The sequence below is a fragment of the Anaerolineae bacterium genome, from assembly GCA_013178015.1.
Taxonomy (GTDB): Bacteria; Chloroflexota; Anaerolineae; order DRVO01; family DRVO01; genus Ch71.
In genome coordinates this window covers 1-57,671 of record JABLXR010000023.1, presented here as the reverse complement: position 1 = coordinate 57,671, position 57,671 = coordinate 1, and the positions used below count along the sequence as shown (strand labels likewise).

Below are 57,671 nucleotides of genomic sequence, written 5' to 3'. Positions count from 1 at the left end.
CCAGGTTGAAGGTGAGCAGCATGCCCATGACGCCGGCGGCGCTCAGCCCGGCCTGGTTGGCCCGGAGGATGAGGAAGGCGTCGGAGGAGTTGCCGAGATCGAAAACGGCCACGATGAGCATGAAGATGGCGAAGGGCTTGCCCAGCCCGCGGAAAGTGACTCTGGGAGGCGCGGCTTTCGCAGGCGCGCGCGGCTCCTGAGCCCCCAGCGCCAGGGACATAACCGCGAGGAAGGCTGGGATCAGGCTTATGAGGACCAAAGTGCGGAAGGTGGATTCCCTCAGGGTCGCGCCCGTGGCCAGGATGACCGCCAGAGCGATAAGCAGGCCCAGGGCCGCGCCTCCGGTATCCGCGGCCCGGTGAAAGCCGAAGGCCAACCCCCGCTGGCTGGGGCCGATGGAGTCGGCCACCAGGGCGTCCCGGGGCGCGGTGCGGATCCCCTTGCCCACGCGATCGGCCCAACGAGCGGCTGCGACCGTGCCCCAGGAGTTGGCGACGTAGAAGAAGGGCTTAGTCAGAGCGGAGATACCGTAGCCGGCCACGGCCACCCACTTCCGCCCGCCCAGCCGGTCGGACAACCAGCCGGAGAAGACGCGCAAGATGCTGGAGGTGGCCTCCGCCACGCCCTCGATGAGCCCGATGACATTGGTCTTGACTCCTAGGACGTTGGACAGGAACAGGGGCAGGACGTTCAGCACCATCTCGCTGGAGACGTCCATGAAGAAAGAGGTGAGGCTGACGGCCCACACGTTGCGAGGCAGAGAGCGCACGCCGGAGCGCTCCTGCACCGATGAACTCCCGCTGGCGCTACTCACGTCATCCCCTCCAGAGCCGCCGGGCTAGCGACTGCCCGGTCCTTCGCGTCCGCGCACCGTGCCGAGCGGGCGCCATAGCTAGTGGTCGTGCCCCTGTGGTGCCGGAGGCTGGGTGGCGTCGTCGTCCTCCAGCAGCTCTCGCACCAACTCGAGGGCCTTATCTCTGGCCGCCTCCAGCGCCTCCCGGCCGGCAGGGGTGAGGTGGTAGTACTTGCGCACGCGGCCCTCCACCACCCGTCGCTCCCGAGCCAGCAGACCCTTCCTCTCCAGGCCGGAGAGCATGGGGTAGAGCGTGCCCGGGCTGAGCTGGTAGCCGTGGTGGGATAGCTCCTCTATGAGCCAGAGACCGTACACCGGGTGCCTGCCGGCGTGGTAGAGGATGTGCGTCTTGACGAACCCGAGGAAGAGGTCTCTCTCCATCTGCCTGGCCGATTACGCAACTCGTTATCGTAGCGCGATAACGGTGGCGGAATGGTAGTGCGCTCGGGTCGAAAGCGCAAGCTGGAGAGCGCGCGGGAAACTGCCTAGACCTAGTAGGTGGTTCCTGGGCGACGACGTCCCTGGAGGCGTAGGCTTCTCATGATGAACGCGTCCGGCGGAGGAGCGCGCCCCCGTATGCGGTGGCCTCGCCGCAGAGGGCGCAGGCGGCAGAAGACCCCCGCTGAGGGGCTGGCGGCCAGAGGGGTGTATCGAATCCCCCTTCCCGTAGCTGGCAAGGCGAATCCCTCGTGCGCCGGGCACGTTCGCGCTCGGTAGAGCCCGAGGCCTCCCGCTACTTGCGGCAGGGCGGGTTGGCGCAGGGTGGTCCGCCCTGGCCCCCATTGTCCCCGCCATCGTCTCCGCCCTCTCCTCCACTCTCAACATAAGCCAACACACCGGCGTGGATGGCCTGGGCGATCTGGGCCCGCCGGCACCCCATGCACTCGGGGTTCGGCATCGGATCACCGGTAGCGTCGAGCAGTGCCACTCCCTCAGCATCCACCGCGTGGATGGTGACCGTGAGTTCCTGCGCTTCGTCGGGGCAGGACATGAACAGCGGCTCGGGCATGATGGCGGGCATGTCGCTCTTGAGCAGCACCCCGGAGGCGTACTGGTTGAGGCCGAGGTCGCGGAAGGCGACCTGATCCGGGGCGCCGGTCAGCAGGTACTGGTACAGCACCGGATGGACCGCCTGGGCGAGCGCCAGGTCTTCCTTCTTGAAGTAGAGGGTCTGGGAGCCGTCCCAGGTGGGGTCGCTCACGCTGTTGGTGTGGACCGAGATCAGCAGCGTCGCCTTCTCCGCATTGCAGAAGGTGTAGCGATCGCTGTTGGTCAGATACCGGTCGTCCGTGCGGGTCATGACCACCATTGCTCCGTCGTACTCCAGGAGAGCCTTGAGGCCGAAGGCCACGTCCAGGTTGATGTCGGCTTCCTCCAGGCCGAAGGGCTCGTTCGTGGCGCCGGGGTCGGTGCCTCCGTGGCCGGGGTCGAGGCAGATGTGCTGGCCGGCCAGTGCGCCTTGGGCCTGGACCCGGCCGATGCCCGGCAGGGCGACGGCGAGGAGCGCCACTGCCAGGGCCAGGCCCAGAACCGTTGCCTTTCGCATGTTGCCTCCCTTGCGCGAATGAGTGGAGACGGCCGACCCGCGTTGACGGCCGTTCTCGAGGGCAGTGCGACGCTATCAGAGGGCGGCGGCAGGTCAAGGCGCGCAGACGGCCCGGGGAAGGAACCGGCATGGTCCCCTTCCCGGGCCGCTTCTTCCATCGAGCTTCTACGGCCGGTTGACGGATATGGTGGTTCCGCTGCTGTCGCCGTCCGGGTCGTGGTTAGAGCCGGCGTCGTAGGTGAGGCCGTCTCGCGATACTCCGGTGACGGTCAAAGTCACCGACGGGACGCTCTTGATGGCTCCGGTGCTCACGCTGCACTGGCCGCCGGCCCCCGTGGTGCAGGAGGCGCTCCCGGAGTAGCCGTCGCTCCAGGTTCCGGTCACAGCGGCGGAGGCGACCGGCGCGTGCCCGGCATCGTGGACGGTGACGGTGACGGTGGCCTTCCAGTTCCGGCCCGCGACGGTAGTGGATCCGTCCAGGTCGCCCACGTGCATGGCGTCGGAGGGTGGAGGGGCGGTGCTGTTGTCCACCGTGACGGTGATGCTGTCGCTGGCCGTCTGGCCGGCGGTGTCGGTGGCGGTGGCGGACACGGTGTAGGCGACGTCGGTGTAGGCCGTGGTGTCCCAGCTGGCCGACCACCCACTGGAGCCGTCGCTGTCGGACCCGATGCTGGTGCCGTCCACGAAGAACTCCACCTGGGTCACGCCGTTGTCGTCTGTAGCCTGGGCGGTGACGGCTACCGCGCCCGACACTGTGGCCCCATCGCTCGGATCGGTTATGCTGACCGTGGGAGGCTGATCTACCGGCGTTGAGCCGCCGGACTCGGCCCGGCCCAGACGTTCGGGATTGCCGTCGGGGTCATCGAAGAGGGTGAGGCCGGAGAGGTGGTTCTGGTTCCAGCCGGCGTCTACGAGGGCCTGGCGGATGGCGTACACTCCGGCGGCGTTGGTGGCCCGGCCGTGGGTGGCGATGTAGAGCGCGGCCAGCCCGGCGCCGTGAGGAGAGGCCATGCTAGTGCCGCTCATGGAGGCGTAGCCGCCCCCCTTGTAGGTGGAAAGGATGTCCACTCCCGGCAGCATGAGGTCGATGGCGGCCCCGGGCGAGGTGACCGGGTTGCCGGGTGCGACGCTGCGGCTGTAGTTGCTGAAGCAGGCGAAGGAGTCGTCCCTGTCCTCGGTGCAGGCGGAGAAGCGCAGGGTCTTGCTGGTGATCCCTCCGGGCCGGCCGTCGAAATCGGCGAGGGCGGAGATGGTGGCTACCTCGGGATAGGAGGCCGGCTCCGTGTCGTCGGAGGTGCCGAACTGGCCGTCAGCCCCGTAGACGTCCGACAGGCCGTTGCCGGCGGCCACCACGTACACCACGCCTCGAGCCACGGAGTTCTGGATGGCGGTCCGGGCCGAGGCCACGTTGCCGCCCCAGCTCAGGCTCATGTTAGCCACCTCGATATCCGAGGCTCGCGCCGTGACCCAGTCTATGCCGGCGATGACCCAGGAGAGGTAGCCGGAGCCAGAGTCGCTGAACACCTTCACCGCCCAGATGCGGGCGCCGGGAGCGACCCCCACCACGCCAACGCCGTTGTCGAGGGCGGTGGCGATCCCGGCCACGTGGGTGCCGTGACCGTCAGCGTCGTCTCCGTGGCCGTCCTTGCACGAGCCTCGGAAGGGGTTGGGCCCGGCGCAGTCGGTGACCCCGGCCACATTGAGGTCGGGATGCGACCGATCCACGCCCGTGTCTATGATGGCGATGTCCGCGTCCACCCGCGTATCCACCCCGTCTATGCCGGCCACGGGACTGAGGTCGGCGTCAATACGGTCCACGCCGGTGGGCAGGACCTGCTCCGCCAGGTAGACGGGGACGTTCTCTTCCACGTAGGCCACCCGCGGGTCGCGTTGCAGGCCCTCCAGCCTGCCCTCGGGGACGACGGCGGCCATGCCCCGGAGGGCGTGACGGTAGACGTGAGTCACCGCCAGGCCGTGGGCCCGAGCGAGGGCCTCCGCCGCCAGCCCCGGGTCGGCGCCTTCGGCGAACACGACGATGTGAGTGGCGACCTCCGGGATGCCCGGCGTGGCCGGCGGGCCGGCCGCCAGCAGGAGCGGGGTGGCCAGCAATAGCAGGGCTCCGATGATCTGTCCGATAGGCGACCTTGACCGCATCTGATTCCTCCTGGCTACCGCTGGGCTGCCGGGGACGATTCCCACCGCGGGTATCGGTGTCGGCGGGCCCTGCGCGGGAGCGCGACTCTGAAGACATACGGATGCTGGCCGCAGGCGCGCCTCTACTCCGGGCAGATCCGCTGCCTCAGTATAGTGGAGAGGTATAAAAAGGAAAGCGCCGAAGTATAGGAAAGTGGTTGGATTCGGCCCCCTGTAGGATGGCGATGGGCAGCGTTTACGAGGCCGGGGGCGGGGCCGCCCTCAGCACCGCGCTCGCCACGGCGTTCGAGAACCGAGGGAAGAGGTAGTTGTTCCTCCCCGGCTGATTGGTCAGCAAGACGCAAGCTAGGTGGGTGGCCGGGTCGGCCCAAAAGACGGTGCCGGTGGCGCCGATGTGGCCAAAGGTGTCGGGCGAGGTCAGGTCGCCGAACTGGTTCAGCCCCAGGGCCCAGCCCAGCCCCCAGCGGTGAGTGAGCTTCTCCTCCGGGGGGATATCCGGCATAGGGGTAGTGTGATCGCGGACCATAGCCTGTCGCGCGGCCGGGGTCAGCGGGCCGGGCAGGTCTCCCAGCATGTGGGCCAGGAACCGGCCCAGGTCAGCGGCGGTGGAATGCAGCCCACCCCAGGGAGCGCCGAAGTCGCGCCAGTAAGGCGAGTTCCAGCCCCAGTCGGAGTCCGAGGTGCCGTACTGGGGCTCGTCGGGAGAGCCGACCAGAGCGGTGCGCTCCATGCCCGAATCGGGCAGGCCCAGGGTGGTGTCGTCCATGCCCAGAGGGCCAAAGAGGTGCTGCCGCAGGAAGTCACGCAGCTTCTGGCCCGTCGTCCGCTGTACGATCTCGGCCAGCATGAGGATGCCCATGCTCTGGTAGCTGATCCGGGTGGCGGCGGGGAAGAGGGGCTCGACGGAGAACACCTCCTGGACGAACTCCTCGATGGGGGCGTGGCGCCGGCGAAGCTCGGCGTTGTTAGGCAGCTGGTCGGGGAGGCCGGATGTATGGGTGAAGAGGTGACGCACCGTGATGCGGTCCTTGCCCCTCTTGCCGAATCCTTTGAGGAGTGCCGCCACCTGCTGGTCCAACGCGAGCGACCCGTCCTGCACCAGCAGCATCGCGCCAGCGCAGACCACCGGCTTGGTCAGGGAAGCCACCAGGAAGATGGTGTCCTCCTGCACCGGATGGGCATCCTGGGCGGGGGAGCGACGGCCCGCGGCCCACAGGCGCGCGAACTGGCCGTTCTTCAGCACGGCGGCTGCCGCGGCCGGCACCGTTCCCTGCGCCACCGCCTCCGCCAGCACGCGCCCGGCCAACTCCAGGCGCTCCTCCGACAGGCCGAGTCTCCCTGGAACGGTCGCTGTCTCTGGTGACATCGCCACCACCCTCCATTATCGGATGCAGAGGTAGGCTAGCCTCAATAGGGCGCTCCCGCAAGAGCCTGTCCACTAGAGCGCCTCGGGGAGCCAGTGCGTGGGGTCAGAATCGGGCGGGAACTGATCGCGTTTGTGGATTCACGCGGTAGGGGGCGCGTGCCTTTTGGGGGGAAAGAGCCAGGACCCTCGAGGAGTTCGCGCGCCCACGCGCGAAAGGACCCTGGCTTCACACCCCTCGCCAGGGGGCGCGCACTGGTCAGCAGGGTAACTGGGTCCTGGTCCTCCTGAGTCCTGCGCAGGACCTGAGCTAGGACTCGCTCTCAATACCCGAGCCACTGCCGGCAGTGGCCAAGGGACGAGAGCAGTAGTATAAATGGAGGCGCAAAGCCCCCGAGGTGTGTCTGGCCGGCGTCTCGATGCTGGTTTGGGCGTGCTTGAGGGGGCTCCGTTCTTCGCCGCTCTATCGCGTTCGCGGTTTGGCTATCGGAGGGACTATGGGCACTCCAGCTATCGTGGCGGAGGACCTCACCTACCGCTATGGCGACCTCACCGCCGTTGATCACATCAGCTTCAGTGTGGCCGAGGGGGAGATCTTCGGCTTCCTCGGTCCTAACGGGGCGGGGAAGTCCACTACGGTGAAGATGCTCACTGGCCAGTTGCGGCCCAAAGAGGGCCGGGCGACGGTGCTGGGGCTGGACGTGGCGCGGCGGCCCAAGGAAGTGCAGGCTCAGATCGGTGTCTGTTTCGAGGTGACCAACCTGTACGAGCAGATGTCTGGCATCGCCAACCTGACGCTGTTCGCCAAGCTCTTCGGGGTGAAGGATTTCGATGCCGGGGCGCTGTTGCGTCGGGTGGGGTTGGACGGCCGGGGCCAGGATCGGGTGGAGACTTACTCCAAGGGCATGAAGCAGCGCCTGATGATCGCCCGGGCTCTGGTCAACCGGCCGCGCATCCTGTTCCTGGACGAGCCCACCGAGGGCCTGGACCCCGCCTCGGCCGTCTCTATCCGCAACATCATCCTAGAGGAGAGGGAGCGAGGAGCCACCGTGTTCCTCACCACCCACGACATGATGGAGGCCGACCGGCTGTCCGACCGGGTGGCTTTCATCAACCAAGGCAGGATCGTGGCCCTGGACACTCCGCACGCCCTGAAGCAGAGCTACGGCCAGCGCCGCCTGCGGGCCGAGGTGGCCACCGGCGACGGGGCACTGGCGGTGCGGGAGATCGTGCTAGACCGGCCCGAGACGTCAGCCGAGGTGGAGGCTCTCTTTCGGCAGGAACGAGTCATCACCCTTCACACGGAAGAAGCTACCTTAGAGGACATCTTCATCGCCATCACCGGCCGGAGGCTGACGTGAACCACGGCCGCATCGTCCTCACCGTCGTCGCCAAGGACCTGAACCTGTACTTCCGGAACCGGTTCTTCGCTTTCATCACGGTTCTGGGGCTGGTGTTCTACATCGCTGCCTACTTCCTCATGCCGCGCACCGTGGACGAGGAATTGACCATGGCCATCTACGCCCCGGTCATGCCACCGGCGTTGGCCGAGGCCCTGGCCGAAGAAGGGGTTGTCCTCGACAGCCAGCCTTCGGAGGAAGCTCTTCGAGCTGCGGTGGCCAGCGGCCAGTACCAGGTAGGGGTGGTGCTGCCCCCGGACATGACGGAGCAGATCGCTGCCGGGCGGAGGCCAACGGTTCAGCTCTACTTCACCGCCGACCTTCCGCCCGAGTTTGGGGAGGTCTACATCATGTTCGTGCGGGAGCTGGCCTTCCTCATCGGGGGCGAGCCTCTGAACATCGAGACGCAGGAGGAGGTGTTGGGGCCGGACATGGCCGGTCAGCAGGTGCCTCCGCGCGACCGTATGCTGCCCCTGCTCGCTGTGTTCGTGCTCATGATGGAGACTCTGGGGATGGCCAGCCTGATCAGCAGCGAGGTGGAGGCTGGCACTCTGCAGGCACTGCTGGTCACGCCGCTGACGGTGCCGGGGCTGTTCTTGGGGAAGCTGATCACTGGCACCGGCCTGGCCTTTGTCCAGACGGTGTTGCTGATGGCGGTCACCGGTGGCCTGATGCGGGAGCCGCTGCTGATCCTGGTGACGCTTCTGCTGGGAGCTGTCATGGTGACGGGGCTGGCGTTCCTGGTGGCGTCGGTAGCTCGGGATTTCATGTCGGTGATCGGGTGGGGGATACTAGTGGTCGTGTTGCTGGCCATCCCGGGGATTTCGGTGCTTCTGCCCGGGCTGGTGTCGGGGTGGATACGACTGCTGCCCTCGCACTACCTGGTGGACGCGGTGCGTCGGGTGGTGAATTTCGGCGCCGGCTGGGGAGAGGTCGCTTCGTCGCTGGTCCTGCTGGCCGCGTCTGCTGCCGTGTTCGTTGGGGTGGGGATGGCGAGCCTGCGAAGGAGGTTCGCGTGAGTCTACGGCGAATCGGCGTGCTCCTGAGGAAGGAGATCAGCCAGGGGTGGCGCAACGTTATGTTCATCTTTGCGGTGGTGATGCCGATTGTGCTCACCGTCGTCGTCTCTCTGCTTTTCGGCACGGTGTTCTCGGGCAAGGCCCGCCTGGGCCTGGCCGATGAGGGCACCTCGCAACTGGTGGCCCGGGCCCGAGCGCTGGAGTCGCTGGAGGTGAAGGTCTACACCTCCGCCGCGCAGTTGCGGGCGGCGACGGCCGAGGGGGCGGTCGATCTGGGCGTCGTCCTCCCGGCTGGTTTCGACGAGCGGATCATCCGGGGCGAGCCTGCCAGCCTGGTCGCCTACCTATGGGGAGAGAGCACGCTCAGGAACCGAGCGGTGCTGGGCTCGACCCTGGCGACGCTGATCCGGGACCTGGCCGGCCAGGAGGCGCCGGTGGAGATCGTGACCACCACATTGGGCGGGGAGGCGGCAGTCCCGTGGGAGACCCGGCTGCTGCCCTTCATCCTGATGATGGCCATGTTCCTGAGCGGCGGCATGGTGCCGGCGGCCACGCTGGTAGAAGAGAAGCAGAAGCGCACTCTGCGGGCGCTCACCACCTCGCCGGTGTCGCTGGGCGAGGTGTTTGCGGCCAAGGGGCTCCTCGGCGTGATCTTGAGCGTGGTCATGGTGGCCGTCACTTTGGTCCTCAACCGGGCCTGGGGCGGTGAGCCATTGCTCCTGCTGGCGACGCTGGTGCTGGGGGCGATCATGGCCGCCGCCGTCGGCATTCTGCTGGGGGCCTTCATCAGAGACATCAACACCCTCTTCACCGTGATCAAGGGGGCAGGCATACTGCTGTACGCCCCGGTCATCGTCTACCTGTTCCCCGAGATACCGCAGTGGATCGGGCGAATCTTCCCCACCTACTACATGATCGGGCCGTTGGTGGAGATCACCCTCGAGGGCGGGACCTTCGCCACCGTGGCGCCGGAGTTGGCGGTGCTGGTAGGTCTGAATGTGCTGCTGATCGCCGTCATCGCGGCCGTCGCGGCGCGGGCACCTCAGTCGGAGGGGGCGTTGAACCCGGCGTAGGGAGCTCACGCCAAGACGCCAAGCAGAGTCACCTCGGCGTCTTGGCGTGAGACTGAGTGGCCCCAGTCACCAACAAGAGATGCGCGGTCCTCACCTGCCCGCCGGCACCGACGGCGTCTGGGCGGAGGGCAGGGCGGAGATGGTCGCGGAGACGGGGCGGGGCGGCGCGTTTCGGGGTGCTATGGCGCACGCTCGAGCAGGAAGGGGTGGAAGAGTGCAGCCTGTTCGCCACCAACCTGGGCCAGCTCCGTCCTCTGGCCCCCGATGCGATAGAGTCACCCGGGCGGGAGGGGCACAGGGGCGCGGATGGCAGAGGGGGCGACGTGGGGGCGCCGGGATCGTACGGCAGCGTAACGGGTTCGATCTAGCGTGGGAGGCGTGAGGGCGGCAGCCTGTTTAGGGCTGCCGGGCAGTGAACCGGGAGTGACGACCCGACGGCACCTTCCCGCCAGTTGGTGACGCCCTGACCGGGCGTGCGCCCACACTGGTGTCTCCCCCTTGGAAGGCTGCTGCTAGAGGATACGTGTATAAGCCTCCGCGAACCGTACCGAGGAACCCCTGCCTCCAGGCCCGGCCAGCCCTGCGCGAATGCGACTCCAATCTCTGGCTTGCCCTGCGTAGAGCGACCATGCTGACCCGGCGCTTGACCGAGCAGACAGCAGACCTATACTGACCGGTAGGTTGGGCGTGCTGGTCTCGGCTTCTCTGGCTATGTTGTCGTCGTCCGCAAGCCTTCTAGCTTATCCTGACGTTCGCTAGGGGATGCTCCCGTCCTGGGGCATAGTGGGCAAGGGGAGGAGTTGGCCACATGGAGCGGCACAGTGTCAGTGCGCGTCCTCCAGTACACGGGTTCGGCTCGTCTGCGTTACTGCTCTTGGTGTTGCTCGTGTCTCTGCTGCCGGCGGTGAGCCCCGGTAGTGGCTGGCTCAGCGCTGAGGCCGCGGGCCCCATTCCGGACCCTGCCGATGTGGCTAGCCAGGTAGTCGCCCCGCCGCCCGGCCTGGTGGGTTGGTGGCCGGGTGACGGTGATGCCGATGACATCTCCGGGAATGGATACGGCGGGTTACTGCAGCATGGCGCCGGGTTCGCCCCCGGTCGGGTGGGAGAGGCCTTCCACCTCGACGGGGTGAGTCAGTACGTCCTCATCCCGGACTCCACTGCCAACCTGGACCCCAACCCCCTGGACCCCACCGTGGAGGCCACCCTCGATGCCTGGGTGTACTTCGACCAGCGGCCCTCTGATGTAGGACACATCATGACCATCGTCGCCAAGTCAGGCATGGGACGGGACCTGGACCTCCAGGCCGAGACCGATGATCGTTTCCACTTCTTCGTGGCCGGCGGCGCTGGGGCCGGTGGCCACGTGGTATCGAGCACCACGATCACGCCAGGGCGATGGTACTTCATCGCCGCCACGTACGAGGCCAATCACGAGATTCGGGTCTACGTCAACGGCGCCCTCGAGACCACCGTCGCTATTCCGGGCCTGCAGAGACTGCCCAACGGGAACCCGGTGACCATTGGCGAGAGCTACGTGTTCCGGGGCAGGTTTCTTAGTGGCCTGGTAGATGAGGTGGAGCTGTTCAATCGGGTGCTCACGCCAGCAGAAGTGAGAGCGATATTCGAGGCTGGCAGTGCGGGCAAGTGCAAGCCAGGCACCTGCATCCTGAGCCGTTTCTACCTTCCCCTGGTACAGCAGCGACGTTGAGTGCGGACGAGGGCCAGCTCTGCGAGAGCCTGCCTTAGCTGCGCAGAGCGTCCCCAGAGCTGCCGCACCCGTGTGCCAGCGGGCGGAGTCATCGGCGTGAGCCCTGCCCGGTCCAGCGTGGGTAGGTCGGCTGCCCTCTCACCCAGTCTCCGCCCCGGAGTCCCGATGGGCGGGAAGCCGGCGATCCCTGCGGCTGGCGACCCTCAGCCGCTACCTGCGGGTGGAGGCGAGGAAGGTGGCGATCACCTCCTCCCACTCTGCCACCGGCAGCATGACGCTGATCACCGGAGCGCCACCGAGGCCCTCAGACACGCCCGCCTCGGGGTGATGTAACCGGCCATCCTCCTCCCATCGGCCCTTGCTAAGGTGGAGCGTGACGCTCTGATTGGCGATGGCGGCTTGCGCCTGCCCCACCCATCTCCAACGGATGTCCTGGCCGGATCGCGTACCCGGCCGGGCGTGCAGTTCCTGCACCCACCTGTCTAGCTGATGGCTGCTTAGCTTCAGCCATCTGGGGAGGCCGATCGAGGCAATGCCGCCACCGCGAGGGGGGATTTGACGCTCACGCCCACGAAGCCCGGGTATCCGGGTGGGACGTCGGAATCGGCGGTGTCGGCGGCCACGGTGGCGGCCTGTCCCGGTAGCCCGTGCGCCGGCCCATGGCTCCAGGCTGCTGGGAGCGAGCACGAGGATCCCACAGGCGCCGGCGCACACGGAGAGGATGAAGGCAACGAGAATGACGATGAGAAGGGCGCCGGTGTTGTGGCTCATCTACCGCCTCGGTTGGCGGGAGTTGCGGCGGCCTGGAGACGGTTGGGGATGCCGACGGTCCTCAGGGCAGCAGCGGAACGCGAAGCACCCTAGCAGCAGGGCGGCACTTCGTCATCGTGCCTCTGCCCCGCACCTGTCACTGTGTCCGGCACCAGCAGCTCCGGCCCAACGATGCAACAGAACATGCTGAGACGCGGCACAGGTGGACTGCCTGTAGCTCTCAACCCCGCTTGACAGCACACTCCCCTCCCCGACAATCAGCCCTACGATGCAACCGCACACCAGTGAGGCCCGATGAGACACTCTAGAACCCTTGTGATCGCGGCCGCCCTGACCGCTGCGACGGCCCTACTCCGCTACCTCTACCGCCGCCCCCTACCCAAGACCGACGGCGTCGAGGCCGCCCACGGCCTGGATCATCCCGTCGAGATCATACGCGACCGCTGGGGAGTGCCCCACATCTATGCCCTCAACCAGCACGACCTTCTCTTTGCCCAGGGCTACGTCCACGCCCAGGACCGCCTGTGGCAGATGGAGTTCAGCCGCCGGCTGGCACACGGCCGTCTGGCCGAGATCGTCGGCCCACCTGCCTTCGAGGCCGATCGCCTTTTCCGTACCCTCGGCCTGACCCGAGCCGCCCAACGCGACCTCCGCCTGACCGACTCCGATACTCTCGATGCCCTGCAAGCCTACGCCGACGGCGTCAACTGCTGGCTCAGGCACCACACCTCCGCCCTGCCCCTGGAGTTCCAGCTCCTCCGCACCGCCCCCGAACCCTGGCAACCCCTAGATACCCTGGCCTGGGGCCGGATGCAGGCCTGGATCCTCTCCCACAACTGGGAGCAGGAGGTCCTCAACGCTGCTCTCATCTCGCACCTCGGCCCCGAGTGCGCCGCCCGCCTTCGGGGAGACTACCCCGCCGACAATCCCCTCGTCCTGCCTGACCAGACCGGCGCCGACCTTGCCGCCCAGCTCCTGGAGGAGTTCGACCGCGCTCGCGCTTGGCTGCCCGCCCTCCGCTACCAGGGCCTCAGCAACAACTGGGTGGTGGACGGGCATAAGTCGGCCACCGGCATGCCCCTCCTCGCCAACGACCCCCACCTGGGGCTGGACATCCCCGCCGTCTGGTACGAGAACCACCTGAGCGCCCCCGACCTTGAGGTCACCGGCGTCACCTTCCCGGGCGTCCCCGGCGTGGTCATCGGCCACAACGACCGCATCGCCTGGGGCGTCACCGCCTCCCTCCCGGACACCCAGGACCTCTACCTGGAGCGGTTCCACCCCGATGATTCCACCCTGTACCGAACCGGTGACACCTGGGAGCAGGCTACCATCCACCACGAGTACATCCGCGTGCGCGGCGAGGCAGCTCCCCGCCTCCTGGAGGTCACCAAGACGCGGCATGGCCCCGTGGTCACGTCGGTGCTGCCCCTCGACAGTGAGAGCAGCCGCGTCGCCCTATCCCTCCGCTGGACTGGACACGAACCTTCCCACCTATCCCGCTCCGTCCTGGCCCTCAACCGTGCCCGCAACTGGGACGAGTTCACCCAGGCGCTCCGCGATTTCGACTGTCCCTCGCAGAACTTCGTCTACGCCGATGTCGAGGGCAACATCGGCCTCTACGTCCCCGGAAAGGTGCCCCTCCGACCGGGGCGACTGGGGCTGGTGCCCGTGCCCGGCTGGGAAGACGAGAACGAGTGGCAGGGCTGGATACCCTTCGAGGAGCTTCCCCACGCCCTCAACCCCAAGACGCACTACGTCGTCAGCGCCAATAACAAGGTCGCGGGCCTGGAGTACCCGCACTGCTTCTCCTGCGAGCAGTACGACGGCTTCCGTGCCCGCCGCATCGCCGACTTGCTGCTGGAGAAAGACCGCCTCTCGGCCGACGACTTCGCCCGCATCCAGAACGACGTTCACTCGCTCCCCGCCCAGACCTTCCGGCGCCTCCTCACTTCCCTCGCCCCCACCCTGCTCGAGCACCCGGCGCTGCAGGACAATCGTCCTCGCGCGGCCCGGGTCCTGACCCTCCTGCGCGAATGGAATTGCGAGCTGACCCCTGACTCCGTGCCCGCCACCGTCCATAAGCTGGTGGAGCACTTCGCCGCCGAGCGCGTCTTCCGCCCGTGGCTGGGGGACCTCACTGAGCGCTACCTGGGCCTCAGCCTGGGCCCCCTGTTCCACTACAGCGGCCTGCAGGTGGATAACAGCCGCCAGGTCCTTCGCTGTCTGCTGGAAGAGGACGAGCGGGAGTGGTTCCGCGACAGAGACGGCAACCCTCTGTCGCGCGAGGACATCCTGGCCGGGGCCCTGAACGACACCCTCGCCTACCTGACCCACCACCACGGCGAGGACCTCACCCGCTGGCGGTGGGGCGACCTGCATCGCCTCCGCTTCCACCACGCCTTGGGCCAGCGCCGTCCCTTGAGCCGCCTGCTGGACCGCGGCCCCTACCCTGTGGGCGGCGACCAGACCACCGTCAATGCCTCTTTCTACCTGCCTCGGCTTCCCCTCAACGACTACTCTGCCGGCCCTTCGTGGCGCATGATCGTGGACCTCTCCGACTGGGACTCCAGCCGCGCCATCCTGCCCACGGGCCAGTCCGGCCATCCCGCCAGCCCTCACTACGACGACATGATCTCCCTCTGGCGAGAGGGCCACTATCACCCCATGCTCTGGTCGAGGGACAAGGTCGAGGCTAACGCCGAGGGGCGATTGGTGTTGCGGGGGTAGTTGCTGCCGGGTCTCTAGGGCGGTGGCGGGCGCGTCACCGGCCTGCCGGCGAGGGCGGCCCTGCCTCACCTCGCCGGCGCCGGAGACGTCCACCAGACCCGAGTCAGATCGCAGAACGGAACGACAGGCGCTCGGGCTCCAGGCCCGCGTCGCCAGCGCATCCGCCCCCGATCCGTTGGTGCCCGCCCGTCGCACCCGGCGTCGGATTCAGCTCTAGTCTGCCAGAGGCACTTAACGGGCGGACTGGTAGAAGTAGATCCAGGCCGCGCCGAAGCCGCCCAGAATGATGACGATCAGCCAGGTGAAGGCGGGAGCGCTGGCGAAGAGAAGCTGATAGAGCCCCGCCAGCGCGCCCAGCACCCCATACACCATCTCCAGCCAGAGCTTCACCCGGACCTCGGCGAAGGACTGCGCCCGGTAGGCCATCCACGAGCTGACGGCCAAGCCCAGAGCAGCGGCGCCGAAGATGCGGCTCATGGTCGGGTCGATCGGGGTCCAGTTGAAGAGGCCCAAGAAGGCAGCGGGGATGAGGAACAACCCCAATCCGAATACGAGAGCGACCACCGCGTGAATCAGGAAGGCCGTGCGCATACCTTGTGTCATGTCTCGCCTCCAGCGAAGCACCAGGCCGACGGGCGGGCCGGTCGCGGGTCTCGGAGGGACGACGTCATGATACACCGGTTCGATAGGATATCAAGCCCACCAGGTCGCTGAGGCTCAGTCTTGGGCTCGGTCGGTGCCTACCTGCGGGCGCCGGCGGGATCGGGAGCGAGGGACATCGTGGTGCAGCTCAGGGTGACCGCGGCCGCCGCCTGCACGTCGGAGCGGCCGCGCCAGGACGGCACCTGATCGCTGGTGCTGTAGATGTCGCAGATACCGAGACGGCCAGAGCTCAGGTCAGCGCCGCACTGCAACCACCAAGCGCTGTAATTCTGGCGGGCTCAAGTCTCTCCTAGCGAATGCACGCCTCATGGCTGGCGGAGAGATAGGGATGACCGCCAACCGTGGTAGGCCCAGGTCTCTCTTGAGGAATCCGCGCCTCATGGCTGGCGGAGAGACGGGGATGATCGCCAACCGTGGTAGGCTCAGGTCTCTCTTGAGAAGCGAACGGGCGCTCGCTGAGGGCCTGCGGCAGGGCGTGGGCGCGCTTCAGAGTCTAGAGCACACCGGTTGCTCATCACTCTGGGTGCACCACACTCTTTCATGTCCTGTTCGGGACCCCTGACCGCATGAGAAGCCCGTCGCGGTTTCCCAGACCAGACAGAGGGGAAGACACCAGGCGGAGAGAGCCGTGCCTTGGTGCTCTACAGAAGTGGTAGCTTACCGTCTTCGGCGGGAAGCAGGATCTGACAGAAGGGAACGACGGGATCTCCCATGCCAAAAGGTCTACCTGGATCTTGAGCCCAGTCCTCTGAGAGAACCACGCTTTCCGAAATGCTTATGCCCTCTGGGTTGGTGTACTCGTAGTCACCTGCCAACTCGCGCAGCCACTCCATGAGCAACACGCTGTGAGGATAGTATCCGTCGGTGAATGCCGAGGGATCATTGCGTAGGTCCAGGTGAGCTCCAAGCGTGCAGTCTTCCTTTCTAAACAGGTACAAGCACTCTACGTTGGCGTCTCCTCGGTACACGTCAAGAAGAGACAGGACCATCTGCCACTCCGCATGGGTCAGGCTTGCGAAAAGCCTATCTGCGCGGTCCAGGAAAGGCTCACCCGGTAGAGGTATCCATCTCCAAGCAAGGCGCACCATGGATGACTGCGATTCACCGGTACTCAAAGTGACCTCCCTCCTCGATGGCATTGGTCACCAGACGGCATGACTATCCCTCGATGTGGCAGAATCCATCGCCGGGGCGTCAACATGGGGCCTGCTACCTCTAGGAGAGCCATCCCCAGGCTGCGCCCTTGTGCTAGCCCATGGGCCGTCTTTGCCACATGCGCAACTGTGGACGAAAGCCGCCCAGCCTGAAGCGCGACCGAGTATTGGCTGAAGCAGGTAGCGCTTCGCGTCCAGGGAACTCGCGCTTGAGATGTTGCCAGGCCGCTCCTGTCCATGCGAATAGCGCGTTCAGCAGTCGGTTGCGTCAGTATCGCTCAGGCAGGTCTGGATACCCAGCATGGGGACCAGACAGGGGAGCTGCGGCTCAGGCCCATTCTCTCTCACGGCTTCTACCTCTGACACCCCGGACAGAAGTACGACGCCCCGCCCAGGAACTGGATCTTCTCGATCGTCGTGCCGCACAACGGGCACGGCTTCCCCACCGCCTTGCTGTCCAGCACCCTCTTGTACCCGCCCGGCCGGCCGTACAGGTCTTTCTCGCTGTCCCTTCCCCCCAGCTCCGTCGCCTCGGCCAACACCTCCCGCACCGCCCGATACAGCGACCGCCGCCCGTCCTCGCTCACGTCCACCGCCCTCCTCCGGGGGTGGATCCCGGCTCGGAAGAGGATGTCCTGGGTGTAGCCGTTGCCCAGGCCCCACACGCCCGGCTCGCTGATCAGGAAGTACTTGATCGCCCGAGGGTCGCCCTCCGGGATGCCCTCGAACAGGCCCCGGAAGTAGTCGTAGGTGAACTCGTCGCTCAGCGGCGAAGGTCCCTTGGCCCTCAGGTGGGGGTGGACCTTCAGCTCGGGGCTTTCCAGCAGCATGGCCGAGCCCCACCCCTGGATGGACACGCTCAGGTGAGCGCCGTCCTCGAACCGCAGGAGCAGTTGATACTTCTTGGGCAGGCTCTTCTCATCCTCATGGAACAGGATGCGCTCGCCGCCCCCTCCCAACACCAGGAAGCAGCCCGGATCGAGAGGGGTGAGGATGTTGGTCCCGTGGGCCACGGACTCGCCCACCCTCTTGCCGGGCAGGATGGCCTCGTACTCCTCAGAGCTGCGGCTGTAGAAGGCGAACTTGTGGGGCGAGTTGCCCCGATTGCCAGATTGGATGCGCCTGCCGCGCAGCTCCGCCGTCATCTGCCTGGCAATGGTGAACGCTTCCGGTAGCTCGATCATCTCCTACCCCCCTTCCGCCGGTCAGGCCGATGCGGATCCGCCCCACTCAAGGATGACTACCTACGGCCGCCCCCTATCATGCCCCGATGGCTGCAGCCATGCCGTGGTCCGCCCTAGCGCGTCCCCGAGCCTGGGTGGATGCAGTGCTCCGCCCTCACCTGAGGCCGCCTGCGTCGCCGGTATTCCGTCTGACCACCATCGCTGAACGGAGGAACTATACAGGAGGTTGATGGTCGTGTGAAGCCAGGCATTACCGCCCGGAAGTTCGGGCGCTAGTCACAGGTTGGGCACCCGTCGGCGCCGAGGCCGCGGTTTCTGGGCCCCCTGGCCGTCACCCGCACAGGCGGGGAGAGGCTGTCTGGCCCCCAGGCTGGCGACTGCCCCGAGCACTCTGCCTGGCGTGCTGCGCTCACTGCTGATCGCCGTCGCCAAGAAGCTCCAGCCGGACGAAGCCCACCGAGAGCAACCGGGCATCGTCCGTGTGTGACTCGGGCAGGTCCGAGGGCCGGGCGGCGTACCCATAGCGCAGGACCAACTCGTTCCAGCCCTTGTCCATCAGCTCCGCCGGCACTTCCACCTCGGCACTCCAGGTCTCGCAGTCAGTCCAGCGATGGGCCGTCAGGGGCTTCCCGTTGATCTCGATGGCGACGTGCTGGCTCCGCCCCGGCACTGCCAGGGGAAAGGCCTCCACGCCCAGGCGGTAGTCCCTTCGGTCGGCCGCCAGCCATCTGGCGCTCGATTCGGTCCCCTCCGCCCACACTCCCCAATCCTCCGGCTCCGACCACCCTCGGAGCAGGATCAGCTCGTCCAAGGGAGGGGAATCGCCGTTCGCACCGGCTCCATCCACCTGAGCGATGCAGATCGGGTGCGGCCAGGGCGAGGGTCCCTCCGGCGGCTCGAAGCAGCCCACCGGATCAAGGGCCGGATTCGTCACCACCAGGTCCCACATCCAGCGCTCTTCCTCGCCCATCAGGTGGAGGAGTAGGTAGCGCACGTCGTAGCTCCGGAGCACCACCCCCGCCTTGGGGGAGCCCAGGGCTTGTGGGTCTTCTGACAGGAACTGGTGCAGTGTGCGGACGCGGCCAGGCAGGTACGGGCGGCCGCCGGACGCCGTCGGGATCCCGTGAAGGCTGGTCCCGTAGAGGATGCCGGGATCGGTCATCAGGGTGGGGTAGGCGACGTCCACGATGCCCCAGCTGCGGTCGCGCTCTTGCTGCAGCAGCCAGGCATAAGCGGGATGGGGGGCCGACGGCACTGGCACGCCGAACGCAGGTAGGGGCAAAGTCTCCAACAGCCAGATGAGCGCCACTAGGTACCGGGCGACCCGAGGCAGTGTCTCTATCTCCCGCGCCGCCAGCACCATCAGCCCAATGCCACCGACGAAAGCGTACCGGGCCATGACCCGGCCGTGCTCCCAGAACGGCACTACCGCCGTTAGGAGGAAGCCAGGCAGCGGCACCCCCCCATCGAATGGCGGCTGTGCTTGCCCCGAGGTGAAGAGGCCGGGCTTCAGGAGGTGGCCCAGCTTCCAGATGGCCTCGTTGAGGGGGCGTAGAGCCGGGAGCAGCACCGCCTCCCCGTTCCACTTGAGCAGCAGCCCACAGGACAGAAGGACCCCTCCAACCGCCAGCGCGGCCAGGTTGCTGCCCCCGCTTCGTCCCCTCATTGCCCTCCACAGTCCCAGCGCCCCGAAGGCCCAGGCCACCAGGCCTAGGTTGGACATCCCGGACTCGTCGTAAGGCCCGGAGTAGATGCTCCGGGCGACCCGCTGTAGGAGCGAAATGGGGTGGTGCACATTCAGGGCCACCAGGCTGTTCAGGCTGGCCCCCCAATGCAGGACGTGCGACAGCCCCAGGGAGATGACGCCATCCTGCTCCGTCCCGGCGCGGTAGAGCAGGATCAGCGGCAGGGTGATGCTCAGCGCCATGAGGGCAGTGGCGGCTGCCTGTGCCATGCGCCTGGGCCGGAGTATCTCCCGACCCCAGATGAGCAGGCACGAGCCACCCAGGAACAGTCCATAGAGCGAGAAGCAGCTGCCCAGGCCCCAGATCACTCCGGACAGCCGCAGCCATCGGCACGTACCTGCCCGGCTCCGGCTGCGCCGCGCTCCCTCCAGCGCCCAGAGCAGCCAGGGCAGGAGGGCCGACAGCCACAGCACGTTCAGGTGGCCCTGACTCACCCGGAACCAGCGCATGCCCACGAAGGCGAACACCAAGCCCACCAGACTGGCCGCCAACCGGCTTTCGGTGAACCGGCCGGCCACTCGGGATGCCCCTTCGAAAGCAACTACCGAGGACGCGATGGCAAGGACATTGTAGGCCAATGCGGGCCCGGCGAACTGGCTCAGAGGGAGCATGAGCAGGAAGAGGAACGGGGTGTGGGCGAGAGTGGCCGTGTGCCACCCGTGCGGGTGGGCGATCAGATCGCTGTAGAGAGGGGAGACGCCTCTCTCCAGAAGGCAGGCCTCATACCACCGGACCCCCCACAGCACCTCCAGGACGTCCGCCATACCGGGTATCGAGTGGACGATATCCGGGGTGCGCCAGCCCCAGAGGAAGAGCAGGGAGAAGGCCAGCCGCGGCAGAACCGCATCCGACAGGCGAACGCTAGGCGCCTGGGCTCTCAGTGCGGCACGTCGGAAGCGGAGTCCAGGCATCAGCTGCCTCCCCCGACAGCACCCGCCCCGCCGCTAATGGTCGGCTCACGGAGGGCGAGGTCCATCCGCGTGGTGCCTGCCGACGAGCGCGGAGCCGGCCTCATCCCGCCCCGGCGCTGCGGCCTCAGGCCGGGGCGGAATGGCGGGTGAGCCGTCTCTTCATGGCGCCGTGGCTAGCTGAAACTCCACATCCACGTGCGCGTGCACCGTCCCGCCCAGCATGCCCAGCCCGAACACTGCATCCGAGGGAATGGCGGAGCACACCCAGACCCCGTGGGGACCGCCGGCGCTCAGGTCCTGAATGTAGGAGCCACGGCCCATTCCGAAGCCGACCTCCCCCTGCTCGTTGGTGACGCCCATTTCGTAGGAGCCATCCCAGTCGTGCCCCGCGTTGGGTTGGGCCGGGGCGCCCGGCCAGTGAAAGGCAACGGGCTGGTGCGGGTTGGTCCGCACCACGATGGTGGCTGGGCCCACCACTTCCCGCAGGGCCACCACCCGAAAGACCTGCTGCCCTGACTGCACCTCGGCCCTCCTAATGTGGAAGCCGTACTTGGCCTGCAGTGCCTCTAGGGGTACCTCGTTCCCGTACTCGTCGTACGCCCTTATGCCTACCTCCACCGGCTGCTCTGGCGGGACAGGCGTCGGCGTGTCGGGAGGTGGTGGCAAAGGCGTGGGTTCGGGAGTAGGCTCGCTCTCCTGCTCCGGCGTCGGCGGAGGTGCCTGCTCCCCTTCCGGCGTGGTGACAGCCGCCAGCGGAACCGACTCGGGCGCCGGTTGTGGAGTGTCTGTGGGCTCAGGCGTGTCGGTTGGCTCGGGCGTATCCGTGGGCGCCGGGGTCTCGGTGGGCACCGCAGTCGCTGTCTCGGGCACCGACGTGGGCGTGGGCACGGTCGTGTCAGTGGGAGCGGGGGTGGGCGATGGAGCGAAGGTCGGAGTCGGGGTGAGGGCCTCAGCCAGCACCATCGGGGTCATGGCGATGGCCGTCTCGCGATACCGGCTCAGGTCCCGCGTAGGGTTCACGCCGCCGAAGCCCGGCACAGACGCATACATCCCTCTGGCACAGGCCATCAGGAGGGGCACGCCCAGCACCACGGCCAGGACCAGCCGGATGGCGAGGCCCGGGGGCAAGCGCCGAACCCCCGGACCCACGCTCCCAGCATCAGCCCGCGAACTGGCCTTCCCCGGGCCCGCGGCGTCTCCTCGCGGCGCCCTAGCCTCCTTCGCGCCGGAGGCCGCCGTCCATTCGGTCGCTTGGGGGAACAACCGATCGAGTAGCCCGAAGCCCTCCCATCGCTGCTGGGAGTAGGCGTGCTCCGGCAGGTACCAGGCCAGAGTGGGGGCGGTGACCCGACCCTCGACTGCCCCAGCGTCGCTGAGGAGCACGGAGCCCTCGGCGAAGATCGAGCCACCCTGCCGCTCCACCGGAGGCTCGCCCGCTTCCTGCCGAGCGTCAACTTCACCGGACTGCACCACCACCAGGCGCGATTGGCTGCGCTCGCCCAGCTCCTCACCGGGTTCGAGCACCATCGGTTGCAGCTGGGACGCTAGCTGGATCAGTTCGTCGGTGTCCCCGCCTCGGAACGGCTCCATCTCGGCGAGCCACTCGGCAAACCCGCGCAACGCCTCCCGGGGCCGGTATCCCAGTGTCCGCTCCAGCGTGAGGAGCTCCTCCGGGAACCGGCGGACAACTCGCCGTATAGCCTCCACCGGCAGGGCCCAGGCGCTCACGGCGGTAACCGCCTCGGCCCCGACCGAGTAATGTCCTCCCGAGAGTGCATCCGCTTCGCCCACCACGCTGCCAGGCCCGAGCCAGGCCAGCTGGCGGCCGCTCGCGTCTAGCAGGCGCAGGCGACCTTGAGAGACGACGAACGCGTGCCCGGCGGCTTCATTGCACCGCATGAGAAAAGCGCCCGGCTCCACTTGCACCGGTTCCAGCCGTTGTTCCAGGAACTCCAGCGCCTCGGCACCAAAGCTGCTAAAGAAGGGAACGCTGCCCAGAGCGGGTCTATCCACTGCGCATCCTCCACAGAGTTGGTGGAAGCCTTTCAGTCGCCCGCGGAAGCGATGAAGCTCCGCCGGCATTCAGCTGAGATGCAGCCATCATGCCACAACGAAAGCCGAGGTCAAGAGAAGCCTCCTGAAGTCCAGATCCCCTGGCCGGGGACCAGGGCGGACGCTGATCGGCAGCGAGGCGGGGGCGTGGTACACTGGCATCTCTCGCTGCCAGGGAGGATAGGCATTGTCCGAAGAACTGAAGATAACGGCCACCAACGGTGGTCTGGACCTGAGCCTGCTGAGACGGCTCGCTCAGAGGCCGCCTCTGTTCGCGCCTCACCAGGCCCGCTTCTGGGACGACCCGTACATATCCCGCCAGATGCTGGCCGCCCACCTCGATCCCCACACCGACGCCGCCAGCCGCCGCCCCGAGACCATCGAGGCCATCGTGGCCTGGCTAGTGTCTCACCTGGGGCTGCAGCCAGGGGATGCCGTGCTCGATTTGGGTTGCGGGCCTGGCCTCTACGCCTCCAGGCTATCCCGGCGGGGCCTGCGGGTCACCGGCGTGGACTTCTCTCCCAACTCGCTCGACTACGCCCGTCGCCAGGCGTGGGAGGACGGGCTCGAGATCGAGTACGTGCAGCTCAACTACCTGAAGCTCGACTACCGGGAGCGTTTCGACGCCGCCTTCCTCATCTACTTCGACCTGGCGGTGCTCTCGGACGCTGATCGGGACGAGGTGGTGCGCCGAACGCGCCGGGCCCTCAAGCCGGGAGGCGCATTCGTCTTCGACGTGCCCACAGCACGGTGGCCGCGCCCGCCGGATGGCTACCAGGAGTGGGACGTCTCAGCGGGCGGCTTCTGGAAACCGGGCCCGTACCTGAGACTGACGCAGCACTTTGACTATCCCGAGGCAGAAGCGCAGGTGCAGCAGACCATCGTCATAGAGGAGGACGGCACCCTCAGCCTCTACCGCATCTGGGATAGGTCGTACTCGCCGGAGACGGTCACGGCCATGCTGGAGGCACAGGGATTCCGGGTGGAGAGCCTGTGGGCCGACCTGACAGGCCGGCCTCTGGAACCCGACTCTCCGGCGCTCGGTGTGGTGGCGCGCAAGGAAGGGTAGATGGCGGTGACCGATGTCGGGCTCTACCCGGCCAGGATGCTATCGATCCGCTGCAGTTCCTCAGCGCTGAACTCCAGGTTCTGCAGCGCCTTGACGTTGTCTTCGACGTGGGAGACCTTGCTGGCTCCGGTCAATGCGGAGGTGACGGCAGGTTGGCGCAGCACCCAGGCCAGAGCCATCTGGGCCAGGCTTTGGCCCCGCTCTCGGGCCAGTTCGTTGAGCAGCCTGGCCTTGGCTACTTTGTCCTCGGTGACCTGGGCCTCGCTGAAGGCAGCGCTGGGCCTAGCGGCTCGAGAGTCCGGCGGTATCCCTTGGAGGTACTTGTCGGTGAGGAGGCCCTGCGCCAGGGGCACATACACGATGCAACCCATGCCCTCCTGAGGCAGGACGTCCAGGAGGCTCTCCTCGATCCAACGGTTGAACATGTTGTACGAGGGCTGGTGGATGAGCAGGGGCGTGCCCAGATCCCGCATTATGGCGGCGGCCTGGCGCGTCTGCTCGGGTGTGTAGGAAGAGATCCCGGCGTATAGGGCCTTACCCTGGCGGACGATGTGGTCCAGGGCGCGCATGGTCTCTTCCATGGGCGTTTCAGGGTCGGGCCGGTGGTGGTAGAAGATGTCCACGTACTCGAGGCCCATACGCCTCAGGCTTTGGTCCAGGCTGGCGACCAGATACTTACGGGAGCCCCAGTTGCCATAGGGGCCAGGCCACATGTAGTAGCCGGCCTTGCTGGAGATGATGAGCTCGTCCCGGTATGCGGCCAGATCCTTCTTCAGGATGCGACCGAAGGTCTCCTCGGCCGAGCCGGGGGGCGGGCCATAGTTGTTGGCTAGATCGAAGTGGGTGATGCCCAGATCGAAGGCGCGGCGAATCAGGGCCCGGCAGTTGTCCAACCGATCCACCTCGCCGAAGTTGTACCACAGCCCCAGCGAGATGGCGGGGAGCAAGAGGCCACTCTTGCCGCAGCGGCGATAGGTCATGGTCTCGTAGCGGTCAGGACAAGGAAAGGCTTCCATGGACGGCTCCTTTGATGCATGATGCGTGATACGTGATACGTGATGCGTGATACGTGATGCGTGAAGGATGGGACATATCACTGGTCACGCATCACGTATCACGCATCACGTATCACGTGCCTCGGCTCCTCCACAGCGCTACGAACTCCGCCCCGCTCATGGTCGGCTCCTGGGGGGAGTTGCCCTCAGGGTGGTTCACTCTGGCGTCTGGGGGAGGAGGGACGAAACCCTCGAGCAGAGGGTCATCGGTGTAGCGCATCCACTGGTCCACGAGCCGGGTGCGCAGGTCCTCCAGCACCGGCCGCAGGTGGGGCTCGGCGGCCAGGTTGTTGGTCTCATTGGGGTCGAACACCAGGTCGTAGAGCTCCTCGCGGTCGTAGTCCCTGTCGGCCCAGCCGTGGGCCAGCCAGAGGTCCTTGCTAGGGCTCTCGTCGCAGTTGGGCAGGACGGGCCGGAGGCGCTGGTCGAAGCGGCGGATGTACTTCCAGCGCTGGGTGCGGATGCAGCGCATGGGCTCGTAGGCGGCGTGGTAGGTCACCTCAGAGTAGACGGCGTTGCGCACCTCGTCCTTCTCCCCTCGAATGAGAGGCATGAGGGAGACACCCTCCAGCCACTCGGGCGGCTCGATCTCGAGCAGGTCGCACAGAGTGGGGAAGAGGTCCAGGTGCGACACCAGGGCGTCCATCGCCTTGCCTCCGGTGAAGCCGCCGGGCCCCTGCATGATGAGCATGACGCCGATGCCGCCGTCGTACAGGTTGCACTTCATTCGAGGGAACGCCATGCCGTGGTCGGTGGTGCAGAGGACCAGGGTGTTGTCGGCCAGTCCGCCCTGTTGCAGGGCTTCGAGCACCACGCCCATCTTCTCATCCAGAATGCGGGCGCTGCTCTTGAAAGCGGCCATGTCGTAGCGGGTCTCGGGGGCGTCGGGCAGAGGAGCGGGCGGCCCGGCGAAGCGCGGGTCATCTTCGGGGCCAGGCTCGGGGAAGGGGCGGTGGGTCTCGGTGAAGCCCACGGACAGGAAGAAGGGCTGCCGGGGCGGGTGCCGGAGGAACTCGGCAGCGTCATGCTCGGCCTCCCGGCGCCGCTCGCGGGGGAGGCCATGGCCCAGTACCTCGTCGTAGCCGATGGTCTCGGCCTCGGCGGCCACGTGCTGCACTCCGGCCAGGGCCGAGTAGTAGCCGGCGGTGCGCAGGGTGTGGACGATGTGCTGGCTGTAGTCATTCAGCCGAAAGCCGCGGTGGGCCAGGCCGATCATGCCGCAGGAGTGCGGCGAGCGGCCGGTGAGGAGCGCGGCGCGACTGGGGGAGCAGGTGGGCCCGGCGCAGAAGGCCTGACGGAAGAGGACGCCCTCCTGGGCCAGGCGCTGGATGTTTGGGGTGGGGATGGCGTGCCCGTAGGGCTGGACGTAGCGGCCGGTGTCGTGGGAGTGCAAGTAGAGGATGTTGTAAGGCGGCATCTTGGTGCGACCTCCATCGGGGACAGTGTGCCGTGAGGAGGAGGGTGTGTCAATGAGGGCATGGCGGCCGTAGAGCGCGCCATACGCCTTCAGCTTGGCCTCCTGCACTCAGACAGGGGCTCTGAGTCAGTCAGCGAGGGGGCTTGGCAAAGCGGTTGACCGCGTGAGGGCGGCCTAGAAATCCGCGGTCAGGCGGTGAGCGTCGAGGGCTGAGGTGTCTACGAAGACGCGCAACCAGCGTAGTCCTTGGCCAGGTAATCATCGTGACGGGCGGAGATGTCGCTCTTGCCCGAGCGGAAGGCGCCGACAACCTCAAGGCCACGCTGGCGCTTCGCCGCCTCACCAATCTCGGTGTATGAGCGAAGGGCAGTGTCAGTACACTGACGCACCAGTTCCGACGCCGATTGGCCGCGCTTGGCCGCCAGGGTCTGCAGTCGCTCAGGCTGTTCTTCAGTCAACAGGACTTGAGTTCTCACCATCCGCCTCTGCCTCCATGAAGGCAGCAATGGCACCATGATACCGTATGACGCATGTGGCGCTTCCGCTGGAAGAAGGCCATCGAGGAGTCCGCGCCCCCAGGTGCGGGCCGGAGTCGATACCTGCACGCACTAGCTCCCATCGCCCGGCAGTCAGCGCCTAGGGCGCCGCACGCACGTGGGGCATGTGCGCTCCTGGCGATGGCTTAGGCCCTTCTTGCAGAGGAGCCTATGATGAAACCAGTGGAAAGCCAGCCCTGGCCCCGAGCGAGCACGGGCCAGGGCTGGCTTGTGCTGGACGCGGCTGGCGTCGGCGCCGCCCGGCCTTAGCGCCACGCGACGGGTAGGTACGTGTGTCTGTCGGCGATGTGGATGGCGATGCGGGACAGGCTGGACAGGGTGGCGTTGTCGGGGCTAGACAGGGCTAGCAGGGCCGTCTCGATGACCTCGGGAGTGCCATCGTCCACCAGGTTGAGGATGACGAAGCCGACAGTCTCGCCAGGCGCGATGGTTACGGCGTCGGATTCGAGGGTGTAGTCCACTCCGAGGCCTTCGCCCGGGATGTCGCCGCCCCACTCGACCACGACGTGCACTGTCACGGGCAGCACAGACGGTTGGCTGAGATAGACGGGTATACGCAGGGTCCGGGCGTTCTCGGCCACGTGAACCTCGTGCCCGGCGAAGCCCACCCGGGCCCTGCCGTCGTCGGCCACGTAGAGGTTGTAGTAGGTATCCCCGAGGTGGCGGGCCACGTACACCACGCGGCCATCGTCTGGGGCGAAGGCATGATGCCCGACCCCTGTGCCCGGTTCTAGATCCCCGTTCACGCGGACTGCTGCCTCCGCCGGGCCTTCCACTGGTACCACGTAGAGCTCTCCCCGGAGGGCCGGATCGCGTAGGTCGGGAAGGAGGGCCTGACGGCCGTCAGAACTGATCTGAACTGCCCAATAGGGGGTCCCCCACACGTTGAGCTGCTCCGACAGGATCACGTAGTCCCAGGAAGGGCCACCCACCGGAGCGCTGTAGAGGCGATGCACCAGAGCCTCGCTCAGGGAAGCATCGACCTCGTAGAGCACCCTGCGACCGTCGGGAGTCAACTGCAGCTCGAAGTACAAGTCGTTCTCGATGGGCGCGCCCAGGCGGACGGCGGCCTCGGGCGGCCCGTCTATCGGCACTGAGTAGGGATAGAGACGTGGCTCGGTGGACGTTCTCGTGCAATACACTACCGTCTGTCCGTCGGGGGTGATCTCTAGACAGAAGCCGGTGGAGTAGGGCGGGCGGGGCAGGCTGATGGGGACGCTCGCGGAGGCGGGACCACCTGGATGTACGCTGTGGAGACTCCAGGTATTCTGAGGACCGTTCACGGTGAAGACAACGCGGTCCCCAGTGGGGCTCAGAACGACCCAGTCCCCGAGCGGGCCGGCGGCGTTCAGCTTCACCGGCTCGATTACCTCGCCGGGCGGCAGAGAAAGCTCCAGGCTATAGAGGTGACGGTCCATGTCGGCGCCGGTCGACATGGTAAGCACCAGGTACCGGCCGTCAGAGGTGACCTTTGGGTTGGACACGCTGGCACCAGAAGGCAGTTCAGAAAGCAGCGTTGCCGCCTCGGCCGGTCCGGCTGCCGGCACCGCATAGAGACGGGGCCCCTTGCTTGTCCCCGATGTGGCGTACACCACCTTGTCGCCGCTGGGAGTCAGGAGGAAGAACGGGACAGGCTCACCAGGCATACTCAGTGCCTTGCGCGACTCGGCGGGACCGCTGACAGGTGCCGAGTACAGCGTCCCGCTAGCGCTGTAGACCATGATCGAGCCATCCTCCGTGATGTCGTACCACGGCCCAAAGCTGTACGGATCCCGGTCGGCCGGGCCGAAGCTCACCGCGGCCGTCGCCGGCCCGGCTATGGGCACACTCCAGAAGCTGACCCTGTAGGATGCCTGTGGGTCGGGAAGGCCGTAGATGACCCGGTTGCTGTCCGGGGTTATGTGGAACTGGGGCTCGCCTGCGTACGGACCGAAGTGGCTGACAAGCTGAACCTGGGGGCCGCCGCTGAGGGGCACGGAGTACAACGACCACTCGCCGGGCGAGTTGAGCTCGAGGGTCTCGTACACGACGTATCGGCCGTCGGGGCTGATCTTGAAGCTGCGCACGTCGATCGTCAGGGGGTCCGTGGTCAGCCGCACGGAGGCGGCCAGGACGGCCTGGGGCTGGGCCAGCAGCAGCGCCAGGGCGAGGGTGAGGGCGAGCCATAGGTGCCAGCGGGGACGGGCAACGGTCATCATCGGCCTCCTGGGCAGCGACCAGACCAATGCTGTCTGGCGCAGACCTGTGGTCAGCGCGCGGCAGGCGTACGGCCGGGAATCCTCAAGGCGAGTAATGTCCGGCTGCCATGCCTATAGCGAGGCGGATGTTAGCTGTCAAGGCGGAGATTCGGAAGAGGAAGTCTCATCCCCCGGCCCCTTCTCCCACACCGTGGGAGAAGGGGAGAGGACGACACGTGAGCCCGGCCACTCGCCGTGCGTCGCGCGTCACGGTTCACCTGTCAGGCCACACCGATCCCCCGCCAACAACAGGGGCCCGGCAGATCGCGCTCGTATTCGACGGTCAAAGGGGGGCCAAACGTGTAGTAGCGACGGACGTAGACGAGCTTGCCTTCCTCGAAGCGCAGGGGAACGAGGAAGCCCTTGCTGGCGTCGGAGACGGCACACTCAAGTCCGCTCTCCAGGTCCACCAGCAGCAGGCGGGTAAGCGGACCACGGCGTTCGTCGGCGGTGAGCCACTCCTGCACCGCGACGAGCGACGAGTCGGGCGACCAGAGGCAGGGTTCGCCGAAGATGCGCCTGCCGAAGTCGTAGGAGTCGAGGCTGAGGTTGTAGCAGGCCGGCCCAAAGCGGATCTCCTGGGCATAGCGGAGCCTGGCGATGTGGTGCCCGTCGGGAGAACGCACGTACCGTGACGAGGGATCGTTCATCATTGCCTCACAATAGAGCTGACCGCCTTGCTCATGAACGGGATGTGGGCAGGGAGACGAGATAGCCGGAGGCGCCCATGGCGATGAGGAGGAGTACGGCGCCTGCGAGCAGGGAGGCGGTGAAGAAGACGGCATACAGGATGGCGGCCCACATGCAGATCAGGCCCATAACCTTGCCCTGCAAAGGGATTCCCCGGCCGGAGCGGAAATCCCTGACATAAGGGCCGAGCCGCTGGTGGTCGACCAGCCAGTGGTAGAAGCGGTCGGAGGAGCGGGCGTAGCAGGCAGCGGCGAGAAGCAGCAAGGGAGTGGTGGGCAGGAGGGGCAGAAACACACCCACGAGGGCCAGGGCCACGAGCAGACTGCCGAGGCCTATAAGGATCGGTCTCCTCAGGTCATCCACGACGGACTCCGCCCTTAGGGGATGCGGCTCTATCGTGCGCCGGATTCCGGCCCCAGTATTGTTGATGCCCGCACCAGGCGCAAAAGTGGCCCGGCATGGCTTGCGCCGGCGATGCCTCACCGGGGAGAGGCGCACCCCGCGCCCGAGCCCGGTCGGTCCCCGCCGGCTCGGTCGACCGCCCTGAAGAGCAGGGCCATCCCGACCAGAAGGCCGGCGCACGCCAGGTACGCGCCGGAGAGAGCGAACCGGCCGCTGATGGGTGCAACCAGGATGGGAGACACGAACTGACCCAGATGTATGGCGGTGGTAAGCGAGCCGAAGGCGCGGCCGCGAGTCGCTGGGGGCACCATTAGGATGAGCCACAGGGTGAGGTGGGGCACTACTACTCCGTTGGCGGCCCCGGCCGCGATCAGCCCGGCCAGAATGATGGGGTAGCCCGTGGCCAGGCCCAGAATGAGGTAGCCGGCAGCCATGGCCAGGAAGATGCCGGCGAACAGAGAGGACAGGGGAAAGCGCTTCGCCAGGGGGCCGTATGCCATTCCGGCGGCCCCGGCAGACAGGTTCATCACAGCCAGCGCGGTGCCAATCTGGGCGCCCCCGGCACCGAAGTGGGAGCTCAGATAGAACGGCAGGTGAACCACTATCACGAAGAAGGCGGCCGTGCGCAGGAGCGCCACCAGGTAGGGCACCGCCAGCCGCAACCCGAGTCTGCCCGAAGCGGCCGAAGAGGATCGGGTTCGCTCCGGCGTCGGCGGAGAGCTGGTGCGCTCCGGGGCCGATCCGCGGTCGGGCTCGGGCACGCAGAGCAGCGCCATAGGCACCACCGCCAGGGCAGCCAGGAAGAGCAGGAAGGGGTCCCGCCAGTGCCGGTCGGCTAGGAGGCCTCCGACCTGGGAGAACAGGGTACCGCCGAACCAGATGACGGCCGACTGATAGCCCAGGTAGCGGTCGCGTTCCTGGCCGGAAAGGTAGTCGGAGATCAGGGCGGTGGAGGCGGTGATGGAGCCGGCCACCCCCAGGCCCAGGACCACCCGAGACGCCAGGATGGCGGGCAGGGAGGGGAGTGCGTAGCCGGCGCTGCCGGCCAGCCCCACGATGACCAGGGAAGTAAGCAGCACCGGCCGCCGGCCCCAGCGGTCCATGATGGCGCCGGACAGAGGGGCGGCGACGGCGATGGAGAGGGCGGGCGCGGTCAAGACCAGAGGGACGAGCAGGCTCACGCCCGGAACGGCAGAGAAGTGGGCTTCCATGGCCGGCAGGGCCGGGGAAACGGCGGCAGCGGCGGTGACGACGAAGATGCCGCTGAGAAGGACGGTGAGATTACGTATGGCTGTGCCGCTCCCGGAGCTCGGTGATGTGGGCCCCATGACGGACAATGTGAGGGACGCGGAGACGGGCGTCAAGGGCGAGCCCGAAAGGGCCGCCGACCTAGGCCCGCCCGTCCTCGGCCCTGAGATCTTCGATCAACTCTTCGACTAGGCGCTCGATCTGGGGCAGGGCCTCATCTGCCTCGCTAACGTCCAGGTCGTGCACGTGCCAGTACTGGATGCGGTCGGCCCACAGAGGGAAGTGTCGTTCCATCAGGGGGCGATGCTCGTCCTCCTTGAGGGCGATGATGCGCTGGGCCCGCATGAGGTCATGCTGGGTAAGGGGGATGCGCGTGGGCCCGGTGCAGTCCAGGGGGATGCCACGTTCCTCGAGGGCCTGCCGGGCCCAGGGGGAGAGGTCGCCATCAATCGTGTGGGTGGCGAGGCCGCGGGAGAAGGCGCGTTGAGGCAGACCCAGGGCTCGGGCGCGATGGTTGAAAACCGCCTCCGCGAAGCGGGAGCGGTAGAAGTTGCCAGTGCAGATGAAGAGAATGGTAGGCTCCGGGTTCATGTTTGACCTACGTCGGCTGGTGTAGCGGGATGGTAGACGATGGTAGGCGACGGGGGCAAGCTGCGGCATCGGGACGCCCACCCGGGCGCCGGCGGCGTGAGAACTGGGAATCTGCCTTCGTCTTGTGACAAGGATCAGGACTCGTACACCTGACGGGCCTTGGCGATTGCCACGTGCTCGGGGTTGATCTCGATGCCGGCGGACGCCTATCTGCACCGTATGGGCAGGCGTCGCTCACCGTTGTGGCCGCGAAGAATGGGTGTGGCACAGTTCTCAGCGGATGCTGACCGAGCCCAGCCCCACCTCCACGTTCAGCTCCAGCCGATTGGGCGCTGTGGCGTAGCTGGGGGACCGGTAGGCGCCCGGGCCGACGCGTTCGAACCGGGGGGATACGCTGGTATCGGCGAGGCCGCCGCTGGCCCGAATGTGGGCCTCCACCCCCTCAGGAATGCGTATCACCACCCCCGCCACCCCTGAGCGCACGTCAGCCCGGGTGTAGCCGGCGGCTGCGGGCATGGTCACCTCGGTGGAGCTGGCCCCCGTGTCCAACCGCAACTCGGTGACCTGGAGCTCCGACAGATCCAGCCACGTGGCGCTGGCACCCGTCTTCAGGTGCAGCTCCAGCGGCACCTCGGGGTTGAGGGCCACTTCCCAGTCCAGGGCGCCGCGGCCACTCCACCAGGTCCAGGGGAAGGCGAACTGAGGGTAGACCCGGCTGGGGACGCGCAGGTCGACGTCGAGGAGGTCGGCACGGCGAAGGACATCGTACTTGAGGCCGCCGGCGAACCTGCCCGACAGCAGCTGGTCGGGGGCGGCCCTGCCCGTCACCCGCAGCTGCCCGGCGCCGTGGTCGAGTCGGACCCGTGCCCGCGCCGCGCCCTGAAGGGGGATGCTCACCTCCTCGATCTCCACCCCCTCCGGCTTCGCCAGCACTCCCCATACGAGCCACACCCCCACGCCGATGAGCAGAAGCGGCCACAGCAGTGACCAGACGTCCACCGCGATAACCCCGAGGTTGCTAAGCAGGAGCAGAAGACCCACGAGAACCAGCAGAATCCCCCATAGAACGCCACTTCTCCTCATCTTCGGCCTCCACCCATGGCTGTCAGGCGCCGGTCGTCTGGCCCCCGCTCACCGTCCCGAACCGCCCGCGGCGACCACCGTCCCTGCCTGTTGCAGGACCTGTCTTTCCTCTTCATCGAGCTGTTGCAGGAGCCGGCCCTCACTGCGGCTCATATCGAAGGAGCGCCGAGGCCGGCCATCGGGCCGGTCACACTGGTGACCGTTATGTAGGCACCAGCCGGCCGCCCCGCCCGCCAGGGCTCCCCGCAGGTCGGCCAGGAAGTCGTCGGCGCGCGGCTGCCATTCCCCGAAGCCGCGCCTGAAGGGTTCCTGGTAGTGGACGGGGGCGGCAGACGATAGCTCCTCCAGGGCGCGCCGGTACTCCCGCGTGGCCGCCTCCGTCTCTCCTGGGGAGCCAGGGTGGCGGGGTCGGTGAGGGGCGACGAAGTCCAGGCCGGCCTCATTGACATAACGCCCCAGCTCCTCGGGGGGTATGTCGCCCGCATGGGAGGCCGTCACCAGCCGCTCCGAGTCCAGCGCTTTGACCTCGTCCCGCAACCCTCGAAGCTCCTCGAAGCTCACGTGACGCCGGTCGCGGATGTTGTGCTCGTTGGCCAGGTCGAAGTAGAGGTGCCGGAAAGGTCGCAGCACCTCGGTGACGGTGCGCACGGCCCGCAGATGGGCGGCCTGCTCCGCCCGCAGGTTGACGCCCACGGCGCCGTTGCCCCGGGACAGGGTCACGTCCACCGCCAGGCCCGTCCTTTCGGCCAGGCGGCAGAGTGCCTGGAGGCGGGAGAGGTAGGGCTCGCGCGGCTCGCCCTCCAGCGTCACCGCGGAGACGGGCTCGAAGGCGCCCCAGGTAGCCCACACCCGGACCCAGTTGAACCCCAAGCGGGTGAAGTCCTGCAGGTCCCGCTCCACGCAGTCGCCCGGGGCGCCCAGCGCGCCGTAGTAGCTGATCCCGAGGAGGAAGGTGCGCCTGCCTTCCAGGGTGAAGGCGCCGTCCTCGATGCCAAGTGTCACGATGCTGCCTCCTGCGCCGGTGCGTCGCCGGGCTGCCGCCATTATAGCTTACGGAGGGCGGGTGACTACCTCTGGGGTCACCCATAGGGTCCCGGTGAGGACGCCTCGCTCTGGCGGGAGTGCCTACGAGGGTGGGCTGCCGGGGACCGGCGCATAGCGTCGGGGCATGCCGCCAGACAGGGCCGATCAGAAGGGCCAGTTGACCCACGGGCGCCGGAAGGCCAAGAGGACGTGGTGTCTCGGTCTCATGCAGAGAAGCCGAAATGCGGAGGAAGGGTGTGGAAACCGCTCTTGGCGGCTCTGCGCCTTTGCGTGAGGCTGTTACCGGTACTCCCCGTACTCCTCGATGGCCTGGTACAGGGCCACGATGTTCTCCCAGGGCACGTCTGGCTCCAGGGAATGGGTGGGGCCCAGCACCAGGCCACCGTCTTGTCCGACCGTCTCGATGCGGCGTTTGACCTCGGCGCGCACCTCCTCCGGGGTGCCGAAGGGCATGGTGGTCTGGGTGCCGATGGTGCCCCACAGGGCCAGCCGGTCCCCGTAGTGCTGCTTCACCATCGCCGGGTCTATGCACTCCGGCTGCACCGGGTTGAGGATGGTGACCCCAATCTCGATGAGTTCGGGGATGATGGCCTCCGGGTTGCCGTCGGAGTGGTAGAAGATGGGCAGGTCCGGCTTCACGGCGCGAGCCTCCGCGATGATGTCCGCCATGCGCCCCTTGAACCACTGCCGCCAGGTGGCTGGGCTCATGATCATGCCTGTCTGCATGCTGACATCGTCGCCGAGGATGAGGACGTCAACGTCGTGGGCGGCGAAGAAGCGGGCCTGCCGGCGCCTGACCTCGGTGATGCGGTCCAGCAGGTAAGTGGCCAGCTCGGGGCGGAGCTGGAAGTCCAGGAACAGTTCCTCCATGCCTCGCATCTGCCAGGCCACCTCGAAGATGGTGGTGGCCATGGCCCCGCCTACGGCCAGGTCGCGGTCGTGGAACCGGCGGATGGCGGTCGCGGCGGGCGGGTGTCTCTCGGGAGCGGCCAGGTCGGGATAGGGATAGGCCTCGAACTGGGCCAGGGTAGTGAAGGAGCGCATGGAGGGGACCTAGCGCTGGAAGTGGTGGAAAGTGCCCGGGATGTGGGCTGTGCCCCATTCGCTCAGGGTGGCACCGTCTGGTAGCTCGGGATGGTAGCGAGCGAAAATCTCTCGGCGAAGCCGGGCTTCCTCTGCCAGCCTATGTGGCGGCAGGCTCAAGCCCACGAAGCGTATGTCCACGCCGAAGTAGTCCTCGGGGTCGTCGCGGCCCGTCTTCTCCTGGAAGAGGCGCTGCACCGCCGGAGTGAGCCCCCAACTAAGGTCTTTGGGGACCCGGTCCGGCCTCTGGCGCGAGACGGCCGTCAAGATGCGTTCCCTGGGTGTCATGCCACAGGCCTTCCGGCTCAGGCTCGTGCTCCGGAGCGTTACGCCAGGTCTGGGGGCAGGAACCTCTCCCCCTTGATGATCGGCTCACCGTCGAGGTATAGGTCGGTGTGGCGGCAGCAGATGTCGAAGTGCACCTCGGACTGGTTCTGCCCCCCGAGGCCGCAGTGCGGTGCCGGGGCTTCGAAGGTATTGCGGCCCAAGGCCACTAGGACCGTTCCGTAGAGCGACTCCGAGTCCATACCCACGTGTGTCCAGTCGGCCCGGGGATCGGTGCCCCAGCCGGCGTGGGAGAGGCGGAAGGCGCCCTCGTCGCCGGCTCGTTCTAGGTGCGCCTGCAGCAGGGCAGCGTCCATCCCGCCGGAGATCTCTACGATGCGCCCCTTCTCCAGCTTGAGGACCACGCGGCTTCGGGCGTGCCGCCACAGGCCCAGCAGCACGTCCCCGGGCTCGATGACGTAGATGCCCTCGGCGCTGTCCTCCAGGGGTGCGCAACACACCAGTCCCGACGGCCAGTGATCCCAGCGTCCGGGCTCGTCGGCCAGGCCGCACTGGTAGGCTCCCTTGCGGCCGTCCTTGCGGAGGACGTAGTCCGAGCCCGCCGCGGAGACGATATGGATCTCCCTGGCCTCTTGGAGCCTCTGGGCGCCGGCGAGCCCCCGCCGACGGATCGCTTCCGCAGGCATCATCCGTATCAGGACTTCCAGCGGCTCCTGGACCATGAGCACGCGCGCCCCCGAAGCGAGGGACTCGCTGTGAGTGTCGGTGTACATCCAGGAGCCGATCCCTCGGGGGACGGTGCTCATGCCCAGGACCATGTCGGCGTGGCTCCAGGCGGCTCGCACCAGTGGGTCGTCGAAGCGCTGGTCGCCCTGGGAGGTGAGGATGTAGGTGTCGGCGCCCAGGCTCCGGGCGGCGGCGAAGGCGGCCGGCGGGTAGTGGGGATGGGGGAAGCGGGGGTCAGTGAAGATGAGCACGGTCTCCCGCTCCTGCACCTTGCAGCGGCGCAGCACGTACTGGAACCTAGCTACCAGGTCGGCGCTCGCCAACTGAGTCTGCATGCGAGCTCTCCCTCACCTTGGTCGTCTGGCGGGTCGGCGCCACGGCGCTTCACCTGGCACCTCGAACCGGGTCTACCCTCAACTCGGGTCAGGGTGACACCCTCTGTGGCTGCCTGATAGCACCTGGGGGATGCTCACTGTAGTCGCGAGAGGAAGCAGATGAAGTGCGGGCTCTCCAATAGCACCTTCCGCTGCCAGGGACAGGCGGGCGACGATACCTTTCTGGCAGCGGAAGGTGCTGGTGTGCGGCGTCATGGCCACTCTACCAAAGGATGCTCTTGGAAACCCAGGCGGCAGCCGAAGTCTCGTCCTCCGGGCAGGCGGCTTGGCAGGCGAGCAGGCCCTAGCACTCCTCACGTCTCACCTCAGGGCAGGTGACAGCTGGCTGCCATAACGGGCCTCACTTCCAGGCACGCTGCACCTTGGCGATAGCCTCGGCGATGGAGACGGTGTCAGCCTCACTACCCAGAAGCAGGTTCTGGGTTAGCCAGCAGTCCTCTTCTCGGCACACTCTCTCGGCCACCGGGCAACGCTCAGCATTCTCCTGCTTGCTCGGGACGGCAACGCCGGTCAACTTCCCCAGGGCCTGGCTGGCTTCCATGACGGCGTCCTTGGCATACAGGGGCGTGTAGCCATCGCATGCAGGGATTCCTTCCGCTGACAGTGCTCTAAGGAACTCCTCCCGGCTACGGCCCCCGAAGCCAGCTCGGTCATAGCGGAAGATGTAAAGGTGGTAGGCATGGTGGGTGACGCGGGCGTCGCGTTCGAGCGGCCGGATGCCAGGGATATCGGCAAGGTGCTCGGTGAGAATGGCTGCGTTCCTCTCCCTCCGCGCCAGCTGCTTTTCAGCCCGCGTCATCTGCGCCAGCAGTACAGCGGCCTGCCAGACGCTCATGCGAGCGTTTGTGCCCAGCACTTCGTGCTGATACCAAGCTCCCTGTCGCACCCGCCCGACGTTGCGGTAGGACCAGACCCGGTCCATGAGATGATCGTCGTCACCGACCACGGCACCCCCCTCGCCAGCGGGGATGTTCTTGCTGGACTGGAAGGAGAAAGTGCCCAGGTCGCCGATGGCGCCCACTCTTCGCCCCTTCCAGGCGGCCAGATGAGCCTGGGCGCAGTCCTCGATCACCAGAAGCTTGTGCTTCTCCGCTAGCGCCAGCACCGCATCCATGTCCGCCGGGCAGCCTCCGATGTGCACCGGGATGATCGCCTTGGTCCTCTCTCTGACCAGCCTCTGGGCGCTACGGGCGTCAATCTGGTAGGTTTGGGGCTCTATGTCGGCAAAGACTGGGATGGCGCCCACATGCAGCACGGCCGACACAGTGGCCACGAACGTGTACGGGGTGGTGATCACCTCGTCGCCATAGGTCACCTCGGCACCGCGCAGTGCCATAGCGATGGCGGCCGTGCCACTGGGCACGGAAACGCAGTATCTGGCCTCCTGCATGGAAGCGAAGTTCTCTTCGAACTCGGCGATGATCTCGCTGCCGATGCCCCACTTGCCGCTGCGCAGGGCTCGCAGGAGGGCCTGCTCTTCCCTCTCATCCCAGACTGGCCAGGCTGGGAAGGGATCCCGTCGTATGGGCGTCCCACCATCTATCGCCAGTCGCTCTGTTGACAGGGTAGTCATGTTACTCCTCAGTGTGCTGCTGAAGTTAGCCTCGCCGGTGCGCCAGGCACCCTCTGATGAAGGTAAGATCGTGCTGGAGCTTCTCTCGGGTAGACACACCGGGCGGGCCGCCGCCAATGGCTTCCCCAGCCAACCCTGAGGTAGAGAGACTCGTGCCGCAGAGATCCTCGACAGACAGGTAGCCGTCGTACCCAGTGGCCAGGAGAGCCCGAATGACCTCCGGCCAGTCTACCATGCCCCTCTCCAGCGTGTCGTAGTGCCATTGCCACCGGCCGTCGCCGTCCCGAAGCCACGAGATGTTCTTGACGTGCACGTGTGCCAGGTACTCACCCAGGATGTCAACCGCCATCCACCAGCTCTCTCTCCCGGCGAGGATCATGTTCGCTGGGTCGAAGATGACGCCGTACGTCTCGGGGGAGAAGCCGCTTAGTAACCGCCGCGCGCCACTGGCGCTTTCGGCGACGGACCCATGGTGCGTCTCCAGCAATCCCCTAACCTGGTAGTGCCGCAGTGTCGCCTCTGCGCGTCTCAGGCCTTCTTTCGCCTCGGCGAGTGCGCGCTCGAATCCCGCCCTGCCATCGTAGTCCTCATCAAGAGCGATCCTGATCCGAGGACAATCCATCTCAGCGGCCGCCCGGCAACACCTATCCAGCTGCTCAGCCTGGCTAGCGCGCACGTACGTGCCCAAGCACGATACCTCTAGGCCCGCTTGCTGGGTGAGGCTCCTCAAGTAGGAGCTCTTCGCACTGATGGCGTCGGGGTGCACGTGAAAGTCCGGGTGCACCCTCCATTCCACCGCGTCATAGCCCAGTGTGCTCAGCTCCTCCGCCACGCCCTCGGGGCTGTACTCGCCCATCACCACGGTGAAGACGCTGATCCTCATGCCCGCGCCTCCGACGCTCACCCCCTAACGTCCACCTCTCTGCCCTTCCGAGCGGAGTCATAGATAGCGCAGATCAGCTCGAGGGCCCGCCTGCCCTCCTGGCCGTGCACCTGAGGCTGACGGTCATCAACGATGGCACCCACCATGTCTTCGATGATATACTTGTGGCCGTAGTACTCTCGTTGGTCTTCCTCGAACTGGCTCAGATCGAGACGCTTCGTCCAGTCCATGGGCTCCCAGACTACGAGCCGTGGCGGCAGACCCTCGAGCACCATAGTGCCCTTCTCTGCATGTATCTCTATGCGATCCCCGAAGTCCGGATAGGCGCAGGTGGTCCCCTCGATCATGCCTAGTGCTCCCGACCTGAGCTTCACCACCGCGACGGCCGTATCCTCCACTTCTATGCCGGCGTGCCCGAGCGTCTCCATCCGGCCGTATACAGAGGACGCATCACCCACCAGGTACAGAAACGAGTCAATGATGTGAATACCCTGATTCATGAGGGCGCCCCCACCATCGAACGCCCAGGTCCCGCGCCAAGAGCTGTCGGTGTAGTACTCCTGAGTGCGATACCGGCGACACACAGCATTGCCCAGGATGACCTTGCCCAGCTCGCCCGATTCCAGCGCCGCTCTAGCCTTGCGCATGCCCTTCCCGAACCGATGGGGCATCACCACCTGAAGCTTGACCCCTGCCCTGGCACACTCAGCGATGATGGCGTCGGCCTTCTCGAGAGTGACCTCCATCGGTTTCTCGACGATGACGTGCTTGCCAGCTCGGGCCGCCGCCACGGCTATCTCTCCGTGCGTCCCGCTCGGGGTGCATATGTTCACCACGTCCACGTCCGGGCGCGCCAGCAAGTCGTGGTAGTCGGTGTAGTACCGCCGCAACCCGTACTGCTCCGACAGCGCCCTCGCGTTGCGCTCCTTGATATCGGCTACCGCCACCAGTTCCGCACCGTCAGTCTCGGCTATATACCGGGCGTGGAAGGCCCCAATGCCACTATAGGTATCAGTGCCCCCCAGCGACTGCCCAATCTCACCACACCCGATGATCCCAAACCTCACGAGGTCGGCCATAGTGCATCCCCTTCTCTACTAGCCCTTCGCGCGGGCGGCATGGGTGTGCGCCCGTGCGGTCAGCTGGCTACTCCGCGGTACCCCCGGAGCCGCGGCAACAAGCTGCGCCTGCTCTCAGGGTTCTAGCAAGACCCTCAGCCACCGGCTATCGTAGCCTTCCAGAATGGCCTGAAGGTTCTCGAGCCGATCACGCTTGCTGATCAGGCTCTTCACCTCCAGTTCGTTTCTGTGCAGTATCTCAGCCGCTGTAGCCCAGTTGTCCTTCAGATTGACTCCGTTCATGGGGAACTTCACGGTTGCGCCCCGTATCCGCAGCTGGGTGTAGTTCAGAGTGACCGTCCTGCGCGTAGCGCCCATGATCACGAAGGTTCCCCCTCGGCTCAGGAGGTGACAGGCTGCTTCGATGGGCTCGTCCGCGCCGGTGCACTCGATCACCGCGTGGATGTCCCTGGTGGTGTCGCGCACGTTGTCCACCCAGTCTGGGGAGCGCGCGTCTACAGTCACAGCGCCGAACTGCCTGGAGAGCCGCAACTTGCCCTCGTCTATCTCGGTCGCCACGACGTTGACGTGCTGCTGCCGGAGCAGCTGGGTGATGAGTAAACCGATGAAGCCCTGGCCCATGACCAGGACCGTGTCTCCCGGGTTAACGTTGGCGTGGTGGACATGGTTGAGCGCCACCACCACAGGGTCGGCGAAGCATACGACCTCTGGGTCGCTGCCGTTGACCACGATGGGCGCGTCGGCTACTGCGTACTCGGCGAAGCACCTCATGTCCAGCTCGCGCGAGCCGATGAGGTTCAGCCGACACACGAGATCGCCTTCCTTGACGTCCCGGACAGCGCTGCCCACCTGCACCACTGTCCCGCTTGCCTCGTGTCCGTGTTCGCCAGGAGAGAAATCCTCCCAGCGGTAGAGGTCGTTGAAGAAGTGGTGCCCACTCCACATCCCGCGGTCCGACCCGCAGATACCGACCTTGTCGATCCTGACCAGCACCTGGTGTGGCTCTATCGCCGGCACGTCCACCTCGACTATCTCAAACCGCCGAAGACCCCTAAGCCAGGCGGCTTTCATCTTCTGGGCCAAGGCATACCTCCTGATGTAGTTGCTGAGTCCCCTCCAGCAGGCTCAAGGGAAGCCGTCGGAGTGCGCATGTGTGCATACAGTCCCCGTCCACATGAGGCTGGCCACCGGTGCTGGTCAGCGGTCGCTGGGCCTCGACCTCCGCGGACAGCTCCCTCGGGGACCAATCGCCTATGCGAACAGATACCAGTCGCCGGTCCAGCTCATGCCGCGGGCAATCACTGTACCTAGCGAGCTACTGGTGTCGCAGCCAGCGCCGACGGTGCCGAGGGAGGGCCGTGAGCGCTCATGCACGACCCTCCCTCAGCACATGTCGTTACTTCCGGCGCCAGAGCTGGAATGGCCAGGCGATGCCCTCATGATAGGTCCGGTACTCGGCCGGGGCCTCCGTGGGGACGTTCACGATGCCGTTCTTGACGATCATTGGCTGGATGTCAATCGAACACGTGCCAATGACGTAGATGTTCTCGTTGTGACGGTCTAGAATCATCCGGCCCAGCTCTAGCCTCTTGGTCTCGTCAGGCTCCTGCTTGAGCTGGTTGTACCAATCAATGATCTCCTTGATCTCCTCCGGTGGCTCCATCCCCGCCTCTGGGTTGAGAGCCCACAGGGCGAACGCCGGCGCCCAGTAGCACCAGCCGTAGGGCACGAACCATCCAGGATCGAGGATCCACAGTATCTTGGCGATGTCGTAACAAGGCATCATGCACTCGTTGCCGTCAGCGCGCTCGCCCCAGAGGTCACGCCCGAGCTCTCGGGCTTGGGCGTCTATCCCCAGCTGCTGCCAGTACCCAGCGACCTGGCCGAAGATGTCAATCCCGGGGACACCCATCTCATGAGGATAGCACTCCAGCAGAAGCCGCAGCCGTTGCCCGTCGGAGCGGAGTCGGAACCCCTCGCCATCGCGCTGATCCAGCCCGATGCTGTCCAGCAGCTCATTGGCCCGGTCCGGGTCGTACTCGATGGCGGTAGTGCCGTAGCCCTCCTTGTAGAACGGATCCCGAGTGCTGCCCACGGGGTTGCCCGGTGTCGCCAGGCCGAACCAGAACAGATCGTTCATCTCCTCTCGATTGATGCCGTAGGAGAGGGCATGACGGAAGTCCCTGTTGCGCAGCAGGTCCTGCACCACTGGGTCACCAGTCCAGCTCTGGTTGACGTACACGCAGGGGAAGGGGCCCCCAATCCAGTGCCGCACTTCATAGCCGCCCTTCTCTTCATTCTCCTTGAGCAGCGAGTAGTTGGCGAAGCCCATGTGCCGGTACTGCATGTCCACTTCGCCGGCAATGGTCTTCATCATGACTACTTCGTTGTTCTCGGCCAGGTCAACCACCACCCGCTCGAAGTAGGGCAGCTGCTTGCCCTCAGGATCCACCTTCCAGTAGTAGGGATTGCGGACGCTGATCATACGCTGGGCGGGGAACGGCTGCTCCACCTTCCAGGCCCACACGACCGGGCACTCCGGGTTGTTCATTGTGCTGTTCCGGTCCGCGAACAGCTCGTACCAGTGCTCGAAACCGGCCTCCTCGATCTTAGTTGCCAGTTCGTCCGCGTCGGCGTAGTCGGGGTGGAACTGAGACAGGTAGTGCTTGGGCGCAATGACGGTCGGCCCCCCCTCGAAGGCCATGAACTGAAGCAAGAGGCCGAACGGCACCGGGAAGGTGAACTTCACGGCGTAGTCGTCGACCTTGGAGATAACCGGCGGCTCGTCGCCCACAACCAGCCAGGATGGGAACGCCGGTGACAGTTCCTTGTTCAGCGCGATGGCCTCGTACCAGAACATGATGTCATCGGCGGTGAAGGGCTCGCCGTCGGACCACCTCATGCCCTGGCGCAGGTAGAAGGTGTAGCTTCGGCCATCCTCACTCACGTCCCAGCCCTTGGCGATGTTCGGGATGACCTTGAGCTCACCGCGTTGGGAGTCCCATCGGTCCCAGCGGACGAATCCCTCTTGCAGTATGACGCGATGGCCCGCAAGGTCGCTGGGGCCGGTCAGCACCCGGTGCAGGTCTTCCGAGTACTGCCCGACCTCAGCGTAGGGCTCGACGACTAGCGGTTCGAGAGGCAGCCGCTCCTCGACCGGCGGAAGGGCTCCGGACGCCACCTGTGCTGCCAGACTAGGCGCCTCCGCATACCTGGAGGCCACAGCTGGCGCCGTAGTGGGCTCCGGTGCGGAGGTGGTCTCTGGCGCCTGCACGGGCGCCTCGGTCGCCGTGGGAGCGGGGCCGGGAGCGCCACCGCATGCTGTAGCCACGGCAGCCCCGGTAGTGAGGGCACACAACTGAAGTAGATTGCGTCGGGTGAGCCTGTCTGCGGACATAAGAGTCTCCTTGTTACACGGTTGCTGCGTCTGGGGCTGCGGCCACACCTCGGTGCCGCTCGCGGCTTGGCCGCCGTCCCAGGACCAGGACCGCGCCAGTATGCTTCTCCGAAGTCGCGGGTGAAGCGGCGCGGCACTCCCCGCGAGGCGAACACGACGTCCGCCCCATGCAGTCACGCGATCAGGTGGAGCCGAAGGCACTGCCGGCGCACGTGCCCCCGGCGTCCGGATGCCTTCGATGCTGCCGGCAGATCTGCCTAGTCGCCCACCCAACTGCGCCACTCCTCGGGGATGGACTGGAGCAGCTCAGTGAGGAGCGGATCCATCTTGGTGCAGTACTCCTCCGCGGTTATGTGGCCACTCAGGAGCGCGTCCTGCTCAGCCGACAGCAGGCTAGTCATCTCGGGCCACTTGATAGTCACATCCTGATGCCTGTAGTACTTGCCCCGACAGATGTCCACTACCAGGGTCTGGTCGAGGTGCTCGAGACCGGCGACCTGCGGATGGATGAAGCTATCGTCTTCGGCCACTGACTTGAGCGTGGGCAACCCGAGGCCCAACTGGTTGTCCATGATCCTCTGACCTTCCGGTCCGGCCATGAACATGGCAACCTCGAACGCCTCCGTCGGATGCTTGGTCTGGGAGCCAACAGCGACGCCGTCTTGCGGGCACCGGGTGAAGCGGCCGGCGGGACCCCCAGGCATGACGCCGATGTCCCAGTGAAGGTCAGGGACGTCCTTGTAGTACCAGGCGCCACTTGACGAGGTAGCCACCATGGCAATGCGGTTGGTGTTGAACATCAGATCCGTACCCTCGCTCGCCTGGTCAGGCGTGGGCGTGATGCGGTACTTGAGTTCGAGATCAGCCCGCATCTGGTGTGCGGCTATGGTCTCAGGCATGGTTAGCGTGGACTTGGCTCTGTCATCGGACACGATGCTGCCGCCGAGCGACCAGGCGATGGGGTAGATGTAGGGCCAGAAGCGCGTCCAGGCGAGGCCCCACACCCTGCTCGGTCCCTCGCCCTCAGTCAGAGCGCCGGCCGTCTCGATCATCTTCTCATAGGTCCACTCCGTGTCCGTCCAGTCTCGGGGAGGATAGGGAATGCCCTTAGCATCGAACAGGTCTTTGTTGTAGAAGATGACGGCGGGCTGCGTGTCTAGGGACAGGAGGTACATCTTGCCTCTGAACCACTGCTTTTCCCACTCGCCCGCCCAGTAGTCATCTTCGGTTAGGCCCGAGTTCGCGCTAAAGAGCTCGGTGATGTCCAGGATCATGTCTCGGTAGACCATGTCAAGATACTGCTTGGTCTCGATGTTGAAAGCGTCCGGCAGATCACCGGCCGTGGCCAACAGCCGCAGCTTGTCGTGGAAGTCCTGACCTGGCCACACGGCCAGCTTGATCCTGATGTCCGGGTTGGCCTCCTCAAACAGATTCACCAACTCGATGTCACCAGCGTTGAGGGGCGGTCCCGAGTACTGCGACGCGTATATCAGGAAGAGCGGTCCTTCGGACGCTTTCTCCCGTTCGGGGGCGGCTGTCGCTGCCACAGCCGGCCCCTGGTCGATGGGCTGCTGTGTGGGGATTGCGCTGCACGCACCGAGAACACTGGCTCCAACCAGCATGGCGCCTGTCTTAAGAAACCTCCGTCGGGTCACACCTTGAACGGCCATGCTCAACCTCCTCTGTGATATCCTCGGGCGGGGTTTCGCCCCGCGCGGCCCGCAACCTCTATCTGCCGCCAAAGCCAGTGGTGACGATGCCCTGAATGAAGTAGCGCTGAGCAGCGAAGAACACGACAAACACAGGCACCATCATCACTGCTGCTGCCGCCATCATCAGGTTCCATTCCGTCCCCCGCAGCCCCTGGAACGCTCTCAAGCCTACTGCCAGCGTCATCTTTTCGATCGAGTTGAGATAGATCAGCGGCGCCATAAAGGAGTTCCAGTTGCCCAGGAACGTGAAGATCATCGCAGTGGTGACCACCGGCTTCGATAGGGGCATGATCACCTTGAGGTAGGTGTGCAGAACCCCGGCCCCATCTATGCGAGCGGCTTCATCAAGCTCATGCGGTATACTGCGGAAGAACTGACGGAAAAGGAACACGTTGAAAGCACCGCCGCCAAGGATGGTAGGCACGATCAGCGGCAGGAAGGTGTCTATCCAACCAAGCGAGCGGAACAGAAGATACGAAGGTATCATGGTGACCACTTCTGGGAGCATCAGTGTAGACAGCACCAGCATAAACAGCTTCTCGCGGCCGGGGAAGCGCATTCGGGCGAAGCCGAAACCGGCAAGCGACGCCGCGAAAAGAACTGCCACCATGTTGGCCACAGTGATGATGACCGTGTTGAGAAGGAAACGAGTGAAGGGCAGACCCGACCGGAATATGGCGGTGTAGTAGTTGCTCCAGACGGCTGGCCTGGGTATCCAGACCGGCGGGAAGACATACTCGGTTCCACGCACCTTCAGTGATGTGCTCAGCAGCCAGAAGAACGGAATGAGCATGATGCCGCTCATCAGGATCAGCAGCAGCTGCAACAGAGCGTGCGGGCCGGTCTGCCGTACCCAGGAGGCCCTGGCCGGTCTCCGACGTGCCAGCTGCTGCGGCCCAGAGAGGCCGGTGGCAATGCCGCTCAGATGCTTCGCCGTATTCATGCCTTGCCCTCATCCTCGTAGTAGACCCACCTGCCAGCTGTCCAGAACTGGACTATGGTAAGCACTAGCACTAGGAGGAATAGGACCCAGGCCAGAGCGGAAGCGTAACCCATCTTGCCGAAGTCCCAGCCTTGGCGGTAGATGTAGAGCACGTAGAAGAGCGTGGCGTTGTTGGGCCCGCCTTCGGTCGTGATATAGGCCGTAGTGAATACCTGAAACGAGCCGATGATGCCGACGATCAGATTGAAGAAGACGACCGGAGTCAACATCGGCAGCGTGATGCTGCGGAGCCTAGTCCATCGAGTCGCTCCGTCAATCGAGGACGCCTCATACAGGACCGGGTCTACTCCCTGCAATCCAGCCAGGAAGACGATCATGGTGCTGCCTAGCCCCCACAGGGCCATAATGACGAAGCAAGGCTTAGCGAGAGCTTCGTCGAACAGCCACTTCTGCTGCGGGAGGCCGAGTGTGTGCAGCACGGCATTGGCCAGACCGTAGTTAGGACTGAAGATCCACATCCACAAGAAGGCGTTAGCGACCGCTGGCATTATCGAGGGAACGTAGAAGATAACCCGGTACACGCCGATGCCTGGCGTTCGCACGTTCAGCAGTAGAGCCGCGAGCAGCGCTGTCAGCAAGTGAAGCGGCACGTAGACAGCTGTGTAGTAGGCGGTATTCCACAGGCTCTTCGAGAAGAGGGGATCGCGAGAGGCTCTCCCGAAGTTCTCCAAGCCGATGTAGGCGATGGGTCTGAGAAGCTCGTAGTCGGTAAGAGAGAGCCAGACGGAGGCGAGCATCGGCCCCGCCGTGAATGCCAGGAAGCCTAGCACCCATGGCAGTACGCAGAGCACGCCCTGAACTGCCTCGCGCCGCGCCGCTGGTGAGTACCGATGGCGGCTCGGTCGCGCGAAGCTAGTCGCATCTACCGACATGTCACAATCCTTGGGCAGGCAGGCGACGCGCAACCGGCGTGCCAGCAGTGTGGTACAATCATACTGACCGATACAGGGCTCGAGTCGCAACCCATTTTCTGCCCACTTTCTGCCAACAATCTGCCGATGGGGATCGGACGATGTCAGATGAGACGACAACCGACATCGGACCTCTGGCGACCGAGGGCCTCCCCGACGACTTCGTGGCCCAGGTGCGCAACGCCCTGATGCACCTCTACGATCACGCCCACCTTCAGCGCCATCCCCTGGCCCGCCTCGCCGCTCTTTCGCCCGATCCCTTCAACGATAGCGCCAGGGCCCTCCGTAACCTGCTGCTCGACACCCTGGAGCAACTCAAGCCCGCTCCTACCGTATCCCCCAACGACAAGGAGTGGCGGCCCTACGGCGTCCTCCTCCGCCGATACGTCAATGGCTTCTCCATCGCCGAGGTGATAGAAGAGCTGCACGTTAGCGTCCGGCAGTACCATCGCGAGCACCAGAAGGGGCTGCTGGCCATGGCAGAGATCCTGTGGCGCCGCTGGCAATCGGAGCTAAGCTCTCCAGTGGCCCCTTACTCTCAGGGCGCGGTGGACAGCCTTCAGCGAGAGGTGCAACAACTGGGGGTGTTCCCGGCCCGACTGGATCTGGCCACCGTCGTGGAGGCGGTGCTGGGGCCGGCTCAGGCGCTGGCGCGAGAGATGCAGGCCGGGCTGGAGGTCAGGCCGCCCCGACAGCCTCGACGGGCCTGGGCCGACCCCACCCTGGCACGACAGGCCCTGCTCGCCGCCTTGAGCGCCTCCTTCCTCAGCCGGCCCCGGCGGATAGAGCTAAGCTGGGGAGAAGGAGAGCGGGCGGCAGCATTCGTCATCGCCTTCGAGCCTCCTCTGCTTGAGGACGATTCGGTCGAGGCGCGGGAACGGCGAGAGCGGCTGGTTGCGGCGGAGGAGCTGATGCAGGCCCAGGGCGGGCAGCTGGACACGGTCCTGGAAGAAGGCCGGTTGGTGGAGGTACGCCTGGCCTTCCGCGAAGAGCAGACCCGCCGCATACTGCTCATTGACGACAACGAGCGCCTCCTCCGGCTGTTCGAGCGGTATCTGACCGGCGAAGGCTTCGGAGTGACCGGGGCCCTGGACGCCTCGCAGGCGTTGCGGGCCCTCGAGGGCGACCCTCCGGACGCCATCGTGCTGGACGTAATGATGCGCGACACCGATGGCTGGCAGCTCCTTCAGCGCCTGCGCAGAGACGCCGCCCTGGCCGATGTGCCTATCGTTGTCTGCTCTATCCTGAACGAGCCCGAGCTGGCCCACATACTGGGCGCCCAGGCCTACCTCAGGAAGCCAGTCTCTCAGCGGCAACTGCTGGGAGCCCTGCACGAGGTGCTGGGCGGGAGTAGTCGGGCGGCGCAGCCCCCAACAGAGCGCTGACGTAGCGGCCCCACTCCTCATAGCTGGGACTGCCGCCTCTCACCAGCGAGATCTCGCCCAGACCGCCAGAGACGACGGTGTCAGCGTAGTTGGAGCCGGTAGTCACGATCACCGGCACTTCGGCCAGACGCGGGTCCCGGCGCACGGCTTCCACTACCTCGGTGCCGCTACGATCCGGCATGATGAGGTCCACCAGGACCAGGTCAGGCCTCTCCTCTGCCAGGACGGCGAGAGCCTCCTCGGCGCAGTAGGCCGTGCGGAACTGCACCCCCCGGAACTCGGCTTCCAGCATACGGCGTACCAAGTTCACGAAGCCCGGGTCATCGTCTACCACCAGGACCCGCTTCGGCCAGAGGGTGGCAGCCCTCACTGCGGCAAGCAGCGACTCCCGATGAACAGGCTTCACCAGGTAACCGGCCACCCCTAGCTTTCGGCCTACCAGCGCTTCCGGGGGCTCGGTGGGTATCCGGCACCTGATAAGGGGAATGTCGGCCCGCCCGGCAGCACACAGGAGTGCCTCAGCCTCGAAGGCGTCGGGTGCATGCGGATCGCTCACCAGCACCAGGCCGGCTGGGTGATCGGCCTCGACTCGCGCCGGAAGCTCGTCGAGGTCGTCCACGGGAACGGCGCGGTAGCCCTGGATGGCGCGGGCCAAAGAGGCAGCAGCCTGCGACTGCCGCCCCAGCACCAGGACGGCGCTGCCCAGGGGGTTCTCGGGCACCGGAGGCGACCATCCCTCGGGTGCGTAGTAGGACAGACGCGAGCGCGCCCGCCCTGACTCCGGCAGGGGCAGGCGGAAACGGAAGGTGCTGCCCACACCTACCGTGCTCTCAGCCTCGATCCGGCCACCGTGCAGATGTACGAACTGCTTGCAGATGGCCAGACCCAGCCCGGCCCCGCCTCGTCCCCCCGTGATGCTACCCTTGGCCTGGCCGAACTCCTCGAAGATGGTCGCCATGTCCTCCGGCGCGATGCCCACGCCCGTGTCCGAGACCGCGACCACGATCTCCCCCTCTAGGACGGAAGCATTCACTGCGATTGTGCCGCGGTCGGTGAAGCGGACGGCGTTATTGAGTAAGTTGAGCAGAACCTGCCCGATGCGCGTCCGATCCACCACTACCGGGGGAAGCTCCGAGTCCAGGTGCACCTCCAGGGATACGTCCTTGCCGCGCAGCAGGCCGCGCGCGGTGGCGACCATCTCGTTGATGATCTCGGACATGTCGGTGGGCTCGAGGCGAAGAGGAAGCCGCTGGGACTCGATGCGGGAGAGGTCGAGGATGTCGTCTATCATCCCGGACAGGTGACGACTGGCCTGGTAGATCTCGTAGATGTCGGCGCGGAGGGCCGGGGTCCACCGTACGCCAGCGTATGTCTCCGGCGAACGATGCATCATCTCGCTGAAGCCGATGATCAGGTTGAGGGGGGTGCGCAACTCGTGGCTGATGTTGGCCGCGAACTGGGCCTTGATCTGGCGGGCCTCTTCGGCCTCCTCTCGGGCTACGGCCAGCTCGTGGTTGGTGCGCTGCAGGGCTTCGTAGACATCGGCCAGGGCCTTCCTAGCTGCGGCCAGCTCGCCCCTCCGTTCGCCGGCCTGGCGAGCGAACTGCCAGGCCCGGGCCTCGCTCTCTTCGGAGTGCCTGACGACGGACAGGATGCTGCCCATGGCCACCCAGACTGTGGCGCAGCTCAGCCAGAGAAGCCCCAGATTCCAGGGCAGGTAGTCGGCGGACACACTCCCTGCCCCGACCGTGGCGAGGCTAGCGGCAGCGGCGGCCGCCGTAGCGGGAATCGCGCCCAGCAGCAGCCCGGTCAGTAGCACCACAGACGAGTAAAGCACCTGGATCTGCGGGAGAGTGGAGGAGCGATCTGCGAGGAACACCGAGAACAGCATGGCCGCCATAAGGGCGATGCCGCGCACCCGGTAATGCCCCCGGCACATCAGGAGAACTAGGGACGACAGGCCAAGGAACGCCGGCCCGATGACGAGATCCCACCTCGCCTCCCGGTAGTTCAGGGTCATGACTACAACCAGAGCGACATAGGCCGTCGCCATGGAGGCCAGGTTGGTCACATAGAGAGTGGTTTCGAGGGCGTCACAGCCATAGCGGTGGGGAGGCGCTGGGGCCGCCCCCGGCATACTCCCCGAATCTACCGGAGCAGAAGGAGCAGCGAGTGCCACCGTCACCTCCAACTCAAGGACCTCTCCCGCACTCCGGACCACCACATGGCCCACGAGGGCGGATACGATGCAGGGTCAGCATAGCATGTCCCAGGGCGCGTCGTCATGAATGCGCATCTCTGTGTGACTCGCTCAGGTGCCGGCCCTATCCGCACTGGCGCGCACTCGACGCGTAACCCCTCTCACGCCCGGATACACTCACACCTCGACCACGGGCCCTCAGCAATGGGCACGTCAGTGTGCGCAATAGACACGTCAGTGCTCATCGTCGGGTTCCGCCGTCCGCCCCCTACACCGGGCGCCAAGGCCGCACTCCCACGGCCCTGACCTGTCAACCATCCCCTGCTCTGTGTCTCCGCGGCTACTCCTCGATCTTCACTACCCGTCCTGTCCGCTGCGACTCATACGTGCCCGCGATGACGGCCGTAGCCCACATGCCGTCGACCCCGGTGAAGCGGGGTGCCCGGCCCTGGGCGATGGCGCGGGCGAAGTCGTCTATCAGGGGGAAATGGACGTTAGCCGGCTGCTCCACGACCAAGGGCTCCATGTCGCTCCCCGCCACCGCCACCGGCTCGTCAGACCAGGGGTCGGTGAGCAAGGAGCCCTCGGTGCCGTAGATCTCGACGCTGCTGAACCGGCCCGGATGGGGAACATTGGCGTTGGCCAGGACGGTGACGTGGGCGCCGTTGTCGAACCGGACCAGGGCGGTCTCGGTGTCGGCCGCCTCGTAGGTCATGCTGAGGCGATCGGCGAAGCCGCACACCGCCACCGGGCGGCCGGCCATGAGGTAGGCCAACAGGTCCAGCCGGTGACTGCCCACGTCGGCCAGCATGTTCCCCCCGCCTCGGCCTGTCACCCTCCAGCGCTTGGGATCGGTCGGGTCGGGGTCATAGTAGCCGACCACCCGGATGACAGCCCGCACTACCCGCCCTAGCCGTCCCTGGGCGATGATCTCGCGCATGGCGATGGACTTGGGCAGGAAGCGGGCGTAGTAGGCCACCTCCAGGTGGACTCCGTTTTCCTGCGCCGCCTGGATCATGCGCCGGCACTGGTCCACGTCCAGGGCCATGGGCTTCTCCACCAGCACGTGCTTGCCGGCCCGGGCGGCGGCGATGGCCTGGTCGGCGTGGCGGTCCACCTCGGTGGCGACGTAGACGACGTCAATGCAGTCGTCGGCTAGGAGGCGGTCCAGGTCGTCGTAGTAGGTGCGGGCCCCGTAACGCTCGGCGAAGGCGCGGGCCCGGTCCAGGCTGCGGGAGTGGAAGGCGATGATCTCGCTGTTGGGCTGGGAGCGCATGGCGTCTCCCACTCTTCGTTCCACGATGTCGCTGCACCCGGCGATGGCCCAACGTACGGTGTTCATGGTTTCGCTCCTGGGGTCCTGAGAGCCGCCCTCTCACACACGGGAGAGGGAGGTCCGACTCTCCTTCCTCACTTCTCAGGGAAGGGGGATCAGGTCTACCGGTACTCGACCTTCCCCGTTTGGTGCTTCTCCACCCACTCCCAGTTGATCCCCACCCCCATCCCCGGCCCCTGGGGCACCGGGACACACCCCTCCCCATCCACCGCGTCCAGCGCATCGCGGTAGCCGTCCCGATACAAGGGGATGTCGCCCAGGTCCTGGGCTTTGGGGTGGAGCAGGCCCATCTCGTAGTAGTTGGTGTTGCGGATGGCGGCCATGCACTGGCGCTGGACCGGGCCGAAGCCGTGCAGCTCGATGTCCAGCCCCAGGGCCTCGGCGGCGTGGGCGATCTTCATGGTGCCGGTGATGCCGTCATAGCCCGGGTCACCCCGGACGAAGTCGGTGGCGTCCGCCAGGGCGAAGTCTATGTGGGGCTCCAAGGAGCGTACATGCTCGGTCATCAGGAGCGGCGTCCGGATCAGCTGGCGCAGCTTGCGGTGGCCGAACTGGGAGATGCCTCCATCGCGGTAGGGGTCCTCCAGCCAGAAGAAGCGGGCATCGTCGCAGGCCCAACCCGCCTTGAGCGCGTCCCCGAAGGTGATGTACTCGCAGGCCGGATCCAGCATCAGGTCCATGCCGTCGCCTACGGCCCGGCGCACGGCCTTGACCGTGGCCACCTCTTGGCCGATGGGAACGCCGTACCAACCGTGGATCTTGAAGGCAGGGTAGCCCATGTCGCCGCACTGCACGGCGAAATCGGCGTAGGCCTCCGGGCTGGAAAGGCCGCCGTTGGCGTCGCCGTGGTAGGTGGAGGCGTAGCAGGGCAAGCGGTCCTTGTAGCCGCCCAGCAGGCGGTAGATGGGCACGCCGAAGTACCGGCCGGCCAGGTCCCATAGGGCGTTGTCAATGGGGGCAATGCCGATGCGGGCCACCTGGCGCAGGGCGCGCTTGACGTCGGTGTAGATGCGCTCCCGCTCCAGGGCGTTCTTACCTAGGAGGTAGGGGGCGAGGGTGGGCAGAGTGGAGTACTCGGCGGCCTGGCCCCCGGCGTACTCGCCCACCAGGCCCGAGTCGGTGAGGATGCGGATGATGTAGCCCTTGCGGGCGAAGGAGCTCCCGGGCACGTAGACCAGGTTGAAGCCGCTCTGGTCGAGCCCGATGTCGCGTAAGGCGTACTCGTACTCGTGGACTTCGATGCCGGTGATCCTGGGCTCGGCCATGGTCCCCCTCCCCTAGGCGAAGAGCCGGCGCGGGGCCGGCCCGTACCGGCGGCAGTATGGCGCCGCGGAACCCGGCTGACAAGGGAGGCCTAGAGCTGCTGCTCCTGTAGGAGGAGGCTGCAGCGACAGTCAGAGGTTGCTGGCGCCCGGCCAAAGGCGCTCAACGCCGGCGAACCGATCGAAGTGACGATCGAAGCTGTGGATGGCTCGGCAGCTTCCAGCCGGCATCTTGGCAGCTAACAGGGCATGAGCGACGTCAAGGTCGTGTTCGCGGCATAGGGCCAGTGCCACCAGCAGCACCTCCTGCTCTTCGGCCTCTATGCCGTCCTGGATGATCGGCTCGGCAACCACCTCCGCTACCTCTGGGAGTGACCGCCGGAAGTAAGAGGCCATCACCGAGACCACCTCAGCTGGAGTGATGGTGCAGACGCGCACTCGCAGCCGACCGCCTGCCACCTCTCGGAACAACCGCGCCGACTCCTCCGCCAGACTGGAGAGCTGATCGCTGAGGAAGCAGACGATGACATTCGCGTCACCGTAAGCTTCCCTCACCGATCCGCTGACTTCACGTCCCGCCCGAGAGCCCGAGCCGTCTCTGTTCTCATCTCGTCGTACGCCCCCCTGGGGAAGGGCCGCGTGGCGGGCAGGGAGCCACTGAGTTCCATAAGCGAGGTGGTAGCGGCACCAGGGAAGCCCGGCCTTCCTGGACCACGAAGGTGACTCGGTCGCCGGCCTTGAGGCCGAGGGGCCTCCACACCCGCGCCGGGATGGTGATCCGGCCCTTGCCCGTGACTCTGGTGCTATGCAGCTTCTTCCTGTGGCCGCAATCGTGCCCATTGTGTCGGGACGCCTTGTATGTCGCCACGTCTCCTACTATGACCAGGGCGGTGTATCTTTGTCCAGGAGGCCGGGGCGACCTACAATGGGCCAGTCGGCACCATACACGTGTCCATGGCCACTGTGCCGGGCACGTTCGCACAGTCACTAGGGGAGTTCAATGTGGCGGAGCTAGACAGCAGCCGGCGGCGGGCCTTGCTGTTGATGGCCGGGGCGCTCGGAGTGAGCACGCTGGGGTGCGCCGGGGTGGTTGTCCTCGGGACTCGCGTGCCCGCGGTGGCGCCAGTCTACTCCAGCTGCGAAGGGGCTGAGGACGCGAAGAGGGTCCTGGTGGCCTACGGGAGCATGTACGGTTCCACTGGCGAGGTGGCCGAGGCCATAGGGGAGCGGCTCTGCTACCGGGGTTTGGCCACGGACGTGTTGCCCATCGAAGAGGCGGGCGATCCGTCGCTCTACGATGCCGTAGTCCTGGGGAGCGCGGTGCAGGGCGGCCGCTGGCTGCCGAGAGCCATCGAGTACGTGCAGGAACATAGGGCTGCCCTGTCCCAGAAGCCCCTGGCCGTCTTCTGCACCCATCTGCTCAACCTGGACGACACTGGCACCAGCCGATCCAGACGCGCTGCCTACCTCGAACCGGTACGGGCCCTGGTGACTCCCGGCCAGGAGGCGTACTTCGCCGGCAAACTGGGTCCCCTTCCCCTGCCCGGGCACCTTGCCCTCAAGCTTGCTGGCATCCCGGAGGGTGACCGGCGGGACTGGCAGGGCATCCGGGCCTGGGCCGAACAGCTTTTCCCGGACCAGCTGTGACCGCCATGCGGCAATCCAGCACTCTCAGCGCACTGACCATCCTGATCGTCCTCCTGGCGCTGCTGGCTGCCGGGACGGGCCTCCTGTACCGGGGCGAAGGATCGCGCTACCAGTTCACTACCCTCCGGGGAGAGACGGTCGAGATCTACGGGCGCGGCCTCTACCGCTACGAGCCTGTGCTCATGGCGGCTCAGGTGATGCCGCAGGACGCGGTGACTCTGGCGATTGGGGTACCGCTGCTCCTGGTCTCCCTGTGGCTGTATCGGCGGGGCTCGTGGCGAGGGTTGCTGCTCCTTACCGGAACGCTGGCCTACTTCCTCTACACCTACACCAGCATGGCCTTCGGCGCCGCCTTCAACGAGCTCTTCCTAGTCTACGTGGCCCTTTTCTCGCTCAGCGTATTCGCCTTCACTGTGGCCATGCTATCGGTGGACCTCCGCTCGCTTGCGGCTCACTTCCGAGAGGGCCTGCCCCGGCGCGCCATCGCCGCTTTCCTGTTTGTTGTGGGCGGGTTCCTGTCGCTGGCCTGGCTGGGACGGATCGTGCCCGCGCAGCTGGCCGGCGAGCCGCCCATCGGCCTAGCCACCAATACCACCCTCTTCATCCAGGTGCTCGATCTGGGGCTGGTAGTGCCGCTGGCCTTCCTGGCCGGAGTGTTGCTCCTGCGACGTCGGCCGTTGGGGTACCTTCTGACGTCGGTGGCGCTGATCAAGTTCGTGACCATGGGCCTGGCGCTGGTGGCTATGATCGTGGGCCAGGCCGTCGCCGGTGTTCCCATGGCGGCGGCCGAGGTGGTGGTCTTCCCCCTCATCGCCGGCACCGGTATCGTCATGGCGTACCTGCTGTTGCGGAACGTCCAGGAGACATCACTGGCGTAGGGGCGCGGGGAGCCCGAGGCGCTCGTCGCTGCCCGAGCAGAGCTGTGGTACCAGCGCCTTTGGGTCATATATTAGCTGCATTGGTTGCAGGGTGAGTCCGTCCTCGCTGCCGCTCCCACGGTGATCTGAACCAGTGCGATGGAAAGCCAGATGGGTAGGTGATCTGGCTCCCAGCCGTCTGGTCTCAGGCAGTGCTCCGAACCAGGCGGTGCGCTCTGGCAGACGAGTACGTGTGAGCTGCGTCTCTGGCTGGGATCATGGCGGATAGCCTGTTCGTACCGGACGATGCCACCTGCACCCTAGAGGGCGCTCGGCTGGAGGGTAAGACCTTGCTCGAAGGGGGTTAGCGTGCACGCCTACGCTGTGGGCGTGGACGGGAACACTCAGGGGTAGGGGCCAGCGGCTCGAGCGAGCGTGTAGTGGGGGTCCTGCGTGGGCGGCAGCATCGGAATGGAGGATGCCCTCGGGGTGGGGTGGGCTTCAGTATCCTCAGTCGGATCGTTGGGGTTGGAACCTTGCGGCTCCACTGGTCCCAGAGTGCCAGTCCAACGTTTCAGTATCCTCAGTCGGATCGTTGGGGTTGGAACGTGGGGGCACCGAGGTAAGCGGGGGCAGCTATGCCGTTTCAGTATCCTCAGTCGGATCGTTGGGGTTGGAACCGGGAGGTCTACGACTACTACGATAGGAGCCTCAGCGTTTCAGTATCCTCAGTCGGATCGTTGGGGTTGGAACTCAGGCGCACGTCGGACAGGCCCAAGGCCTCCAGCAGTTTCAGTATCCTCAGTCGGATCGTTGGGGTTGGAACCATCTTGGTGGCCAGAGCACTCCCCGCCTTCACCAGTGTTTCAGTATCCTCAGTCGGATCGTTGGGGTTGGAACGTAGCACGCCCCATCCCCCGCCCCACTACGGGCGGTTTCAGTATCCTCAGTCGGATCGTTGGGGTTGGAACCGTAGGGCCTGGAGGAGATTCTCCGGAGTGGCCTGGCCGTTTCAGTATCCTCAGTCGGATCGTTGGGGTTGGAACTCGCGGGCCATGTTTGCCTCCTGTGTGTGTGTGCGTGTTTCGGTATCCTCAGTCGGATCGTTGGGGTTGGAACCCATGGGCCCGCTTGGTCGGCTGTACTAGCGTCAAACTGTTTCAGTATCCTCAGTCGGATCGTTGGGGTTGGAACCGAGCGGAGCGCTGCCAGGCGGCCGATGCGATGCCGTTTCAGTATCCTCAGTCGGATCGTTGGGGTTGGAACTCCACCCCGCCCCCGCTGGTGGACTTGTCCAGCAGTTTCAGTATCCTCAGTCGGATCGTTGGGGTTGGAACGTGGTGGTGGTGCCGGAGTTCGTCAGCGTGGTGGGGTTTCAGTATCCTCAGTCGGATCGTTGGGGTTGGAACGGCGGCTCGGCCTCTGGCGGTGGTGGCCCTGGGGAAGCGTTTCAGTATCCTCAGTCGGATCGTTGGGGTTGGAACCGGGGCCTGCGGAGGCGGCCTCCTCTATCCGCGCCAGTTTCAGTATCCTCAGTGGGATCGTTGGGGTTGGAACCGTAGTCTGGTGGAGCAATGTGTATTATTCATCGGAGTTTCAGTATCCTCAGTCGGATCGTTGGGGTTGGAACAGCATTGGTGCGTCCCGACGGAGTGGGTACCTATGTTTCAGTATCCTCAGTCGGATCGTTGGGGTTGGAACAACGGAATCATAGGCCAGCAGAATCCCTCAGCTTCGTTTCAGTATCCTCAGTCGGATCGTTGGGGTTGGAACTTGGGAAGCGCTCGAGCTCACGCCCGAGCAGTTCGGGTTTCAGTATCCTCAGTCGGATCGTTGGGGTTGGAACTTTAACCCGGCTCCCTGGGACTACCAGTACTGGCAGTTTCAGTATCCTCAGTCGGATCGTTGGGGTTGGAACTGCGCGGGCCGAACCTCGACTGGGCCTGGATCGACGGTTTCAGTATCCTCAGTCGGATCGTTGAGGTTGGAACATGTCGGCGCGACCACGAGTCCCATCGTGCCCCGCTGTTTCAGTATCCTCAGTCGGATCGTTGGGGTTGGAACTAGAGGACGCTGACTTGGTCGCCTGCCTTCTGCACCCAGCCCGTTTCAGTATCCTCAGTCGGATCGTTGGGGTTGGAACTCGCTGGCCGACGGATCGCCACTGTACGTCCAGCTCAGTTTCAGTATCCTCAGTCGGATCGTTGGGGTTGGAACC

At 65.9% G+C, this 57,671-nt stretch carries 44 protein-coding genes, 1 pseudogene and 1 CRISPR repeat array (1 of these 46 running past the window's edge); of the genes and pseudogenes, 9 read left to right on the top strand and 36 right to left on the bottom strand.

Translation table 11 applies throughout. The features are described 5' to 3' along the window. The 5 genes from HPY83_10365 to HPY83_10345 all read right to left on the bottom strand — a co-directional run. Positions 1-718 carry part of the coding region annotated (locus tag HPY83_10365; GenBank protein ID NPV08347.1) for an MFS transporter on the bottom strand (this coding region is incomplete at its 3' end). The annotated region extends 444 nt beyond the left edge of the window, so 718 of the 1,162 annotated nt are shown. 174 nt (positions 719-892) lie between these two features. Then, the gene (locus HPY83_10360) at positions 893-1,234 is read right to left on the bottom strand and encodes a helix-turn-helix transcriptional regulator (protein NPV08346.1); all 342 of its coding nucleotides are present in this window, start codon (positions 1,232-1,234) and stop codon (positions 893-895) included. A 352-nt stretch (positions 1,235-1,586) separates the two neighbouring features. Further along, on the bottom strand, positions 1,587-2,399 hold the full coding sequence (locus tag HPY83_10355) for an N-acetylmuramoyl-L-alanine amidase (protein NPV08345.1): 813 nt from the start codon (positions 2,397-2,399) through the stop codon (positions 1,587-1,589). A 165-nt stretch (positions 2,400-2,564) separates the two neighbouring features. Continuing rightward, positions 2,565-4,553 carry a S8 family serine peptidase gene (locus tag HPY83_10350; GenBank protein ID NPV08344.1) on the bottom strand — a complete coding sequence of 663 codons (1,989 nt, stop codon included), beginning with the start codon at positions 4,551-4,553 and terminating at the stop codon, positions 2,565-2,567. Positions 4,554-4,788: 235 nt separating this feature from the next. Then, entirely contained in the window at positions 4,789-5,919 is a 1,131-nt protein-coding gene (locus HPY83_10345) for a beta-lactamase family protein (protein NPV08343.1), read from the bottom strand. Between the two features lie 494 nt (positions 5,920-6,413). Here HPY83_10345 and HPY83_10340 point away from each other — a divergent pair, with 494 nt between their 5' ends. The 4 genes from HPY83_10340 to HPY83_10325 all read left to right on the top strand — a co-directional run bounded on the left by HPY83_10340 (position 6,414) and on the right by HPY83_10325 (position 11,116). Beyond that, positions 6,414-7,277: an ABC transporter ATP-binding protein gene (locus HPY83_10340; GenBank protein ID NPV08342.1), complete on the top strand. Its 864-nt coding sequence runs from the start codon at positions 6,414-6,416 to the stop codon at positions 7,275-7,277. Between the two features lie 11 nt (positions 7,278-7,288). Beyond that, positions 7,289-8,335, top strand: coding sequence for an ABC transporter permease (locus HPY83_10335; protein NPV08341.1), 1,047 nt, complete (start codon positions 7,289-7,291; stop codon positions 8,333-8,335). Then, the gene (locus HPY83_10330; GenBank protein ID NPV08340.1) at positions 8,332-9,408 is read left to right on the top strand and encodes an ABC transporter permease; all 1,077 of its coding nucleotides are present in this window, start codon (positions 8,332-8,334) and stop codon (positions 9,406-9,408) included. Before HPY83_10335 ends, HPY83_10330 begins: the two co-directional genes overlap by 4 nt. Before the next feature lie 808 nt (positions 9,409-10,216). Beyond that, positions 10,217-11,116, top strand: a complete 900-nt coding sequence (locus HPY83_10325) for a LamG domain-containing protein (GenBank protein NPV08339.1) — start codon at positions 10,217-10,219, stop codon at positions 11,114-11,116. Between the two features lie 210 nt (positions 11,117-11,326). On the opposite strand, the gene HPY83_10320 is transcribed toward HPY83_10325, so the two are convergent. Further along, complete coding sequence (locus HPY83_10320; GenBank protein NPV08338.1) at positions 11,327-11,887, bottom strand: hypothetical protein; 561 nt, start codon at positions 11,885-11,887, stop codon at positions 11,327-11,329. 294 nt (positions 11,888-12,181) lie between these two features. Here HPY83_10320 and HPY83_10315 point away from each other — a divergent pair, with 294 nt between their 5' ends. Next, complete coding sequence (locus tag HPY83_10315) at positions 12,182-14,617, top strand: penicillin acylase family protein (GenBank protein ID NPV08337.1); 2,436 nt, start codon at positions 12,182-12,184, stop codon at positions 14,615-14,617. Between the two features lie 231 nt (positions 14,618-14,848). Here HPY83_10315 and HPY83_10310 read toward each other — a convergent pair whose 3' ends face one another. The 5 genes from HPY83_10310 to HPY83_10290 form a co-directional block, all read right to left on the bottom strand. Then, complete coding sequence (locus HPY83_10310; GenBank protein ID NPV08336.1) at positions 14,849-15,220, bottom strand: hypothetical protein; 372 nt, start codon at positions 15,218-15,220, stop codon at positions 14,849-14,851. 701 nt (positions 15,221-15,921) lie between these two features. Beyond that, the gene (locus HPY83_10305) at positions 15,922-16,395 is read right to left on the bottom strand and encodes a hypothetical protein (protein NPV08335.1); all 474 of its coding nucleotides are present in this window, start codon (positions 16,393-16,395) and stop codon (positions 15,922-15,924) included. Positions 16,396-16,787: 392 nt separating this feature from the next. Then, positions 16,788-17,618 carry an endonuclease VIII gene (locus HPY83_10300; GenBank protein NPV08334.1) on the bottom strand — a complete coding sequence of 277 codons (831 nt, stop codon included), beginning with the start codon at positions 17,616-17,618 and terminating at the stop codon, positions 16,788-16,790. A gap of 409 nt (positions 17,619-18,027) precedes the next feature. Then, positions 18,028-20,274 (bottom strand): hypothetical protein, encoded by a 2,247-nt coding sequence (locus tag HPY83_10295; GenBank protein ID NPV08333.1) that lies wholly within the window; start codon positions 20,272-20,274, stop codon positions 18,028-18,030. A 159-nt stretch (positions 20,275-20,433) separates the two neighbouring features. After that, positions 20,434-22,287, bottom strand: a complete 1,854-nt coding sequence (locus tag HPY83_10290) for a cyclic nucleotide-binding domain-containing protein (protein NPV08332.1) — start codon at positions 22,285-22,287, stop codon at positions 20,434-20,436. A gap of 226 nt (positions 22,288-22,513) precedes the next feature. Here HPY83_10290 and HPY83_10285 point away from each other — a divergent pair, with 226 nt between their 5' ends. Beyond that, positions 22,514-23,395 carry a class I SAM-dependent methyltransferase gene (locus HPY83_10285; protein NPV08331.1) on the top strand — a complete coding sequence of 294 codons (882 nt, stop codon included), beginning with the start codon at positions 22,514-22,516 and terminating at the stop codon, positions 23,393-23,395. A 23-nt stretch (positions 23,396-23,418) separates the two neighbouring features. Here HPY83_10285 and mgrA read toward each other — a convergent pair whose 3' ends face one another. The 20 genes and pseudogenes from mgrA to HPY83_10185 form a co-directional block, all read right to left on the bottom strand. Beyond that, complete coding sequence (gene mgrA, locus HPY83_10280; GenBank protein ID NPV08330.1) at positions 23,419-24,411, bottom strand: L-glyceraldehyde 3-phosphate reductase; 993 nt, start codon at positions 24,409-24,411, stop codon at positions 23,419-23,421. A 112-nt stretch (positions 24,412-24,523) separates the two neighbouring features. Then, a complete protein-coding gene (locus tag HPY83_10275) occupies positions 24,524-25,867 on the bottom strand; it encodes a sulfatase (GenBank protein ID NPV08329.1) in 1,344 nt (447 codons plus the stop codon). A 218-nt stretch (positions 25,868-26,085) separates the two neighbouring features. After that, positions 26,086-26,346, bottom strand: a complete 261-nt coding sequence (locus HPY83_10270; protein NPV08328.1) for a ribbon-helix-helix protein, CopG family — start codon at positions 26,344-26,346, stop codon at positions 26,086-26,088. 323 nt (positions 26,347-26,669) lie between these two features. Next, complete coding sequence (locus HPY83_10265) at positions 26,670-28,619, bottom strand: hypothetical protein (GenBank protein NPV08327.1); 1,950 nt, start codon at positions 28,617-28,619, stop codon at positions 26,670-26,672. Between the two features lie 263 nt (positions 28,620-28,882). After that, positions 28,883-29,311, bottom strand: coding sequence for a hypothetical protein (locus HPY83_10260; protein NPV08326.1), 429 nt, complete (start codon positions 29,309-29,311; stop codon positions 28,883-28,885). Positions 29,312-29,342: 31 nt separating this feature from the next. Beyond that, on the bottom strand, positions 29,343-29,714 hold the full coding sequence (locus tag HPY83_10255) for a YbaN family protein (GenBank protein ID NPV08325.1): 372 nt from the start codon (positions 29,712-29,714) through the stop codon (positions 29,343-29,345). Positions 29,715-29,830: 116 nt separating this feature from the next. Beyond that, complete coding sequence (locus HPY83_10250) at positions 29,831-31,081, bottom strand: MFS transporter (protein NPV08324.1); 1,251 nt, start codon at positions 31,079-31,081, stop codon at positions 29,831-29,833. Positions 31,082-31,142: 61 nt separating this feature from the next. Continuing rightward, positions 31,143-31,592 (bottom strand): low molecular weight phosphatase family protein, encoded by a 450-nt coding sequence (locus HPY83_10245; protein NPV08323.1) that lies wholly within the window; start codon positions 31,590-31,592, stop codon positions 31,143-31,145. Between the two features lie 273 nt (positions 31,593-31,865). Next, positions 31,866-32,675: a hypothetical protein gene (locus tag HPY83_10240; GenBank protein ID NPV08322.1), complete on the bottom strand. Its 810-nt coding sequence runs from the start codon at positions 32,673-32,675 to the stop codon at positions 31,866-31,868. A gap of 48 nt (positions 32,676-32,723) precedes the next feature. Beyond that, positions 32,724-33,677: a hypothetical protein gene (locus HPY83_10235; protein NPV08321.1), complete on the bottom strand. Its 954-nt coding sequence runs from the start codon at positions 33,675-33,677 to the stop codon at positions 32,724-32,726. A gap of 321 nt (positions 33,678-33,998) precedes the next feature. Next, positions 33,999-35,090, bottom strand: a pseudogene (locus tag HPY83_10230) (hypothetical protein). A gap of 38 nt (positions 35,091-35,128) precedes the next feature. Continuing rightward, entirely contained in the window at positions 35,129-36,148 is a 1,020-nt protein-coding gene (locus HPY83_10225) for a hypothetical protein (protein NPV08320.1), read from the bottom strand. Positions 36,149-36,548: 400 nt separating this feature from the next. Continuing rightward, positions 36,549-37,781: a DegT/DnrJ/EryC1/StrS family aminotransferase gene (locus HPY83_10220; GenBank protein NPV08319.1), complete on the bottom strand. Its 1,233-nt coding sequence runs from the start codon at positions 37,779-37,781 to the stop codon at positions 36,549-36,551. Between the two features lie 25 nt (positions 37,782-37,806). Further along, positions 37,807-38,664 (bottom strand): sugar phosphate isomerase/epimerase, encoded by an 858-nt coding sequence (locus HPY83_10215; protein ID NPV08318.1) that lies wholly within the window; start codon positions 38,662-38,664, stop codon positions 37,807-37,809. A gap of 17 nt (positions 38,665-38,681) precedes the next feature. Next, positions 38,682-39,743, bottom strand: coding sequence for a Gfo/Idh/MocA family oxidoreductase (locus HPY83_10210; protein ID NPV08317.1), 1,062 nt, complete (start codon positions 39,741-39,743; stop codon positions 38,682-38,684). Positions 39,744-39,857: 114 nt separating this feature from the next. Beyond that, positions 39,858-40,826 (bottom strand): zinc-binding dehydrogenase, encoded by a 969-nt coding sequence (locus HPY83_10205; protein ID NPV08316.1) that lies wholly within the window; start codon positions 40,824-40,826, stop codon positions 39,858-39,860. Between the two features lie 313 nt (positions 40,827-41,139). Next, a complete protein-coding gene (locus HPY83_10200) occupies positions 41,140-43,140 on the bottom strand; it encodes a twin-arginine translocation signal domain-containing protein (GenBank protein ID NPV08315.1) in 2,001 nt (666 codons plus the stop codon). A 257-nt stretch (positions 43,141-43,397) separates the two neighbouring features. Next, positions 43,398-44,810 (bottom strand): extracellular solute-binding protein, encoded by a 1,413-nt coding sequence (locus tag HPY83_10195; GenBank protein NPV08314.1) that lies wholly within the window; start codon positions 44,808-44,810, stop codon positions 43,398-43,400. 58 nt (positions 44,811-44,868) lie between these two features. Continuing rightward, on the bottom strand, positions 44,869-45,645 hold the full coding sequence (locus HPY83_10190; GenBank protein NPV08313.1) for a carbohydrate ABC transporter permease: 777 nt from the start codon (positions 45,643-45,645) through the stop codon (positions 44,869-44,871). A gap of 146 nt (positions 45,646-45,791) precedes the next feature. Continuing rightward, positions 45,792-46,727 (bottom strand): sugar ABC transporter permease, encoded by a 936-nt coding sequence (locus HPY83_10185; GenBank protein ID NPV08312.1) that lies wholly within the window; start codon positions 46,725-46,727, stop codon positions 45,792-45,794. A 140-nt stretch (positions 46,728-46,867) separates the two neighbouring features. Here HPY83_10185 and HPY83_10180 point away from each other — a divergent pair, with 140 nt between their 5' ends. Beyond that, positions 46,868-48,151, top strand: coding sequence for a response regulator (locus HPY83_10180; GenBank protein ID NPV08311.1), 1,284 nt, complete (start codon positions 46,868-46,870; stop codon positions 48,149-48,151). Here the strand turns inward: HPY83_10180 and HPY83_10175 are convergent. The 5 genes from HPY83_10175 to HPY83_10155 all read right to left on the bottom strand — a co-directional run bounded on the left by HPY83_10175 (position 48,057) and on the right by HPY83_10155 (position 53,817). Further along, complete coding sequence (locus HPY83_10175) at positions 48,057-50,330, bottom strand: response regulator (GenBank protein ID NPV08310.1); 2,274 nt, start codon at positions 50,328-50,330, stop codon at positions 48,057-48,059. The two genes, HPY83_10180 and HPY83_10175, sit on opposite strands and share 95 nt — an antisense overlap. A gap of 361 nt (positions 50,331-50,691) precedes the next feature. Continuing rightward, positions 50,692-51,693: a Gfo/Idh/MocA family oxidoreductase gene (locus HPY83_10170; GenBank protein NPV08309.1), complete on the bottom strand. Its 1,002-nt coding sequence runs from the start codon at positions 51,691-51,693 to the stop codon at positions 50,692-50,694. Positions 51,694-51,788: 95 nt separating this feature from the next. Continuing rightward, positions 51,789-52,952: a mandelate racemase gene (locus HPY83_10165; protein ID NPV08308.1), complete on the bottom strand. Its 1,164-nt coding sequence runs from the start codon at positions 52,950-52,952 to the stop codon at positions 51,789-51,791. 129 nt (positions 52,953-53,081) lie between these two features. Then, positions 53,082-53,504: a type II toxin-antitoxin system VapC family toxin gene (locus tag HPY83_10160; protein ID NPV08307.1), complete on the bottom strand. Its 423-nt coding sequence runs from the start codon at positions 53,502-53,504 to the stop codon at positions 53,082-53,084. A 49-nt stretch (positions 53,505-53,553) separates the two neighbouring features. Next, positions 53,554-53,817: an AbrB/MazE/SpoVT family DNA-binding domain-containing protein gene (locus HPY83_10155; GenBank protein ID NPV08306.1), complete on the bottom strand. Its 264-nt coding sequence runs from the start codon at positions 53,815-53,817 to the stop codon at positions 53,554-53,556. Between the two features lie 134 nt (positions 53,818-53,951). Between HPY83_10155 and HPY83_10150 the strand changes: the two genes are divergently transcribed. Next, positions 53,952-54,596 carry a flavodoxin gene (locus tag HPY83_10150; GenBank protein NPV08305.1) on the top strand — a complete coding sequence of 215 codons (645 nt, stop codon included), beginning with the start codon at positions 53,952-53,954 and terminating at the stop codon, positions 54,594-54,596. A 5-nt stretch (positions 54,597-54,601) separates the two neighbouring features. After that, a complete protein-coding gene (locus HPY83_10145) occupies positions 54,602-55,474 on the top strand; it encodes a hypothetical protein (protein NPV08304.1) in 873 nt (290 codons plus the stop codon). 477 nt (positions 55,475-55,951) lie between these two features. After that, positions 55,952-57,670: direct repeats of the CRISPR family, unit length 37 nt; unit sequence GTTTCAGTATCCTCAGTCGGATCGTTGGGGTTGGAAC. Between the last annotated feature and the right edge of the window lies 1 nt (position 57,671).

Bases quoted from the DNA above. Each gene is read 5' to 3' on its own strand.
- HPY83_10355 (NPV08345.1), bottom strand. From the start codon at position 2,399: ATGCGAAAGGCAACGGTTCTGGGCCTGGCCCTGGCAGTGGCGCTCCTC.
- HPY83_10145 (NPV08304.1), top strand. From the start codon at position 54,602: ATGCGGCAATCCAGCACTCTCAGCGCACTGACCATCCTGATCGTCCTC.
- HPY83_10300 (NPV08334.1), bottom strand. From the start codon at position 17,618: ATGATCGAGCTACCGGAAGCGTTCACCATTGCCAGGCAGATGACGGCG.
- HPY83_10340 (NPV08342.1), top strand. From the start codon at position 6,414: ATGGGCACTCCAGCTATCGTGGCGGAGGACCTCACCTACCGCTATGGC.
- HPY83_10295 (NPV08333.1), bottom strand. From the start codon at position 20,274: ATGCCTGGACTCCGCTTCCGACGTGCCGCACTGAGAGCCCAGGCGCCT.
- HPY83_10185 (NPV08312.1), bottom strand. From the start codon at position 46,727: ATGTCGGTAGATGCGACTAGCTTCGCGCGACCGAGCCGCCATCGGTAC.
- HPY83_10310 (NPV08336.1), bottom strand. From the start codon at position 15,220: ATGACACAAGGTATGCGCACGGCCTTCCTGATTCACGCGGTGGTCGCT.
- HPY83_10165 (NPV08308.1), bottom strand. From the start codon at position 52,952: ATGGCCGAGCCCAGGATCACCGGCATCGAAGTCCACGAGTACGAGTAC.
- HPY83_10345 (NPV08343.1), bottom strand. From the start codon at position 5,919: ATGTCACCAGAGACAGCGACCGTTCCAGGGAGACTCGGCCTGTCGGAG.
- HPY83_10250 (NPV08324.1), bottom strand. From the start codon at position 31,081: ATGGGGCCCACATCACCGAGCTCCGGGAGCGGCACAGCCATACGTAAT.
- HPY83_10240 (NPV08322.1), bottom strand. From the start codon at position 32,675: ATGAGGAGAAGTGGCGTTCTATGGGGGATTCTGCTGGTTCTCGTGGGT.
- HPY83_10245 (NPV08323.1), bottom strand. From the start codon at position 31,592: ATGAACCCGGAGCCTACCATTCTCTTCATCTGCACTGGCAACTTCTAC.
- HPY83_10325 (NPV08339.1), top strand. From the start codon at position 10,217: ATGGAGCGGCACAGTGTCAGTGCGCGTCCTCCAGTACACGGGTTCGGC.
- HPY83_10220 (NPV08319.1), bottom strand. From the start codon at position 37,781: ATGACTACCCTGTCAACAGAGCGACTGGCGATAGATGGTGGGACGCCC.
- HPY83_10195 (NPV08314.1), bottom strand. From the start codon at position 44,810: ATGGCCGTTCAAGGTGTGACCCGACGGAGGTTTCTTAAGACAGGCGCC.
- HPY83_10360 (NPV08346.1), bottom strand. From the start codon at position 1,234: ATGGAGAGAGACCTCTTCCTCGGGTTCGTCAAGACGCACATCCTCTAC.
- HPY83_10315 (NPV08337.1), top strand. From the start codon at position 12,182: ATGAGACACTCTAGAACCCTTGTGATCGCGGCCGCCCTGACCGCTGCG.
- HPY83_10215 (NPV08318.1), bottom strand. From the start codon at position 38,664: ATGAGGATCAGCGTCTTCACCGTGGTGATGGGCGAGTACAGCCCCGAG.
- HPY83_10350 (NPV08344.1), bottom strand. From the start codon at position 4,553: ATGCGGTCAAGGTCGCCTATCGGACAGATCATCGGAGCCCTGCTATTG.
- HPY83_10270 (NPV08328.1), bottom strand. From the start codon at position 26,346: ATGGTGAGAACTCAAGTCCTGTTGACTGAAGAACAGCCTGAGCGACTG.
- HPY83_10200 (NPV08315.1), bottom strand. From the start codon at position 43,140: ATGTCCGCAGACAGGCTCACCCGACGCAATCTACTTCAGTTGTGTGCC.
- HPY83_10265 (NPV08327.1), bottom strand. From the start codon at position 28,619: ATGACCGTTGCCCGTCCCCGCTGGCACCTATGGCTCGCCCTCACCCTC.
- HPY83_10170 (NPV08309.1), bottom strand. From the start codon at position 51,693: ATGAACACCGTACGTTGGGCCATCGCCGGGTGCAGCGACATCGTGGAA.
- HPY83_10260 (NPV08326.1), bottom strand. From the start codon at position 29,311: ATGAACGATCCCTCGTCACGGTACGTGCGTTCTCCCGACGGGCACCAC.
- HPY83_10190 (NPV08313.1), bottom strand. From the start codon at position 45,645: ATGCTCATTCCGTTCTTCTGGCTGCTGAGCACATCACTGAAGGTGCGT.
- HPY83_10210 (NPV08317.1), bottom strand. From the start codon at position 39,743: ATGGCCGACCTCGTGAGGTTTGGGATCATCGGGTGTGGTGAGATTGGG.
- HPY83_10275 (NPV08329.1), bottom strand. From the start codon at position 25,867: ATGCCGCCTTACAACATCCTCTACTTGCACTCCCACGACACCGGCCGC.
- HPY83_10180 (NPV08311.1), top strand. From the start codon at position 46,868: ATGTCAGATGAGACGACAACCGACATCGGACCTCTGGCGACCGAGGGC.
- HPY83_10320 (NPV08338.1), bottom strand. From the start codon at position 11,887: ATGAGCCACAACACCGGCGCCCTTCTCATCGTCATTCTCGTTGCCTTC.
- HPY83_10225 (NPV08320.1), bottom strand. From the start codon at position 36,148: ATGCAGACTCAGTTGGCGAGCGCCGACCTGGTAGCTAGGTTCCAGTAC.
- mgrA (NPV08330.1), bottom strand. From the start codon at position 24,411: ATGGAAGCCTTTCCTTGTCCTGACCGCTACGAGACCATGACCTATCGC.